At 57.4% G+C, this 56,168-nt stretch carries 57 protein-coding genes, 1 tRNA gene and 1 riboswitch (1 of these 59 running past the window's edge); of the genes, 23 read left to right on the top strand and 35 right to left on the bottom strand.

All coding sequences use genetic code 11. From position 1 onward, the window contains the following. Positions 1-230: 230 nt before the first annotated feature. Together murI and btuB are read right to left on the bottom strand one after the other, a co-directional pair. Positions 231-1,082: a glutamate racemase gene (gene murI, locus DBY73_RS17320; protein WP_112012309.1), complete on the bottom strand. Its 852-nt coding sequence runs from the start codon at positions 1,080-1,082 to the stop codon at positions 231-233. After that, positions 1,027-2,868, bottom strand: coding sequence for a TonB-dependent vitamin B12 receptor BtuB (gene btuB, locus DBY73_RS17325; RefSeq protein WP_112012310.1), 1,842 nt, complete (start codon positions 2,866-2,868; stop codon positions 1,027-1,029). The genes murI and btuB overlap by 56 nt, the downstream gene beginning before the upstream one ends. Positions 2,869-2,933: 65 nt before the next feature. Next, positions 2,934-3,110, bottom strand: a riboswitch (cobalamin riboswitch). 104 nt (positions 3,111-3,214) lie between these two features. Here btuB and trmA point away from each other — a divergent pair. Beyond that, complete coding sequence (gene trmA, locus DBY73_RS17330) at positions 3,215-4,315, top strand: tRNA (uridine(54)-C5)-methyltransferase TrmA (protein WP_112012311.1); 1,101 nt, start codon at positions 3,215-3,217, stop codon at positions 4,313-4,315. Between the two features lie 92 nt (positions 4,316-4,407). Here the strand turns inward: trmA and DBY73_RS17335 are convergent, their stop codons facing one another. Together DBY73_RS17335 and fabR are read right to left on the bottom strand one after the other, a co-directional pair. After that, a complete protein-coding gene (locus DBY73_RS17335; RefSeq protein ID WP_112012312.1) occupies positions 4,408-4,767 on the bottom strand; it encodes a YijD family membrane protein in 360 nt (119 codons plus the stop codon). Positions 4,768-4,776: 9 nt separating this feature from the next. Beyond that, positions 4,777-5,415 (bottom strand): HTH-type transcriptional repressor FabR, encoded by a 639-nt coding sequence (gene fabR, locus DBY73_RS17340; protein ID WP_112012313.1) that lies wholly within the window; start codon positions 5,413-5,415, stop codon positions 4,777-4,779. 196 nt (positions 5,416-5,611) lie between these two features. Between fabR and sthA the strand changes: the two genes are divergently transcribed. Continuing rightward, the gene (gene sthA, locus DBY73_RS17345; protein ID WP_112012314.1) at positions 5,612-7,012 is read left to right on the top strand and encodes a Si-specific NAD(P)(+) transhydrogenase; all 1,401 of its coding nucleotides are present in this window, start codon (positions 5,612-5,614) and stop codon (positions 7,010-7,012) included. Here the strand turns inward: sthA and oxyR are convergent. From oxyR to argC, 4 genes are all read right to left on the bottom strand, one after another. Next, a complete protein-coding gene (gene oxyR / locus DBY73_RS17350; RefSeq protein WP_112012315.1) occupies positions 6,995-7,912 on the bottom strand; it encodes a DNA-binding transcriptional regulator OxyR in 918 nt (305 codons plus the stop codon). The genes sthA and oxyR overlap by 18 nt on opposite strands. A 352-nt stretch (positions 7,913-8,264) precedes the next feature. Then, a complete protein-coding gene (gene argH / locus DBY73_RS17355; protein ID WP_112012316.1) occupies positions 8,265-9,638 on the bottom strand; it encodes an argininosuccinate lyase in 1,374 nt (457 codons plus the stop codon). Between the two features lie 75 nt (positions 9,639-9,713). Beyond that, positions 9,714-10,490, bottom strand: coding sequence for an acetylglutamate kinase (argB, locus tag DBY73_RS17360; RefSeq protein WP_112012317.1), 777 nt, complete (start codon positions 10,488-10,490; stop codon positions 9,714-9,716). Between the two features lie 6 nt (positions 10,491-10,496). After that, positions 10,497-11,501 carry an N-acetyl-gamma-glutamyl-phosphate reductase gene (gene argC, locus DBY73_RS17365; RefSeq protein ID WP_112012318.1) on the bottom strand — a complete coding sequence of 335 codons (1,005 nt, stop codon included), beginning with the start codon at positions 11,499-11,501 and terminating at the stop codon, positions 10,497-10,499. An 88-nt stretch (positions 11,502-11,589) separates the two neighbouring features. Here argC and argE point away from each other — a divergent pair, with 88 nt between their 5' ends. Next, positions 11,590-12,741, top strand: a complete 1,152-nt coding sequence (gene argE, locus DBY73_RS17370) for an acetylornithine deacetylase (RefSeq protein WP_112012319.1) — start codon at positions 11,590-11,592, stop codon at positions 12,739-12,741. A 50-nt stretch (positions 12,742-12,791) separates the two neighbouring features. Here argE and yicI read toward each other — a convergent pair whose 3' ends face one another. Then, entirely contained in the window at positions 12,792-15,110 is a 2,319-nt protein-coding gene (gene yicI / locus DBY73_RS17375; RefSeq protein WP_112012320.1) for an alpha-xylosidase, read from the bottom strand. A 12-nt stretch (positions 15,111-15,122) separates the two neighbouring features. Next, positions 15,123-16,514: a glycoside-pentoside-hexuronide family transporter gene (locus DBY73_RS17380; protein ID WP_112012321.1), complete on the bottom strand. Its 1,392-nt coding sequence runs from the start codon at positions 16,512-16,514 to the stop codon at positions 15,123-15,125. Positions 16,515-16,805: 291 nt separating this feature from the next. Between DBY73_RS17380 and DBY73_RS17385 the strand changes: the two genes are divergently transcribed. Next, positions 16,806-16,900, top strand: a tRNA-Sec gene (locus tag DBY73_RS17385). A gap of 120 nt (positions 16,901-17,020) precedes the next feature. Then, positions 17,021-18,820, top strand: a complete 1,800-nt coding sequence (locus tag DBY73_RS17390) for a hypothetical protein (protein ID WP_112012322.1) — start codon at positions 17,021-17,023, stop codon at positions 18,818-18,820. A 13-nt stretch (positions 18,821-18,833) separates the two neighbouring features. Here DBY73_RS17390 and DBY73_RS17395 read toward each other — a convergent pair whose 3' ends face one another. After that, on the bottom strand, positions 18,834-19,025 hold the full coding sequence (locus tag DBY73_RS17395) for a toxin-antitoxin system HicB family antitoxin (RefSeq protein WP_112012406.1): 192 nt from the start codon (positions 19,023-19,025) through the stop codon (positions 18,834-18,836). A gap of 125 nt (positions 19,026-19,150) precedes the next feature. On the opposite strand from DBY73_RS17395, the gene DBY73_RS17400 reads away from it, so the two are divergent. After that, complete coding sequence (locus DBY73_RS17400; protein ID WP_112012323.1) at positions 19,151-19,450, top strand: SymE family type I addiction module toxin; 300 nt, start codon at positions 19,151-19,153, stop codon at positions 19,448-19,450. A 55-nt stretch (positions 19,451-19,505) separates the two neighbouring features. On the opposite strand, the gene DBY73_RS17405 is transcribed toward DBY73_RS17400, so the two are convergent. From DBY73_RS17405 to tssD, 3 genes are read right to left on the bottom strand one after another with little or no spacing between them, the layout of a single operon-like run. Next, the gene (locus tag DBY73_RS17405; RefSeq protein ID WP_112012324.1) at positions 19,506-19,832 is read right to left on the bottom strand and encodes a DUF1493 family protein; all 327 of its coding nucleotides are present in this window, start codon (positions 19,830-19,832) and stop codon (positions 19,506-19,508) included. Further along, the gene (locus tag DBY73_RS17410) at positions 19,832-20,299 is read right to left on the bottom strand and encodes an STM2901 family protein (RefSeq protein ID WP_112012325.1); all 468 of its coding nucleotides are present in this window, start codon (positions 20,297-20,299) and stop codon (positions 19,832-19,834) included. Before DBY73_RS17410 ends, DBY73_RS17405 begins: the two co-directional genes overlap by 1 nt. 36 nt (positions 20,300-20,335) lie before the next feature. Then, positions 20,336-20,818: a type VI secretion system tube protein TssD gene (tssD, locus tag DBY73_RS17415; protein WP_112012326.1), complete on the bottom strand. Its 483-nt coding sequence runs from the start codon at positions 20,816-20,818 to the stop codon at positions 20,336-20,338. A gap of 376 nt (positions 20,819-21,194) precedes the next feature. Between tssD and rhuM the strand changes: the two genes are divergently transcribed. Continuing rightward, a complete protein-coding gene (rhuM, locus tag DBY73_RS17425; protein WP_112012328.1) occupies positions 21,195-22,232 on the top strand; it encodes a RhuM family protein in 1,038 nt (345 codons plus the stop codon). Here rhuM and DBY73_RS17430 read toward each other — a convergent pair. After that, positions 22,229-22,666, bottom strand: coding sequence for a GNAT family N-acetyltransferase (locus tag DBY73_RS17430; RefSeq protein WP_112012329.1), 438 nt, complete (start codon positions 22,664-22,666; stop codon positions 22,229-22,231). The genes rhuM and DBY73_RS17430 overlap by 4 nt on opposite strands. A 112-nt stretch (positions 22,667-22,778) precedes the next feature. On the opposite strand from DBY73_RS17430, the gene DBY73_RS17435 reads away from it, so the two are divergent. After that, on the top strand, positions 22,779-23,216 hold the full coding sequence (locus DBY73_RS17435; protein ID WP_112012330.1) for a hypothetical protein: 438 nt from the start codon (positions 22,779-22,781) through the stop codon (positions 23,214-23,216). Positions 23,217-23,220: 4 nt separating this feature from the next. Here the strand turns inward: DBY73_RS17435 and DBY73_RS17440 are convergent, their stop codons facing one another. Next, complete coding sequence (locus DBY73_RS17440) at positions 23,221-23,745, bottom strand: lipocalin family protein (RefSeq protein WP_112012331.1); 525 nt, start codon at positions 23,743-23,745, stop codon at positions 23,221-23,223. A gap of 114 nt (positions 23,746-23,859) precedes the next feature. Here DBY73_RS17440 and DBY73_RS17445 point away from each other — a divergent pair, with 114 nt between their 5' ends. The 4 genes from DBY73_RS17445 (at position 23,860) to DBY73_RS17460 (ending at position 27,392) form a co-directional block, all read left to right on the top strand. Next, entirely contained in the window at positions 23,860-24,585 is a 726-nt protein-coding gene (locus DBY73_RS17445; RefSeq protein ID WP_112012332.1) for a MerR family transcriptional regulator, read from the top strand. A gap of 99 nt (positions 24,586-24,684) precedes the next feature. Next, entirely contained in the window at positions 24,685-25,095 is a 411-nt protein-coding gene (gene uraH, locus DBY73_RS17450; protein WP_112012333.1) for a hydroxyisourate hydrolase, read from the top strand. 102 nt (positions 25,096-25,197) lie between these two features. Next, entirely contained in the window at positions 25,198-26,157 is a 960-nt protein-coding gene (locus DBY73_RS17455; RefSeq protein WP_112012334.1) for a DUF523 and DUF1722 domain-containing protein, read from the top strand. 146 nt (positions 26,158-26,303) lie between these two features. Further along, complete coding sequence (locus DBY73_RS17460) at positions 26,304-27,392, top strand: AAA family ATPase (RefSeq protein WP_112012335.1); 1,089 nt, start codon at positions 26,304-26,306, stop codon at positions 27,390-27,392. A 4-nt stretch (positions 27,393-27,396) separates the two neighbouring features. Here DBY73_RS17460 and nlpA read toward each other — a convergent pair whose 3' ends face one another. Both nlpA and DBY73_RS17470 read right to left on the bottom strand, forming a co-directional pair. After that, positions 27,397-28,197, bottom strand: coding sequence for a lipoprotein NlpA (gene nlpA, locus DBY73_RS17465; protein ID WP_112012336.1), 801 nt, complete (start codon positions 28,195-28,197; stop codon positions 27,397-27,399). 99 nt (positions 28,198-28,296) lie between these two features. Beyond that, positions 28,297-28,716: a GNAT family N-acetyltransferase gene (locus DBY73_RS17470; protein ID WP_112012337.1), complete on the bottom strand. Its 420-nt coding sequence runs from the start codon at positions 28,714-28,716 to the stop codon at positions 28,297-28,299. A gap of 130 nt (positions 28,717-28,846) precedes the next feature. On the opposite strand from DBY73_RS17470, the gene DBY73_RS17475 reads away from it, so the two are divergent. Next, a complete protein-coding gene (locus DBY73_RS17475) occupies positions 28,847-29,752 on the top strand; it encodes an EamA family transporter (RefSeq protein ID WP_112012338.1) in 906 nt (301 codons plus the stop codon). Positions 29,753-29,865: 113 nt separating this feature from the next. On the opposite strand, the gene nepI is transcribed toward DBY73_RS17475, so the two are convergent. The 10 genes from nepI to ivbL all read right to left on the bottom strand — a co-directional run bounded on the left by nepI (position 29,866) and on the right by ivbL (position 40,220). Then, the gene (gene nepI, locus DBY73_RS17480; protein WP_112012339.1) at positions 29,866-31,050 is read right to left on the bottom strand and encodes a purine ribonucleoside efflux pump NepI; all 1,185 of its coding nucleotides are present in this window, start codon (positions 31,048-31,050) and stop codon (positions 29,866-29,868) included. Positions 31,051-31,293: 243 nt separating this feature from the next. Then, complete coding sequence (locus tag DBY73_RS17485; RefSeq protein ID WP_112012340.1) at positions 31,294-31,746, bottom strand: DUF1198 domain-containing protein; 453 nt, start codon at positions 31,744-31,746, stop codon at positions 31,294-31,296. Between the two features lie 94 nt (positions 31,747-31,840). Further along, entirely contained in the window at positions 31,841-32,860 is a 1,020-nt protein-coding gene (locus DBY73_RS17490) for an alpha/beta hydrolase (protein WP_112012341.1), read from the bottom strand. Positions 32,861-33,014: 154 nt separating this feature from the next. Continuing rightward, the gene (gene uhpT, locus DBY73_RS17495) at positions 33,015-34,406 is read right to left on the bottom strand and encodes a hexose-6-phosphate:phosphate antiporter (protein ID WP_112012342.1); all 1,392 of its coding nucleotides are present in this window, start codon (positions 34,404-34,406) and stop codon (positions 33,015-33,017) included. Positions 34,407-34,548: 142 nt separating this feature from the next. Further along, the gene (locus tag DBY73_RS17500) at positions 34,549-35,868 is read right to left on the bottom strand and encodes an MFS transporter (protein WP_112012343.1); all 1,320 of its coding nucleotides are present in this window, start codon (positions 35,866-35,868) and stop codon (positions 34,549-34,551) included. After that, the gene (gene uhpB, locus DBY73_RS17505; RefSeq protein ID WP_112012344.1) at positions 35,861-37,366 is read right to left on the bottom strand and encodes a signal transduction histidine-protein kinase/phosphatase UhpB; all 1,506 of its coding nucleotides are present in this window, start codon (positions 37,364-37,366) and stop codon (positions 35,861-35,863) included. The genes DBY73_RS17500 and uhpB overlap by 8 nt, the downstream gene beginning before the upstream one ends. Further along, the gene (gene uhpA / locus DBY73_RS17510; RefSeq protein ID WP_112012345.1) at positions 37,363-37,956 is read right to left on the bottom strand and encodes a transcriptional regulator UhpA; all 594 of its coding nucleotides are present in this window, start codon (positions 37,954-37,956) and stop codon (positions 37,363-37,365) included. The genes uhpB and uhpA overlap by 4 nt, the downstream gene beginning before the upstream one ends. A 79-nt stretch (positions 37,957-38,035) precedes the next feature. Continuing rightward, on the bottom strand, positions 38,036-38,323 hold the full coding sequence (ilvN, locus tag DBY73_RS17515) for an acetolactate synthase small subunit (protein WP_112012346.1): 288 nt from the start codon (positions 38,321-38,323) through the stop codon (positions 38,036-38,038). A 3-nt stretch (positions 38,324-38,326) separates the two neighbouring features. Beyond that, positions 38,327-40,015 carry an acetolactate synthase large subunit gene (ilvB, locus tag DBY73_RS17520; protein ID WP_112012347.1) on the bottom strand — a complete coding sequence of 563 codons (1,689 nt, stop codon included), beginning with the start codon at positions 40,013-40,015 and terminating at the stop codon, positions 38,327-38,329. A gap of 106 nt (positions 40,016-40,121) precedes the next feature. After that, positions 40,122-40,220, bottom strand: coding sequence for an ilvB operon leader peptide IvbL (gene ivbL / locus DBY73_RS17525; RefSeq protein ID WP_112012348.1), 99 nt, complete (start codon positions 40,218-40,220; stop codon positions 40,122-40,124). A 286-nt stretch (positions 40,221-40,506) separates the two neighbouring features. Between ivbL and DBY73_RS17530 the strand changes: the two genes are divergently transcribed. The 8 genes from DBY73_RS17530 to emrD all read left to right on the top strand — a co-directional run bounded on the left by DBY73_RS17530 (position 40,507) and on the right by emrD (position 48,021). Then, positions 40,507-41,103, top strand: a complete 597-nt coding sequence (locus DBY73_RS17530; protein WP_112012349.1) for a DUF3304 domain-containing protein — start codon at positions 40,507-40,509, stop codon at positions 41,101-41,103. Then, on the top strand, positions 41,091-41,690 hold the full coding sequence (locus DBY73_RS17535; RefSeq protein WP_112012350.1) for a DUF3304 domain-containing protein: 600 nt from the start codon (positions 41,091-41,093) through the stop codon (positions 41,688-41,690). Before DBY73_RS17530 ends, DBY73_RS17535 begins: the two co-directional genes overlap by 13 nt. Continuing rightward, the gene (locus DBY73_RS17540; protein ID WP_112012351.1) at positions 41,678-44,083 is read left to right on the top strand and encodes a DUF2235 domain-containing protein; all 2,406 of its coding nucleotides are present in this window, start codon (positions 41,678-41,680) and stop codon (positions 44,081-44,083) included. Before DBY73_RS17535 ends, DBY73_RS17540 begins: the two co-directional genes overlap by 13 nt. A gap of 32 nt (positions 44,084-44,115) precedes the next feature. After that, positions 44,116-44,712 carry a DUF3304 domain-containing protein gene (locus tag DBY73_RS17545; protein WP_112012352.1) on the top strand — a complete coding sequence of 199 codons (597 nt, stop codon included), beginning with the start codon at positions 44,116-44,118 and terminating at the stop codon, positions 44,710-44,712. Positions 44,713-45,165: 453 nt separating this feature from the next. After that, positions 45,166-45,255 (top strand): type I toxin-antitoxin system toxin TisB, encoded by a 90-nt coding sequence (gene tisB / locus DBY73_RS17550; RefSeq protein ID WP_112012353.1) that lies wholly within the window; start codon positions 45,166-45,168, stop codon positions 45,253-45,255. 64 nt (positions 45,256-45,319) lie between these two features. Next, complete coding sequence (locus DBY73_RS17555; RefSeq protein ID WP_112012354.1) at positions 45,320-45,766, top strand: GNAT family N-acetyltransferase; 447 nt, start codon at positions 45,320-45,322, stop codon at positions 45,764-45,766. 61 nt (positions 45,767-45,827) lie between these two features. Then, complete coding sequence (locus DBY73_RS17560; protein WP_112012355.1) at positions 45,828-46,661, top strand: EamA family transporter; 834 nt, start codon at positions 45,828-45,830, stop codon at positions 46,659-46,661. Between the two features lie 175 nt (positions 46,662-46,836). Beyond that, positions 46,837-48,021 (top strand): multidrug efflux MFS transporter EmrD, encoded by a 1,185-nt coding sequence (gene emrD / locus DBY73_RS17565; RefSeq protein WP_112012407.1) that lies wholly within the window; start codon positions 46,837-46,839, stop codon positions 48,019-48,021. Here the strand turns inward: emrD and DBY73_RS17570 are convergent. Further along, positions 47,924-49,012 (bottom strand): cellulase family glycosylhydrolase, encoded by a 1,089-nt coding sequence (locus DBY73_RS17570; protein WP_112012356.1) that lies wholly within the window; start codon positions 49,010-49,012, stop codon positions 47,924-47,926. The two genes, emrD and DBY73_RS17570, sit on opposite strands and share 98 nt — an antisense overlap. An 86-nt stretch (positions 49,013-49,098) precedes the next feature. Then, positions 49,099-50,016 carry a DNA-binding transcriptional regulator DsdC gene (gene dsdC, locus DBY73_RS17575; RefSeq protein ID WP_112012357.1) on the bottom strand — a complete coding sequence of 306 codons (918 nt, stop codon included), beginning with the start codon at positions 50,014-50,016 and terminating at the stop codon, positions 49,099-49,101. A 117-nt stretch (positions 50,017-50,133) separates the two neighbouring features. Between dsdC and dsdA the strand changes: the two genes are divergently transcribed. Continuing rightward, complete coding sequence (dsdA, locus tag DBY73_RS17580; RefSeq protein ID WP_112012358.1) at positions 50,134-51,420, top strand: D-serine ammonia-lyase; 1,287 nt, start codon at positions 50,134-50,136, stop codon at positions 51,418-51,420. A 32-nt stretch (positions 51,421-51,452) separates the two neighbouring features. Here the strand turns inward: dsdA and DBY73_RS17585 are convergent, their stop codons facing one another. The 4 genes from DBY73_RS17585 to DBY73_RS17600 all read right to left on the bottom strand — a co-directional run bounded on the left by DBY73_RS17585 (position 51,453) and on the right by DBY73_RS17600 (position 55,170). Further along, positions 51,453-51,800: a DUF202 domain-containing protein gene (locus DBY73_RS17585; RefSeq protein ID WP_112012359.1), complete on the bottom strand. Its 348-nt coding sequence runs from the start codon at positions 51,798-51,800 to the stop codon at positions 51,453-51,455. Continuing rightward, a complete protein-coding gene (locus DBY73_RS17590; RefSeq protein WP_112012360.1) occupies positions 51,790-52,137 on the bottom strand; it encodes a YidH family protein in 348 nt (115 codons plus the stop codon). Before DBY73_RS17590 ends, DBY73_RS17585 begins: the two co-directional genes overlap by 11 nt. Before the next feature lie 91 nt (positions 52,138-52,228). Continuing rightward, on the bottom strand, positions 52,229-53,551 hold the full coding sequence (locus DBY73_RS17595; RefSeq protein ID WP_112012361.1) for a 6-phospho-alpha-glucosidase: 1,323 nt from the start codon (positions 53,549-53,551) through the stop codon (positions 52,229-52,231). After that, positions 53,548-55,170 carry an alpha-glucoside-specific PTS transporter subunit IIBC gene (locus tag DBY73_RS17600; protein WP_112012362.1) on the bottom strand — a complete coding sequence of 541 codons (1,623 nt, stop codon included), beginning with the start codon at positions 55,168-55,170 and terminating at the stop codon, positions 53,548-53,550. The genes DBY73_RS17595 and DBY73_RS17600 overlap by 4 nt, the downstream gene beginning before the upstream one ends. 222 nt (positions 55,171-55,392) lie before the next feature. Here DBY73_RS17600 and DBY73_RS17605 point away from each other — a divergent pair, with 222 nt between their 5' ends. Continuing rightward, positions 55,393-56,139, top strand: coding sequence for a GntR family transcriptional regulator (locus tag DBY73_RS17605; protein WP_112012363.1), 747 nt, complete (start codon positions 55,393-55,395; stop codon positions 56,137-56,139). Here DBY73_RS17605 and DBY73_RS17610 read toward each other — a convergent pair. Next, positions 56,107-56,168, bottom strand: partial view of a putative transporter gene (locus tag DBY73_RS17610; protein WP_112012364.1) — the end only. Its footprint extends 1,600 nt past the window's final position; the window shows 62 of its 1,662 coding nt (coding positions 1,601-1,662); its start codon lies off the right edge, out of view — the gene reads right to left on this strand; it ends in the stop codon at positions 56,107-56,109. The genes DBY73_RS17605 and DBY73_RS17610 overlap by 33 nt on opposite strands.

Below are 56,168 nucleotides of genomic sequence, written 5' to 3' on the forward strand. Positions count from 1 at the left end.
GCGGCTTTCGCTCACCGTTGCGAGGTCCCGTATAATACGTTTTCCTCATTCAGAGTCAAGCATTTATTTTTGCTTTTCTCCGCTGGCGTTCATCGCTGAACCCCGCTAACCCGGCGGCCTGTAAGCCGTTGTTCCGTGTCAGTGGAGGCGCATTATAGGGAGTTCTCAGACGTTGACAACCCCTCTTTAAAAAAAAACGTTCAACCGTCTCTTTTTTGCTCAAAAGGGCATTACAACGCCAGTTTTTCGAGCGTTTCAAAGCCGTAACGGTGCAAAACGGGTAAAAGTTGCTCAGTTTCGGGTGTGCGCGCCATGCAAAAAGCGATATTGGCATCTGATGATTTTGCATCAGACGCTTCATGCTCAAGCAGCCAGGCCGTACGACGCGCAATGGCCGCCCCGGAATCCACCAGCCGCGTTCCTTCCGGCAGCACTTCTAGCAGTTCTTCCTGCAGTAGCGGGAAGTGCGTGCAGCCCAGCACGACCGTATCCGGCGGCTCGGGCATTTTCAGCCACGGGCGAAGAATACGGCGCAGCTCGTCGAGCGATACCGTTTCGCCATGCAGCTTCGCTTCCGCCATTTGCACCAGCTCAGCCGAACCCAGCATCGCAATCTGGCATTCGTTGGCGAAACGGTCGATAAGCTCACGCGTATAAGGGCGTTTAACCGTACCGCGCGTTGCCAGCAGGCCGACAATGCCGTTCGCCGTGAGGCGAGCCGCGGGCTTGATGGCAGGCACCACGCCCACGACAGGAAACTGGAATTTTTCGCGCAGGGCAGGAAGGGAAACCGTGCTCGCCGTGTTGCAGGCAATCACTGCCAGCGCGAGGGGATAGCGCTGCTGTACAGCGGTGACGATTTCTACCACGCGCTCAACAATAAACTCTTCGCTCTTCTCTCCATAAGGGAAAGCGACGTTATCGAAGGCGTAGATATAATGGAGATCCGGCAGAAGACGCCGAATCTCATCATAGACTGAAAGCCCACCGACGCCGGAATCAAACACCAGCACGGTGGGACGCGGATCAGAAGGTGTAGCTGCCAGACAAGGTGTATTCCCGTCCTGCAGTTTGGTAGCCATAAACTGTCTCGTAATCTTTATCGAACAGGTTGGCTATTTTACCACGAACTGTGAGATGTGAGGTGACAGGATATGAAACGGCAGCATCCCACAGGCTTACGCCGCCCATTTTAACCTTTTGATAGGTGTTGAAGTCCGTGTCGTAACGCGTGCCCAGGTAGTGATAGGTCAGGCTCCAGTCAAAATCATAAATCTGCGTATCAAGCTGATACTTCACCTGCTGCTTAGCACGGCGGTCCAGAAGCGCGTTGGTTGCCGCATTGCGCGCATCCACATAATCGTAGCCGACGGTGTGCGTCAGCGGACCGGTATCAAACGACGCCGTTGCTTCTATACCTTTAATACGCGCTTTGCCGACGTTGTAATACTCCTGAAGGTTATTGTTGAAGTCGATCAGGTTATCAACGTCATTGCGATAACCCGATACGCGCCAGCTCACGCCAGCCGTCAGGCCTTCAAACGCGCCCTCCCACTGCTTACTCTCTTCAGGATCAAGATGGTCGTTGCCATAGAAGCCGTAAAGCTGCCCCAGATTCGGCGCTTTATAGGCCGTACCGTAAGAGGCAATAAAGCGATATCCCTCAATGAATTCCCAGGCGGCGCTGCTCTGCCACGTCCCATGGCGACCAAACTGAGAGTTATCGTCGCTGCGAGCCGCCCCTTCCAGGGTGAAATCACCAAACTTTTGCAGCGCGGTCAGGTAAACGCCGGTATTACGGATGTCGTAGCCGTTTGAGACATAGCTGGTATTCGGCTCCGTGCTTTGCTTCTGCCAGTCAACGCCGGCCCCAACGTTGCCATGCCCAACATCCACGGAGTTCGTCCACTGAAGGTTGTACTGCTTGATTTCATCCAGCGTGGCGGTCGAATTATAACGGCCCAGATGCGGATCATAGTTGTAGTCTTTGCTGTGGCCATAGCTGGAGAGCAGCTGTGAATGGAAGATGTCTTTGTTGAAGCGCAGCCCGGCGTCCCAGGTCTGGCTATACAGCTGGCGGGTGTCGACCAGCACGTCAGGCGTAAACGAGCTGTAGTAGCCGTCGTAGGCGGTACGGTTGCTGTAGCCATAGCCGCGAACAAAACCGCTCCACTGGTCTGAGAAAGCATGTTCCAGCGCGCCGTAGATCGTTTTATTCATAAAGCCGTCGCGATCGGGCTGGGCAAGACCGCCGTTGTTGCCGTCAGCAACCACGTCAAAACCTTTCGTGTAGGTGTAATCACCGGCCAGCGTCACGCGCGTGCTGTCGCCAAGCGTTTGCTGGGTGCTGCCGCCGTAGTTCTGATAGCCATGCGATCCTACGCCCGCATTCAGCGTCGTGCCGTCCTTTGCGCGCGTGGTGATAATATTGACAACGCCGCCAATCGCATCCGAACCGTAAACGGCGGAGCGCGGCCCGCGAATGTATTCAATGCGCTGCACCAGGGCGATCGGGAACTGGCTCAGGTCAGACGAACCGGTCACGCCGGCCTGGTTCAGACGGATACCGTCGACCAGGATAAGCACATGGCTGGAGTTGGTTCCGCGAATAAAGAGGGAGGAGAGCTGCCCCATCCCGCCGTTTTGCGCCGTATCAACGCCGGGCAGGCGACGCATGACGTCCACGAGCGTTGTCGATTGCCAGCGATCGATATCCTCACGCGTCACCACGGACGTTGGCGCGAGAATGGTATTTACAGGTTGTTCAAAACGGTTTGCAGTCACCACCAGCGAGTCGGCGCTATCCTGCGCCCAGCCCGAAAATGCCGTGACGGACAGCGCCGTACACAGCGATACTTTTTTAATCATTGTTAAAGCATCCACAATATAAGAAGGATGCCGCAGGCCTCATCCATAGCACGCGATGATGAAACCAATTGCGACGTGATCCCGGCAGGTCTTCGGGCTAGGTGGCGATTACGGATATAAGACTTCCCATTTTCACAGTGTCTACAATGCATATCCCGCCAGTCTTTACCGCTGCGCGTCAGCTCCAGATTTGCACTGGATTCCCTTTTCACTCTCAGGAGACCGGAAACAGAATGCTACAATTAGATACGGATAGATGTCCAGACAGCCATGAGCCATTAAATCTGGACATCCCCTGCACAATCCCTACAATCCCCGCGTAATTCTTTATCACTCAGGACGTATCATGACCCCCGAACACCTCCCGACAGAACAGTACGACGCACAGCTGGCAGAGAAAGTTGTCCGCCTGCAAAGTATGATGACGCCTTTCAACGCGCCCGTTCCCGAGGTGTTTCGTTCTCCGGTCAGCCACTACCGCATGCGCGCCGAATTCCGCATCTGGCACGACGGTGATGACCTGTACCACATCATTTTCGATCAGCAGACCAAATCCCGCATCCGCGTGAACAGCTTCCCGGCGGCGAGCGAGCTCATTAACCAGCTCATGACGCTGATGATCGAAGGCGTGCGCAACAATCCCGCGCTGCGCCACAAGCTTTTCCAAATCGACTACCTGACCACGCAAAGCAATCAGGCTATCGTCACCCTTCTTTATCATAAGGCGCTGAACGACGAATGGCGCGAGCAGGCAGAAGCCCTGCGCGACGCGCTGCGGGCGCAGAACATCAACGTTCATCTGATTGGCCGCGCGACAAAAACCAAAATCATGCTCGATCAGGATTACGTCGACGAGCGTCTGCCGGTGGCGGGTAAAGAGATGATCTATCGCCAGGTGGAGAACAGCTTCACCCAGCCAAACGCCGCGATGAACGTGCAGATGCTTGAATGGGCGTTGAACGCCACGGAAGGATCAACGGGCGATTTGCTGGAGCTGTACTGCGGCAACGGCAACTTCTCGCTGGCGCTGGCGCGTAACTTCGATCGCGTGCTGGCAACCGAAATCGCGAAGCCGTCCGTCGCCGCCGCGCAGTACAACATCGCGGCGAACCATATTGATAACGTGCAGATTATCCGCATGGCGGCAGAAGAGTTTACCCAGGCAATGAACGGCGTGCGTGAATTTAACCGCCTGCAGGGGATTGATTTGAAGAGCTACCGGTGTGAGACGATTTTTGTCGATCCGCCGCGCAGCGGGCTGGACAGCGAAACCGAGAAGATGGTGCAGGCGTACCCGCGTATTTTGTACATCTCCTGCAACCCGGAGACGCTGTGCAAGAATCTCGAAACACTAAGCCAGACGCACAACGTTGAACGTCTGGCGCTGTTCGATCAGTTCCCGTATACGCACCATATGGAGTGCGGCGTGCTGCTAACGGCAAAGTAACCTGCTTTACGTCGGGCAGGTAAGCGAAGCGCCACCTGCCGATAAATGCCGGATGACGCCTCGCTTATCCGGCCTGCAACGTCATAACCCTCTTACTCCGGCTGCCTGTCCTTGCGGCTGCGCATGCGCGAGCCAATCCAGAACACCAACACCACCGACAGCAGCGCTGGCAGGAAGTTAGAGCCGAGATCCGGGTATTCCGCGCGCACCACGGTGCTAAACAGCAGCACGCCCAGAATAAAGCAGGCGGCGGCCAGACCCGGCAACCCCACCGGCATGGTGCGGTTGAGATAGCGCTGATGCAGGCAATAGACCGTCAGCACCAGCGAAATAAGCGGGAAAATCGAGAAAGGGACGATTGAGCTAAAAATCGCTGCAAACGTGCCATTAATGGATAAGCCAGCGATCAATGCCAGCAACAACGTTCCTCTATCCTGACCTGACTGTTTCATTACTCACCTTCACTCAACGGTTTGATGTGCCAACTTCTCTTGTTCACGGCGATACCAGTAATACGCACCCTTGGAAATCATCCTCAGCTGCAGTACCAGCCGCTCTTCGAGTTGCTTACGCTGTTCAATGCCCACGTCCAGCGCCTCGGCGCCGGCACTAAAGACAATCGTCACCATGGCCTCGGCCTGCGCTTCGGTAAACGCACGCGGCATGTGGTTTTCGAGTTCAAGATAGTCGGCAAGTTCCGCAATAAAGTGCTGAATTTCGCGTGCGACCGCCGCACGAAACGCGGACGACGTTCCCGAACGCTCGCGCAGCAGCAGGCGGAACGCGTTAGGGTTATTGCCGATAAATTCCATAAACGTTGATACGGAGGTGCGGATCACGCTGCCGCCTTTCGCGATACGCTGACGCGCCTGGCGCATCAGCTGGCGCAGCATTAGCCCGCTCTCGTCGACCATGGTCAGGCCCAGCTCGTCCACATCACGAAAATGACGATAGAAGGACGTTGGCGCAATCCCGGCCTCGCGTGCGACTTCGCGCAGGCTTAAGCTGGCAAAACTTCGCTCAGCGCTCAGTTGACTGAATGCCGCTTCCACCAGCGAACGCCGGGTTTTCTCTTTTTGTTGTGCTCTTACGCCCATCACGATAGTTGAATCCTTCCAAAGGCCTGCTGGCACTATACCAGAGAATAAAATTAATCTGTTTGCTCAGCTTTGTGAATGATTGTTTACGCGCGGTTTGTGCTCCACTGGCGGAAAAAAGCACAACGATAATTGGGTTACTCAGGCAATGATGTTATGATTCTGTTGCTTTTATGTATAAGAATAGGTAAGCCTTGCCATGCCACATTCCTACGATTACGACGCAATAGTTATTGGTTCCGGCCCCGGCGGCGAAGGCGCTGCTATGGGACTGGTGAAACAGGGAGCCAGAGTAGCGGTCATTGAGCGCTACCATAACGTTGGCGGCGGTTGCACCCACTGGGGCACCATCCCGTCCAAAGCCCTCCGCCACGCCGTTAGCCGCATTATTGAATTTAACCAGAACCCCCTTTACAGCGACCATTCCCGACTTCTTCGCTCCTCCTTTGCCGATATCCTGAACCACGCAGACACCGTGATTAACCAGCAAACGCGGATGCGCCAGGGTTTCTACGAGCGTAACCACTGCGAAATTCTGCAGGGGAACGCCCATTTCGTGGACGAGCACACGCTGGCGCTGGAGTGCCATGACGGCACCGTTGAAACCTTAACGGCAGAAAAATTCGTCATCGCCTGCGGTTCGCGCCCTTACCATCCGGCGGACGTCGACTTTACGCACCCGCGCATCTACGACAGCGATTCGATCCTTAGCCTGCACCACGAGCCGCGCCACGTCATTATCTACGGCGCAGGGGTGATCGGCTGCGAATATGCGTCGATCTTCCGGGGAATGGAGGTCAAGGTCGATCTGATCAACACCCGCGATCGCCTGCTGGCGTTCCTCGATCAGGAGATGTCGGATTCCCTCTCCTACCACTTCTGGAACAGCGGCGTGGTCATCCGCCACAACGAAGAATACGAGAAGATCGAAGGCTGCGACGACGGCGTGATCATGCACCTGAAGTCCGGTAAGAAGCTGAAAGCGGACTGCCTGCTCTACGCCAACGGCCGCACCGGCAACACCGATTCCCTGCAGCTGGAAAATCTTGGGCTTGAAACCGACAGCCGCGGCCAGCTGAAGGTCAACAGCATGTACCAGACCGCGCTGCCGCACGTCTATGCGGTGGGCGACGTGATTGGCTACCCAAGCCTGGCGTCAGCCGCTTACGACCAGGGGCGCATTGCCGCGCAGGCGCTGGTGAAAGGCGAAGCGACGGCGCACCTCATCGAAGACATCCCGACGGGCATCTACACCATTCCGGAAATCAGCTCCGTGGGTAAAACCGAGCAGCAGCTGACGGCCATGAAGGTGCCTTACGAGGTCGGTCGCGCGCAGTTTAAACACCTGGCGCGGGCGCAAATCGTGGGAATGAGCGTGGGAACGCTGAAGATTTTGTTCCATCGCGAGACGAAAGAGATCCTCGGTATTCACTGCTTTGGTGAACGCGCCGCGGAAATCATTCATATCGGCCAGGCAATCATGGAGCAAAAAGGCGGTGGCAACACCATCGAGTACTTCGTTAACACCACCTTTAACTACCCAACCATGGCGGAAGCCTATCGGGTAGCGGCGCTCAACGGGTTAAACCGCCTGTTTTAACGCGCTGTCGAAATGGCCATCCATCGAACTTCGGATGGCCTCAGCCAGCTGCTCATAGCGGCTGCGCAGCGGTGATCCCGGACGATAAACCAGGCCAATGGTGCGGCGCGGTTCAGGCTTGATGCACGGCAGATAGACCACCCCATCGCGCTTGCGCTCGTTCGGCACGGCCAGCGCGGGCAGTAGCGTAATGCCGCTTCCCGCCGCTACCATGTTGCGCAGCGTTTCCAGGCTGGTTGCGCGGAAGTGGGTATCTTCATCCGCACCCGCCTCAAAGCAGAAGCCCATTGCCTGATCGCGAAGGCAGTGCCCATCTTCCAGCATCAGCAGCTTTTCACCGGCCAGATCGGCCATCGGCACGCGATCGCGGTTTGCCCACGGGTGATCTTCATAGATCGCCAGCATCATCGGCTCGTCGAACAGCGGCACTTCAATAAAGGCTTCACTCTCTTTGACCAGCGCCAGAATGGCGCAGTCGAGCTTGCCGCTATCGAGCTGGGCCAGCAGCTGATGGGTTTGCGCTTCATGCAGGTACATTTCGAGTTTCGGGAAGGTCTGGTGCAGCATGGGGATAATCTGCGGCAGCAGGTACGGGCCAACGGTAGGGATCAGGCCAATATGCAGCGGGCCGGACATCGCTTCCCCCTGCTGGCTTGCCATTTCCTTGAGCACTTTGACCTCGCGCAGCACGGTGCGCGCCTGATCCACCAGCAGAAGACCGGCCTGGGTGAACAGAACCTTACGACTGGTGCGCTCCAGCAGCATCACGCCCAGCTCATCTTCCAGCTTGCGGATCTGGCCGCTTAGCGTGGGCTGGCTGACGTGGCAGGAATCTGCCGCGCGGCGAAAATGACGGTGCTCGGCTAACGCTACCAGGTATTCAAGATCACGAATATTCATTATTCATCCTCCGTCGCCACGATAGTTCATGGCGATAGATAGCATAGCAACGAACGATTATCCCTATCAAGCATTCTGTTGAATAATACACCACATAGACGAGGCGGCACGTGTTTGACCCAAAACGACCCCGCACCGTCAGCGAGTTTCTCTCAAAACTCGAACAACTAAAGCCAACGTGAACTTTTGCGGACCCCGTGGTCCGCTTTTTTTTGCGTAAAAAAAGCCCGGCTTAACGCCAGGCTTTGTTTTCTCCCCTCACCCTAGCCCTCTCCCTAAGGGAGAGGGAACCGATCGAGCCCCTCTCCCGGTGGGAGAGGGGTTGGGGTGAGGGCATCAGACCGCAATATTGTCAAACCAACCGCTTTTTCGCATCCGCAATCGCCTGCGCAACCTGCTTCGGCGACACGCCGCCTTTCGCCGCGCGCTTATCCAGGCACGACTGCAGCGCCAGTATCGGATACACATCATCCCCAATCACCGCGCTGAACTTCTGCAGGTCAGCAAGCGCCAGGTCTTCCAGCGGTTTCCCCTGACGAATGGCTTCCACCACCGCTTCACCCACAATATGGTGCGCTTCGCGGAACGGTACGCCTTTCGCGACCAGATAATCCGCCAGCTCGGTGGAGTTGGCATAGCCCTGCTGCGCCGCTTCCTGGCAGCGCGGGCGCTTCACCTGAATGCCGTCCAGCACCAGCGCGCCCATATGCAGACAGTCCAGCCAGGTGTCGAGCGCGTCGAACAGCCCTTCCTTGTCTTCCTGCATATCTTTGTTGTACGCCAGCGGCAGCCCTTTCAGGGTCATCATCATGCCGGTCAGCGCGCCCTGCACGCGGCCACACTTGCCGCGGATCAGCTCCAGCGCGTCCGGGTTTTTCTTCTGCGGCATCAGGGACGAGCCGGACGTCACGCGGTCAGACAGCTCCACAAACCCGGCTTCACCGGAGTTGAAGAAGATCAGGTCTTCGGCAAAGCGCGACAGGTGAACCATGCCGATTGAGGCATTCGAGAGCAGCTCCAGCACGTGGTCACGGTCAGAGACGCTGTCCAGGCTGTTGCGGGTGGCGGACGCAAAGCCCAGCCAGCCGGCCAGCTGCTCGCGGTCGATTTCATACGCCGTACCGGCCAGCGCGCCGCTGCCCAGCGGGCTGACGTCCAGACGCTTCAGCGTATCCTGCAGGCGGCTTTCATCGCGCGCCAGCATTTCAACGTAGGCCAGGCACCAGTGGGCAAAGGTCACCGGCTGCGCGCGCTGCAGGTGGGTATATCCCGGCATCACCGCGTCCTGGTTGTTCTGCGCGGTCTCCACCAGCGCGCTCTGCAGCTGACGGTTAGCCGCCAGCAGTTCGCCCACGGTCTCTTTACACCACAGCTTGAGATCGGTCGCCACCTGGTCGTTACGGCTGCGGCCGGTGTGGAGCTTTTTCCCCAGCGGGCCGACTTTATCGATCAGTTTGCCTTCCACCCAGCTGTGAATATCTTCGGCATCGCTCTGCAGGATTTGCTGCGGGTCCAGGCGCACCTCTTCCAGCAGGTTGTTCAGCGCCTCTTCCAGCTGCAGCTGTTCGTCTGCGGTCAGTACGCCAACGGTGACCAGCGCTTTAGACCAGGCCACAGAGCCGACGATATCCTGTTCGGCCAGGCGGTAGTCGAAGCGCAACGAGTCGTTGAACTGTTTGAACCGATGATCCGCTGCCTGTGTAAAACGCCCACCCCAAAGTGCCATAACATGCTTCCTTAATTCGTTAGTTCCGCCGGGTGGCGCTACGCTTACCCGGCCTACGGTCATTCAGTAAAATACTTACGCTAAAATACGCGTGCCGATCGGCGTGCCGTTAAACAGCGCCGGGAGCTGCTCCGCGTGACGCCAGGAGGCAATATCCACCGGGCGGCCGAGCGCGCGCGCCGCGTCCAGCGCCGCGTTCACCTTGACGATCATCCCGTCGGTGATAATCCCCTGGTCGATCAGCTGCTCGGCTTTCGCGGCGGTCATCTCCGCGATGCGCTGGCCTTTACCGTCCAGAATGCCGCTCACGTCGGAAAGCAGGATCAGGTCTGCGCCCAGCGTTGCCGCCAGCGCGGTGGCCGCCTGGTCAGCGTTGACGTTCATCAGCTCGCCCGCGTCGGTTACGCCAATAGAGCTGACTACCGGCAGGAAACCGCCGTTCAGCAGGGTGTTAATCAGCGTAGGCGAACCCGGCTGGGCCAGTCCAACGTGGCCGAGCGCTTCGTCGAGCTGGGTCACTTTTACGCTGTCCCCGTCGCCCAGATAGAGGCCCACGGACGCGATGTGGTGTTTCTTCGCCCACGCCAGCAGCGTCTTGTTCGCCGTTCCCGCCAGCGCACCAGTAATGATGTCAATCTGGTCGGCAGGCGTGACGCGCAGGCCGTTTTTCTTGGTCACCGGCAGGTTGAGCCCTTTCATCAGCTCATCCACCACGCAGCCGCCACCGTGAACAATCACCAGCGGGCGCTGATGTGATTCGCGGTAGTTCACCAGCGCGGTAAAAAGACGCTCCAGCGCTTCTTCGCTGTCCAGCAGTACGCCACCGAGTTTGATAATTAATGGGTTCATCATCACACCTTAAATAAGAGCCTGCGTTTCAGGGAAGCCGAAACGAATGTTTGCACACTGCATCGCCTGCGCGGCAGCGCCTTTGAGTAAATTATCTTCCGCGGCGACCACGATCAGATGCTCGTTCTGCACGGCAAAGCCGATGTCGCAGAACGGCAGGCCAACCACGTTTTTGAGCGCGGGAACGCCTTTGTCATACAGACGCACCAGCGGTTTGTCCGCGTACGCCTGCGCAAACGCCTCGCTGACCTGCTCCCTGGTCACACCCGGCTTCAGGCGGCAGGTGATGGTTTCGAGGATGCCGCGCGGGAAGCTGCCCAGGTGCGGCGTAAAGATCACGTCCGCGCCAAGATGAGTGGTGATTTCAGGATGATGGCGGTGGTTGAACACGCCGTACGGCTGAAGGCTGACTTCGCAGAAGCTGTTAGCGATCGCGGCCTTACGCCCCGCGCCGCTGACGCCGCTCGTGGCGTTGATCACCGGCCACTGGCTCAGATCCAACAGGCCCGCGTCGATCAGCGGCTTCAGGGAAAGCTGCGCCGCCGTCGGGTAGCATCCCGGCACGGCAATCAGGTTCGCTTCTTTCAGTTTATCGGTGCTCCACTCCGCCAGCCCGTAGACCGCCTGTTCAAGCAGATCCGGGTGCTGATGGGTGAAACCATAATATTTTTCGTAGAACGCACCGTCGTTAACGCGGAACGCGCCGGAGAGGTCGAACACCACGCAGCCAGCGGCCAAAAACTGCGGCGCCAGGTCGTGGCTCACTTCATGCGCGGTGGCTAAAAACACCACGTCGACGCCGCCGGCAAACTCGCTGATGTCGGACATCGGCTGCAAAGGCAGATCGACAATCCCCTTGAGCTGCGGATGCAAATCGGAAATTAACTTTCCGGCATCATTGCTTTGCGCTGACACGGTCAAAGCGGTTATGGTCATATGTGGGTGGCGATTCACGTAGCTTACAAGCTCTGCGCCCGCATAACCGCTAGCGCCTACAATCAGCGTATTCAACATCGGGTTCCTTTATGCTCAACGTTAGTGTATTTTTATTCACATTTATTGCATGAATATTGATACTATCACGACCTAAGGTGTGTCAACAATGAAAATGAATTTACCGCCATTTATCGAGATCTACCGCGCCCTGATTGCCACACCCTCCATCAGCGCAACCGAAGAATCGCTGGATCAAAGTAATGAGTCTTTAATCACTCTGCTGGCGGGCTGGTTTAGCGATCTTGGGTTTAACGTTGAGGTTCAGCCCGTTCCCGGAACGCGCCATAAATTCAACCTGCTGGCCAGCACCGGAAGCGGCGCGGGCGGCCTGCTGCTGGCTGGCCATACCGACACCGTGCCGTTTGACGATGGCCGCTGGACGCGCGATCCGTTCACCCTGACCGAGCACGACAACAAGCTCTACGGCCTGGGCACCGCGGACATGAAAGGCTTCTTCGCCTTTATCCTCGACGCGCTGCGTGACGTGGACGTGACGAAGCTGAAAAAGCCGCTCTACATTCTGGCGACCGCCGATGAAGAGACCAGCATGGCGGGCGCGCGCTATTTCTCGGAAAACACGGCGATTCGCCCGGACTGCGCCATTATCGGTGAGCCAACCTCGCTGCAGCCGATCCGCGCCCACAAAGGCCACATTTCCACGGCGGTGCGCGTGCTGGGCCAGTCCGGCCACTCCAGCGATCCGGCGCGCGGCGTCAACGCCATCGAGCTGATGCACGACGCCATTGGCCGCATCATGCAGCTGCGCGACGGCCTGAAAGAGCGCTATCACTACGAGGCGTTCACCGTGCCGTATCCGACGCTGAACCTCGGCAGCCTGCACGGCGGCGATGCGTCCAACCGCATCTGCGCCTGCTGCGAGCTGCATATGGACATTCGCCCGCTGCCGGGCATGACGCTGAGCGATCTTGACGGCCTGCTGAACGAGGCGCTTGCGCCGGTGAGCGAGCGCTGGCCGGGGCGTTTAACCGTATCCGAACTGCATCCGCCGATCCCGGGCTACGAATGCCCGCCGGATCACCAGCTGGTTGAGGTGGTGGAAAAACTGCTTGGGGAGAAAACCGACGTGGTGAACTACTGCACCGAAGCGCCATTCATCCAGACCCTGTGTCCGACGCTGGTGCTTGGCCCGGGTTCGATTAACCAGGCCCACCAGCCGGATGAATATCTGGAAACCCGGTTCATCAAGCCAACGCGCGAGCTGATAACCCAGGTTGTGCATCACTTCTGCTGGCATTAATGCGCACCGCGCTCCCTCCCGCTAACGAGAGAGGGAGCGCGTGTAGGGCGTTAAAGCTGAACAACCACCTCGCTGCCCTCAGCGTTCACGACCACGCCCCATTCGCTGCCCGCCTGCGAGCCGCCCTGCACGCCCGCAATCTTCTGCACGTTACGTAAGCAAACCGACCAGCTTCGCGCGTCGCCCTCGCCCCTGATCGTCACCGTATCGCCGCGGCGGGTAGCCGTCAGGGTAAAGATGACGGAGCCGTCGGCCGCAGGCACTTCGCTGACCGCCGTCGCGCCGTCGTGAAGGGTAAACAGCTGGAACGCCGTGCCCTCGTGCCACGCATAGTCCGGCTTCTGGTTATTGTTGCCCAGCGCCAGCAGGGTGTTGTCTCGCACGTAGACCGGCAGGCTCTGGAAATCATGCTGCTGCCTGTGCCAGCGGCTGCCCTGGATCTCGTCGTTGTGCCACAGGTGCGTCCAGCGGCCTTCCGGCAGGTAGAACTGCACGTCGCCCGCCTCGGAGAACACCGGCGCGACCATCACCGCATCCCCGAGCATGTACTGTCGGTCGAGGTAGTCACACGCCGGATCGTCCGGGAACTCCAGCATCATCGCGCGCAGCATCGGCGTCCCGCACTCGCGGGCCAGCGCCGCCTGGCGATACAGGTACGGCATCATCCGGCACTTAAGCTGGGTGAAGTGGCGCACCACGTCGCAGGACTCGTCGTCGTACGCCCACGGCACGCGGTAGGATTTGCTGCCGTGCAGGCGGCTGTGGCTGGAGAGCAGCCCAAACGCGCACCAGCGCTTGTAGACGTGCGCCGGAGCGGTGTTCTCGAACCCGCCGATGTCGTGGCTCCAGAAGCCAAAGCCCGACAGGCCGATCGACAGCCCGCCGCGCAGGCTTTCCGCCATCGATTCGTAGTTGGCGTAGCAGTCGCCGCCCCAGTGCACCGGGAACTGCTGCGCGCCGACGGAGGCGGAGCGGGCAAACAGCACGGCTTCTTCTTCGCCCACCGTCTCTTTCAGCACGTTCCACACCAGTTCGTTGTAGATGTAGGCGTAATGGTTATGCATTTTCTGCGGATCGGAGCCGTCGAACCACTGAACGTCGGTCGGGATACGCTCGCCGAAGTCGGTTTTGAAGCAGTCCACGCCGATGTCCACCAGACCCTTGAGCTTATCGGCGTACCACCTGCACGCGTCCGGGTTGGTGAAATCGTAAATCGCCAGCCCAGGCTGCCATTTGTCCCACTGCCACAGGGAACCGTCCGGGCGCTTGAGCAGGTAGCCCTTCTCCTTCAGTTCCTTGAATATCGGCGACTTCTGGCCGATGTACGGGTTGATCCACACGCAGACCTTCAGCCCTTTCTCCTTCAGGCGGCGGATCATCCCCTCCGGATCCGGGAAGGTCACCGGGTCCCACTCGAAGTCGCACCACTGGAAGGCCTTCATCCAGAAGCAGTCGAAGTGGAAGACGTGCAGCGGCAGGTCGCGCTCGGCCATGCCGTCGATAAAGCTGTTCACCGTCGCTTCGTCGTAGTTAGTTGTGAACGAGGTGGTCAGCCACAGGCCGAACGACCACGCGGGCGGCAGCGCCGGACGGCCGGTAAACTGCGTATAGCGGTTGAGCACCTCTTTCGGCGTCGGGCCGTCGATCACGAAATACTCGAGGTACTCGCCCTCCACGCTGAACTGCACTTTGGAGACCTTCTCGGAGCCGACTTCAAACGAGACGTTTTCCGGATGATTCACCAGCACGCCGTAGCCGCGGTTGGTCAGGTAGAACGGGATATTTTTGTAGGACTGCTCGGTGCTGGTGCCGCCGTCGCGGTTCCACGTTTCGACCGTCTGGCCGTTGCGCACCAGGGCGGTGAAGCGCTCGCCCAGGCCGTAGACCGTTTCCCCCACGCCCAAATCGAGGCGCTCGAACATATAGTTGCGATCGCTGTTGCCGTCCTGCACGTAGCCGTTGTTTTTCAGCTGGCTGCCGGTGATGCGCTGGCCGTTGCGCAGGAAGTCCAGCGCCCAGAACTCGCCTTTGGTCACGCGCACGCTGACGCTTCCGCTTTTCAGCTCGGCAAATTCCGCGTTGTTTTCAATCTCGACCTTGACGTCTTTCAACACGTTCAGCGGGTAGTGCGGGCCGTTGTTCAGCGCGCCCTGGAAGTGCTCGATACGCACCCCGACAATCCCCTCCTGCGGGGCAAACAGGCGCACCGTGAACATGAGCGTGTCGAGCTGCCAGGTGCGTTCGCGCACGTCACGCGGCGCCACGTACACCACCAGGTCATTGCCTTGCTGCTCCACGTCGAACACCTGAACCGGATACGTCACGTTCAGGCCCGGTTGAATGAGCCAGTTTCCGTCACTGATTTTCATACCTTCGTCCTCTTAGTTCCGTAATTCTTTGCTGCCCGGCAGCGGGGCAAATTCCTGCTGGTTGCGGCGCGCGCCCTGCGCCAGCTCGCGCATGATCTTCACCAGGAACGGCGTTTTCAGCGTGTAGTAGCGCTTGGCGATGATGGCGCTCAGCGCGTAGCAGACCGCCGGGGCCAGGGTAAACAGGCCGACAATGATGCTGATGGTGGCGCTGTTCTGGGTTTTAGCCGCGGCGTCGTAGCCGCCGCCCGCCAGCATCCAGCCGATCATCGCGCCGCCCAGCGCCAGGCCGAGCTTCAGCACGAACAGCGTGCCCGCGAAGCTGATGCCGGTGAGGCGTTTGCCGTTGGTCCATTCGCCGTAGTCGACGGTATCGGACATCATTACCCACTGGATGGGCGTCACCAGCTGGTGCAGCACGCCAATCACGAAGATGAAGGCGAACATCACCACGGTGGCATGCATCGGCACGAAGAACATCGCGACGCTCACCACCGCCAGCGCGGCGTTGGTCCACCAGAAGATGCTCACCTTGCACTTCCAGTCGGTGAGCGGTTTCGCCAGCGCGGAGCCGATCAGGTTGCCGACGCAGTAGGTGGTGAGGAACGCGACGAACACTTCCGGCGAGCCCATAATCCAGGTGCAGTAGTACATCATCGCGCCGCCGCGCACGCAGACGGCGAGGATGTTGAGGATGGTGAGCACGCCGACGATGCGCCACTGGTCGTTTTGCCAGATGTCGCGCAGGTCTTCGCGCATGGAGGTGGTGGCAGGCGGCACCTGGATGCGCTCTTTGGTGGTGAAGAAGCAGAACGCCAGCATCAGGAACGCGATGACCGACAGCACGGCGATGCCGCCCTGGAAGCCAAAGGCTTTGTCTTCCCCGCCAATTAGCTTGACCAGCGGCATCATCAGCACCGTCGAGAGCATGCCGCCCGCCGTCGCCAGTACGAAGCGCCAGGACTGAAGGGAGATGCGCTGCGTCGGGTCGTTGGTGATAACGCCGCCCAGCGCGCAGTAAGGGATATTGACCACGGTGTAGAGCAGGGTCAGCAGGGTGTAGGTTACGGCGGCGTAAATCAGCTTGCCGTTATGGCTGAGGTCCGGCGTGGTATATGCCAGCACGCAGACGATGCCAAACGGAATGGCGCCGAACAGAATCCACGGGCGGAACTTGCCCCAGCGGCTGCGGGTGCGGTCGGCAATCAGGCCCATGCACGGGTCGGAGATCGCATCCAGCGCGCGCGCCAGCAGGAACATAGTGCCCACGAACCCGGCGGGAATACCGAAAATATCGGTGTAGAAAAACATCATGTACAACATGACGTTATCAAAAATGATGTGGCTGGCGGCATCGCCCATGCCATAGCCAATCTTCTCTTTAACGGACAGTACTTCGCTCATATTTTATATATCCTTCACGCTGTAGGAGGCGCTGAGACCGGTGACTGTGTTTTTAAACCATTGTTTCACGAGCGGGTATTGCGTTTTATGGTTATTAAATTACGTTTCTTGTTTTTTGTGATCGCGGTAAAGGTGGGCAGGCATCAAAAGCTAACCTGAGGATTTTCTTAGGAATTAACCGAAACAGGTGGGTTAAGGTCAAAAGAGACGTGAAAAAAGCGTGTCGGGGTATGTGGTAAATGCCTGAAAGTAGCTATAATGCGCCCCGCCTCCATGTAGCAATCGAGGCGCGGAAGATCGTCATCTCCGGTGAGGTGGCTGGACTTCAAATCCAGTTGGGGACGCCAGCGTTCCCGGGCAGGTTCGACTCCTGTGATCTTCCGCCAAAAATTTATATTCTCGATATATTTTTCATATATCCTATCTTTGTGACAAACATCACTACATATATTCTACTATTAATATAATTATCTCCTCTCGATTACCCATCATTTAATGAGACAGTTATGAACGATGTTCAAAAGGAACACCTTTCACCTTTTTTTTCTATTTTAATTGGATTTAATAAGTCAAATTATACAGCAAAATACTTGCACACGTCAGTAATGCAAGTTATCGATACCAAAATCTATAACGAAGGAGAAATAAAGCAATATCCAGCCACATCTGAAACAATAAATGAGGCTAATGTATTAATTTCTCCCTACTCGATAAATAAAATCCCTAGTTGGACTAAAAGAAACGATATACATGATATAGAGAATCATATAGCGCTTACTTTTACTCTCGGAAGCTATGTAGCATTTTACTTCTCAGAAAAGGGAATGAAAGATCTAATAAGAGAAAATTTCAAAAGTGCACCATTATCAAACTTGTATCCAGTAGAAATATCGCATTTAAATCATTTATTTATAAATGAAGACAATATAAAGATGCTCTGGCTTCTGGGTATACATGGGAAAACAACTTTTAAGGCTGATTCAAAAGTTTTAGGAGGGAATAGTGTAGCTGAATCATTAGATCCTTTAGAGGATCAATCATACATGATGTCTGCTGTAAGAACTGAGATTGGGAATAATAATAAAACCATAGGATTAAATCCTTTCAAATCGTCCGTCTGGAAAGGCCCATGTAAAGACTGGGATACGTTTGAAAAAAATGTTATCGAAATACTAGATATGTTGAATTCTAACAAGCAAAACAACACTACTCCAATTAGCATTCTTGCCAGCCCTATTAACGATCTTAATAATGTCCAAGACGCATATGATTTTTCTGTAATCGATCCAGATTTCGTCCCTTATGAAATGAGTTCCACAAAGGTAGATTTACTCAGAAAGATTGCTACTAAATATAGAATAGAGATTTCGCCAATAATGAACTCTGCTTTTTCTCTAAAAGTTTTTTATGAAAATGTTCATTGTGGAGAGATTAGTGTAAGACCAGTAATAAAAGATTACGAGATTAGTTTCGAAATTAATAACCAACAGCCAGTTTCACAAAAAAAAGACATTCTTAACAATTATGCGAAAATATTTAGATATCCAGAATTAATAAAGTGTTGGTATGAGTCAGGTCACGCAGTAGTGAACTCTTGGATATTTAAAACTGATTATAAAGATGTTACATATAATGGATTCATTTGGGCAGACTTTGAGAAATTTGATGTATGTAAAGAGAAACCACTTGTATCAGATAAACTTGATCTAACAAAAATTGGATCGCAAAACTCTCTTTTCTGTTGGATAAAAAATAGGTGGAATAGCCGTTGGGATTCTTCAGATAACTTTAATACAACTGAGAAACCTACGGGATGGCTCTACTGCGATGATGGAGCGGGTGAGAAAGCAGATTTTATTCATATTGATGATCATAATGATAAGACGATAATATCTCTTATTCATATCAAAGCAGCTAATAGCAGTAGTATAAGTAGAAGAATATCCGTGGGTGCACATGATATTGTTCTAAGCCAAGCAGTTAAAAACTTGAGATATTCTAACCGTAAAAACCTTATACAGGATCTGACAGAAAGAGCCTCTGTCTCTCAAAATAAAATGTGTTGGCATGAGAATAAGATGATAAAGCCCTCAGATTTTATATTACAACTTTCATCATTGAACTCCAACCCTAATAAAATAAAAACAAGGGTAATAGTAATACAACCTCATACAACAAAAAGTTATTATACAAAGTCGCAAAATAGTAATATCAAGCGTCAGTTAGATGTATTATTAGTTAGTTCGGATAACGCTATAAAATCCTCAGGAGCAGAGTTCCATATAATAGGTTTTAATGATGAATAAAATTACAAAAAATCTAACCATTAGGTTGGATTCCTTTGGACCTTAACGCCTCCCTCGCCAGTTCCTTCAACCAGCTGGCGAGACTAACCCCTTCCTCAGCCGCCACAGCATCCAACTGCTCCTTCAATGCCGGATCAATACGCATCTTAAACTGGGGAGACTGCCCACCGCCTTTTGGTTTTTTTTCGCGCGATATGATTGACATGAGGCCACCTATCCATCTACTCTGACACACATAGGAGGCCACCTAAACCTCCTGTTTTTGCAACGCCCCGATGTGCGGGAACACAACCGGAGCGTCTAACCTCACCAACTATCAAGGAGTTGATTATGGCTGATACGCATTCTACCCCAGACACCGACCAATCCGGAACCGAGCGTTCGTTAATTGTGGGATACCGCCCGAATGTTTTCGACAAATCGACACCGAAAATCATCCTGTCCGGAAAGTGGCTACGTGCGGCGGGGTTTGATACCGGGCATCAGGTTACGGTAAAAGTGATGAAAGGGTGTATCGTTCTGGTGGCCCATAGCGAGAACGAACAAAGACTCCTGGACGAGAACAAGCGGGTAAAGGAGAGACTGACTCAAATCGATCAGCAGCTGTTAAAGCTTAAATCAACTTTATAGACGCTCTTACCATACAATCCTCTGAACAAAGCGCCTCAAAAGGCGCTTTTTCCTTTCAATCGTATAGCCATTTCTCCGCTTTGACAGACTCGATGATCATCCCAACTGTCAGCGGTTTTATCACGGGTTCTGGGGACGGTTTCTTTTGCCAGAAGGGATATTCGTACTCAAAGTAGTTCCTGCCGTCAAAAGTGGAATAATCCACGCCGAAACGTTCAAAAACATCTACCAGAAAATCATGCGCATCTTCCGGAAGAAACTTAAAATCATCCTGTAGCGTCCATTCCTTGGTGACCTGTTTAACACCGGGCTTAAACCAGCGTTCTCTAATCGGATACTTTTCCATAATGTATCCGATAACCTCAGCTTCAATGTTTCTCATCAGAAGGATGTCCATTGAATACGGTCTTTTGGTCTGGCAATGACATTATATTTCTCTCGCGTACGCTTGCTGACCGTATACATGATAGTGATTAGTTGAGCATAGCCAATAAAGGGAATCCAGCGACCTATAAACGTCGCTATCTTAGTCGTTGGCACCATCTTCAACTTTGAAAATTTTCCCATCGGTGCAGATGGCTTTAAGCCGAAAGGGAAACGAGCATCTTTTAAAAGTCTTCTAGAAATAATTGATGCAATACTTGTTCCTGGTGTGTTTGTGGCTGCCGAAAGTTTACCAGATACAGGAATAAAGGGTTGGCCGATCAGCACAGTGACAGCGGCCTCTGTGGTAACCCCTAACGCATCTGCCATCTGTTCGATAAATATAAGATCGAACAGTTCACCGGCACTCACGTTCACATGCCCATGGTAGTAATACGTCCCTCCAGACTCTTCAGTAGTATCCATCAGTTCCCCTCATTAGTAAGTATATACTGACAAAACCTAAGCGGTCTGCCGCTCGTTCCAGGCGTCAGTAAATATGATGTTACCGTCGTTATGTTTCCACGTGATGCGCTCGTAGCGTAACTCCACGGTCTCAAGGTGATTGTTATTCTTGTCTTCAGGGGATGCCATTGTAGGAGTAACAGACACGACACGGGTCCCTTCAAGTAATATGTTAAAATATTCGACTTCCTGACCAGCGTCGTTAATTTTGTAGAATTTCAGTTCGGCTTTTTCAAGCCGCTGACCTGTAGCAACAGCTTTGTACAGATATGGGGAAGAGGGATCAAATTCTTTCGTGATAAGCATTGCTGAGTGCTGACGTGGGCCAGTTGGTTTACCCGTCATATTATCGGAAGGAATGCTCAGATTATGGTGGAAGCCTTTAAACTCGATACTATAGTCGCGGTCCTGGACATCGCAACCCCCTTTGATCAATGCACCACCATCATCGTAAAGCCACATGTTGCCTAGAATAGCCATTTCTAAAACTCCTTTTCATTTGAAATTCCCCATGAATTCTAAGCAGATAATTTGCGTTAGGGGAATATATCCATATTTATAAATTCTGATAATTCAGCTAATTAGTTGAGATCAATCTTTATATTGCCGGAAAAAATTTGGATCCCTGCCCGAATGTTTCCATAAAGCTACGCCCAAATTCTTTCCGCCAGGGATTGCAGGACGATTACAAACGGACGAAAGCCAAACTCATTGAGATAGAGGACGCGCTTGCAGCGATCCAAACTCAGCATCCTGGAAAGCGCCTCGCAAAATCAAATACAAACCACCTGGCTTAGCGGCTGTTTCTGGCATACTACACGCTGGTAAGGTTAATCACTCGAAAAAGGGAGGCGACATGGCAGATAAAGATGTAATCCAATCTCCGGCAGGTGAATTTGTTATGTTTGCCAGTGATGATGGAACAGTTCGCATCACATGTCGCTTTGAGCATGAAACGCTCTGGTTGTCGCAAGCAGCAATAGCGACTCTTTATCAGGTCACTCCTCAAGCCATTACTCAGCATATTAAAGCCATTTACGAAGAGGGTGAGCTTGAACAAAAAGCAACTTGTAAGGCTTACTTACAAGTTCAGCAAGAAGGTCAGCGCAAGGTCAATCGCAACACACTTCACTATAGCTTGCCCGTGATTCTCGCTATCGGCTATCGCGTCCGCTCCGCGCGAGGCACACAGTTCCGCCAGTGGGCTACCCAAACGCTTCAGGAATACCTGGTTAAAGGCTTCGTTATGGACGACGAACGCCTAAAAAATCCGCCTGTCGGATCTTCCCCCGTTCCCGACTATTTTGATGAAATGCTGGAACGCATTCGCGATATACGGGCCAGCGAACGCCGGGTCTATCTCCGCGTGAGGGAGATTTTTGCCTTAGCTGCCGACTATCAGCCATCGCTCAAAGAAACCACGCATTTCTTCCAGACCATCCAGAATAAACTGCATTTTGCCTGCACGGGCTACACCGCTGCCGAGTTGATTCACCAGCGCGCGGATGCCAGCCAACCGCATATGGGGCTGACGAGCTATAAAGGTGAAGACGTCCGCAAAAGCGATGTCACCACAGCAAAAAATTATCTGTCTCAGGATGAGGTGAGCGAGCTTAATCGCGTCGTTACTATGTGGTTGGATTTTGCCGAAGATCAGGCCAAACGCCGCAAGCAGGTATTTTTACGAGACTGGCAAACCAAGCTCGATCAATTCCTGCAATTTAACGACCGGGACGTTTTAGAAGGGGCTGGTAAAATCAGCAAGAAAGCGGCTGATGAAAAGGCATGCTCAGAATACATTGAGTTTGAAAAAAAACAGCGCCTGCTGAAAGAAGCCGAAGGTGAGAAAGATATCATTGGCTTAGTAAAATGGGATAAGCAGGCTAAGCGCTAATCGCGGAGCTTCATATGCAACAGCGGAAACGCATTCCCCTGCCCGTCCAGCTCGGAGCGCCCAACCTGCACAAACCCCATATGGCGATAAAACGCGACGCCCTGCGGGTTTTGCTCGTTGACGTCCACCTCGTTCGCGCCGCACTGATTAATCGCGTAGTTCAGCAGGAGTTTCCCCACGCCTTTTCCCCGGCTGGCGTCATCAACAAACAGCATTTCAATCCGGTTTTCATCCACGCCTAAAAAGCCGTGAATGTTTCCCGCCCCATCGCGGGCGATTACAACCCTGAGGTTGGGCAAATAGGCGTTGAGCAGCAGCGGGCGCAGCGCCGCAATATCGCTTTCCTGCAGGAAATGGTGAGTCGCGCGGACGGCGGATTCCCAGATAGCGACGAGACGTTCAAACTGTTCAGGCACTGCGGTTTCAATTTTCATGCGGGGATCATCTTCGGCTCGCCGCGATAAATCAACCACTTCTCCGCAGCCTCGCACTTAACTTTTCCCCCCTCCGTGTCGCTCTTGATCGTTAACGACACGGAGCGCCCCGATGAAAAAACTCACCCTACTGCTGTTAACCGCATGGATGCTGACCGGCTGCGCCGCTATCGTCGGCAGCAATGAAGAAACCGTCACCATCAGCAGCACGCCGGACAACGTCCCGTTTGCGGTTATCGACCGCACCGGCGCCATCACCGCCACCGGCGTCACGCCGCAAACCGTCACGCTGAAGAAATCCGACGGCAGCTATTTCGGCAAACGCGAGTATTCGCTCACGCTCAGGCAGCCGGGCTACTACTCCGCCAGCATGCCGCTGGCGTACCGCTTTAGCCGCTGGTACACGCTGGGGAACGTCATCTTCCTGGGCGTGCCGGGCTGGCTAATCGTCGATCCGTTCTTCGGCGGCATGTATACGCTGAAGGAGGATAAGGTCCACGTCATCCTGCGTCCCTGCCCGCGCGGACCGTTTAGCGACATGTGCAGCTAGCGCGCTACTGCTTCACCCACACCAGCTGATCGACGCGGAAGCCCAGCCCGCGCGCGGTGTTCAGGTAGTCCTGCTTCACCGCGTCCGGAATGGTTGGCGTGCGCGACAAGATCCACAGGTAGTCGCGGTTCGGGCCGCTCACCAGCGCGTACTGGTATTTGTCGTCCAGCCTGATCACGTTATAGCCGCCGTAGAACGGCCCGAAGAATGATACCTTCAGCGCGGCGGTCGTTGGCTCGCCGGTAAAGTAGGCTTTCCCCTCGCTCTCGCTCCACTTATTTTTCTTCGGATCGTAGCCGCGGTTAAGCACGCTAATGCCCCCGTCGCTGCGCTCGCCGTAGGTGGCGGTAACCTTCTCCAGCCCGCGCTCGAAGCGGTTTTCCAGACGGGCGACTTCATACCATTTGCCGAGATAGCGGCTGGCATCAAAGCCGGTGATAGGCTGCACGCCTTTCGGCGGCGTAGGCGATTTACAGGCAACCAGCGTCAGCGCAATAGCGACGCCGGTCACAACAGGCCATAGTTTCATGAGAGCTCCTTTCACTGTCGTTTGGTTTTTTAGTGTAGTGCACCCGGCAGATGCTTCATTCAGGCTGCGATAATTCGTAGTATATTGAGATTATTCCTCCTCACGGGCGCAGACATGGCTTACTCCATCGGCGAATTTGCAAGACTCAGCGGCATCACCGCCACCACGCTCCGCGCCTGGCAGCGTCGCTACGGCCTGCTCAAGCCCCAGCGCACGGACGGCGGCCACCGTCTCTACAGTGAGAACGATGTGCAGCAGGCGCTGAAAATCCTCGACTGGGTTAAAAAAGGCGTCCCCATCGGCCAGGTCAAATCCCTCCTGGAACGCCCGGAGCCGCGGCGCACCAACAACTGGCAGACGCTACAGGAAACCATGCTCGACCGCCTCAAGGCGGGAAAAATCGACGCCCTGCGCCAGATGATTTACGACGCAGGCCGCGAATACCCAAGGCCGGAGCTGGTCGCCCACGTGCTGCGCCCGCTGCGCGGCCAGGTGTCGGCCAACGTGCCCGCCGTGATGACCCTGCGCGAAATCCTCGACGGCATCATCATCGCCTACACCTCGTTTTGCCTTGAGGGTGACAAAAAAGCGCCGGGCGATAACCTTCTCCTGTGCGGCTGGCACCTGAGCGATCCGTGTGAAGTCTGGCTCGAAGCCCTGACGCGAACCGGTCAGGGACACCGCATCGACGTACTGCCAATCCCTCCCGCCGCGCTGGCGCCGGAAATTTTTCCCGATCGCAACTGGCTGCTGGTCACCAGCGGCAAGCTCAACGCCGCGCGCAAAAAGCAGCTCGAGCAATGGCAGGCCTTTATCTCCATTGACGTAATTATTCTCTAAAGCCTTACGCCGTCGCGAGTTATCACGAAAAATTGAAGTTTTTATCGCGACGCGAGTGCTAACGTTTTCCTGTGACTTAACGCCAAAAAGGAAAACACGATGAAAAAGACGTCCCCCCTGCTGCTCCTGGCCGCGATGGCCTTCGCCCCTGCCGCCTTTAGCGCTCCTGTCGGCACCCTGAGCGTGCACGTTCTCAACCAGCAAACCGGCCTTCCAGGCCAGGACGTGACCGTGATGCTGGAAAAACAGCAGCAGGATAAATGGACCCAGGTTGCCAGCGGCAAAACCGATCGCGACGGCCGCATCAAGTCTCTTTACCCGGAGAATCAGGATATGCAGCCGGGCGTGTACAAGGTGACGTTCAAAACCAGCGAATACTTCAAGGCCCAGAAGCAGGACTCCTTCTTCCCGGAAGTGCCGGTGCTGTTCACCGTTACCGCCACGAATGAAAAGCTGCACATCCCGCTGCTGCTGAGCCAGTACGGTTACTCAACCTATAAGGGCAGCTAAACCCGCTGATATCCTTAAACAAATAAAAATACCACCGCTAATACTTGGACAAAATAGTCATATTGTGTAAGTTTTAAAGGAGAGAAACGGGAGGTACACATCATGACAACCAAACCTGTGCTGGGTATTAGCGGATGTTTGACCGGCTCCGCCGTACGATTCGACGGCGGGCATAAACGCATGGGCTTTGTCATGGATGAGCTGGCCCAGTGGGTGAATTTCAGGCCCGTATGCCCGGAAATGGCAATTGGCCTGCCGACGCCGCGCCCGGCCCTGCGCCTGGTTATGATGACCGACGGCGACACGCAGATGCGCTTCAGCAAGCCGCCGCACGAGGACGTTACGCAGAAAATGGCGGATTTCGCCGCCGATTATCTGCCGAAAATGGGCGATCTTGCCGGGTTTATCGTCTGCGCGAAATCGCCAAGCTGCGGGATGGAGCGCGTGCGCCTGTACGACGAAAACGGCAACCGGGGCCGCAAGGAGGGCGTCGGCCTGTTCACCGCTGCCCTTCTTAAATCCAGGCCGTGGCTGCCCGTCGAGGAGGATGGCCGCCTGCACGACCCGGTGCTGCGCGAAAACTTTATTGAGCGCGTGTTTGCCCTGCATGAGCTAAATACCCTGCGCGCCAGCGGCCTGACGCGCCGCAAGCTGCTGGATTTTCACAGCCGCTACAAGCTCCAGCTGCTGGCACACCACCAGGCAGGCTATCGCGAGATCGGCCCGTTCGTGGCCTCGCTGCACGAGTGGGAAGATCTGGACGCCTTCTTCGTCGCCTATCGCGAAAAGCTGATGACAATCCTGAAAAAACCGGCCTCGCGAAAAAACCACACCAACGTGCTGATGCATATTCAGGGCTATTTCCGCCCGCGCCTGAACAGCCGCCAGCGCGGCGAGCTGCGCGACGTGATCCTGCACTACCGCGACGGGCTACTGCCGATTCTCGCGCCGCTCACGCTGCTGAAGCACTATCTGGCGGAATACCCGGACCGTTATCTGCTGACGCAAAACTACTTCGATCCCTATCCCAATGATCTGGGACTCCGTCTGGCCGTAACCTGAGCCGTAAAATCGAAGGCCCTTAATCAAAAGAGGTCGAATGCAGTACCCCGTGTTTAGACGACGCCTCACTGTCGTCTTTTTTTTGCATTTCGCTCCAAAATACTGGCATTATATACAGGTCTTTTACTGCGCATTAGGCCCGCCAGATGATCAAAACGCTGCACATTGAAAATTATCGCTCCATTCGCCGGATGTCTTTGGATCTGGAGCAGCTGAATATCGTCTTTGGGCCGAACGGCACGGGTAAATCCAATATTTACAAGGCGATATACCTGATGCACAGCGCGGCGCAGGGGCAGTTTTCGCATGCGCTGGCGAACGATGGCGGGATTTTAAAGGTCTTCTGGGCGGGCAAAACGCGAACCGACCAGCTGCGGCGCGTGAACCTGGCGGTGGAGACGGAAACGTTCGAATATGAACTGCAGGTTGGGTTTGTTGAAAGGCTGCCTTACCCCTCGCAGTTTCAGCTCGATCCGGTGATTAAAGAGGAGAGCATCTGGCTCAGCGACCAGCACCGCCGTCCCTCTGCGCGCCTGATGCAGCGCAAAAACCAGACCGTTTTTCTGAACAACATCCACCATGAAAAAGTAACGCACAGCGGCACGCTGTATGAGAACGAATCGGTGTTCGGACAGCTCGGCGAGCCGCATCTCTACCCGGAAGTCTCGCAAATGCGCGAATCCCTGCGCAACTGGCGTTTTTACCATGAATTCTCCGTGTCGTCGGGTTCCGCCATCCGCGCGCCGCAGGTGGGCTTCCGCTCCCCCGTGCTGGCAAGCGACGGCGCAAACCTGGCGGCGGCATTTCAAACCATCGTTGAGATCGGCGACGAGATGCTGCTGATGCGCATCCTCGACCAGGCCTTCCCCGGCTGCGTGTTTTACAGCGACAATTCGGGTGGGCGCTTTCGGATGATGATGCAGCGCGAGGGCCTGGGCCGCCCGCTGGAACCGGCAGAGTTTTCGGACGGTACGCTGCGCTTTTTGTGCCTGGCGGTAGCGCTGCTCAGCCCGCGTCCGCCCGCTTTTATCGCGCTCAACGAACCCGAAAACAGCCTGCATCCGCAGATGCTGCCCGCGCTGGCAAGCCTGATCGCCGAGGCCAGCCGCTACACGCAGATCTGGCTCACCAGCCACTCGCCGGAGCTGGCGAACTTAATTGAAAAGCACCGCTCGTTTTCGCTCTACCAGCTGTCGATGGACGAGGGCGAGACGCGCATGGCGCGGCTGGGCTAGCGGCCTACCAGCCCGGCACCGCGCCGCCGTTGAAGAGAGTTTCCGCCGCTTTCGCCACTTCAGGCGACTGATAGGACTGAATAAATTCCTTCACGTTTTCGGCATCTTTGTTGTCTTCACGGGTGACGATAATGTTCACGTAGGGCGAGTTTTTGTCTTCGATAAACACGCTATCGTGCACCGGCGACAGCCCGGTTTGCTGAAGATAGGTGGTGCTGATGATCGCCACGTCGACCTTCGGGTCGTCCAGCACGCGCGGCAGCTGCGCGCCTTCCAGCTCCATAATCTTCAGGTTTTTAGGGTTGGCGGTGATATCCAGCGCGGTCGGCAGCAGCCCCACGTCCGGCTTGAGGGTAATCAGCTTCTCTTTTTGCAGCAGCAGCAGCGCGCGGCCAAGGTTAGTTGGATCGTTAGGAATGGCGACGGTTGCGCCGTCCTTCAGGTCAGAGACCGATTTCACCTTGCGGGAATAGCCTGCCATCGGGAAAACAAACGTATTGCCCACCGCGACCAGCTTATAGCCGTGCGCCTTGTTGTCCTCCGCCAGGAAGGGACGGTGCTGGAAGACGTTGGCATCCAGCTCGCCGCTGTTGGTAGCGTCGTTCGGCAGCAGCGAGCCGCTAAAGCCCACCAGCTCCACGTCCAAGCCATACTTCTCTTTCGCCACCTTTTTCGCGACTTCCGCCACCTCCTGCTCCGCGCCGTTAATCACGCCGACCTTAATGTGTTTGGCGTCTTTATCGCCCCGATCGCAGCCTGCCAGCAGCAGGCCAGCGAGAAGTAATGCGCTCAATTGACGTTTCACTGAGGTGTCCTTTTGAAAGATGTTTCAATGACTATATCCACAACGAGGCGGCGCGCTAAAAATCGAAAAGGAATCAATAAGAAGGATAGGTTATATGCCTTACAGCGCCTTCGTCAGATAATGCCGCTGCATCCCCCGATACGGATAGTCCTGTAGCGACATCTCCAGCCGATAGCCCTGCTTTTCATAGAACGGGCGCGCCTGAAAGCTCACGGTATCCACCAGCGCGTGCCTGCATCCTTTACGCCTGGCTTCCTCTTCTGCGGCGTTGATGATCCGGCTGCCCACGCCGGTGCCGCGCACGCTGTCGCTGACCCAGAGAAAATCGATGTTTAGCCAGTCGCCTTTGCGCACGCCGATTAACCCGCCGAGCATCTTCCCCTGTTCGTCCCGCACGTAAACGCCCACGTCGCCGCTAAAATTTGCCAGATCCAAAAATTGCGCGTTGTAGGCGCGCAGCCCGGTTAGCAGTTCGTCTTTCTCCTGCGGAGTGACGTTATCGGTAATATTCAGGTGCATAGGGTTCTCCTTGTCGTTTGTGCGTTTCACTATCGCATAGCCCGATTTCGCCGCCTACCCCAGTTTCCGGTGGGCCGCGGCGCACGCTCCCGTGTTATGCTGGAAAAAAATCAACATCGCAGGGGAGAACATGGGTTCGACACGTAAAGGAATGCTTAACGTCCTGATCGCCGCCGTTTTATGGGGAAGTTCAGGAGTTTGCGCGCAGTACATCATGGAGAAAAGCCACATTTCTTCGCCCTACCTGACCATGATTCGCCTGCTGTTTACCGGCGTGATCCTGCTGACGCTCTCCTTCGTCCACGGCGACAAAATTTTCTCGGTCATCAAAAATCGCAAGGACGCTATTAGCCTGCTGTTTTTCTCGCTGGTCGGCGCGCTCACCGTGCAGCTTACCTTCCTGCTGACGATTGAAAAATCCAACGCTGCCACCGCCACCGTGCTGCAGTTCCTGTCGCCCACGATCATCGTGGCGTGGTTCGCGCTGGCGCGAAAAACGCGCCCCGGCGCATTTGTGCTGGCAGCGATCGTGACCTCGCTTATCGGCACCTTCCTGCTGGTGACGCACGGCGATCCGACCTCGCTCTCCATCTCGCCTGCCGCGCTGTTCTTCGGTATCGCCTCGGCGTTTGCTGCGGCGTTCTATACCACTTATCCGTCAACGCTGATCGCCCGCTACGGCACGCTGCCGATCGTCGGCTGGAGCATGCTGATTGCGGGACTGGTGCTGACGCCGTTCTACGCAGGGCGCGGCACCGCGTTTGCATTCGACGGTAGCCTGCTGCTGGCATTTTTCTACCTGGTGGTGATCGGTACGGCGCTGACGTTCAGCCTGTACCTGAAAGGGGCGCAGATGATCGGCGGACCGAAGGCGAGCATTCTGAGCTGCGCCGAGCCGCTGAGCAGCGCGCTGCTGTCGGTGATCCTGCTGGGCGTGGCGTTCACCCTGCCGGACTGGCTGGGCACGCTGCTTATCGTGTCGTCGGTGGTGTTGATTTCGATGGATTCAAGAAGGCGGGTGAAGGCATCGGCATAGCCTAATCACCCCTCACCCTAACCCTCTCCCCATAGGGGAGAGGGGACAGCTCGGAGCGGTCTTTTCACCCTCTCCCCTATGGGGAGAGGGCCGGGGTGAGGGGGGTAAATTTACTATTTCGCCTTCACCTTTCCCAGCACCAGCAGCGCGGTCAGCAGCATCAGCGTGCCGGAAATCACCAGCGGCGACGTCAGCCCCAAATGGTCCAGCGCAACGCCGCCCACCGCCGCGCCGCAGGTATTTGCCAGCTGGATAACCGCCACCTGAATCGACCCGGCTTTTTCCGCCTGATCGGCCAGCGAGCGGGTGATCCACGTTGACCAGCCCACCGGCACCAGCGCAAAGGCAAATCCCCAGACGATTGCAACGGCAGACGCGACCCACTTGTCGCTTCCCCACAGCACCAGCACCGCCGCGCTGGCTGCCAGCACCAGCGGCGCGCCCGCCAGCGCCACCTTCAGGGAGCGTTTCAGGAACTGGGACGACAGCGAGGTGCCGATAAAGCTGGCGATACCGAAGCTCAGCAGCACCAGCGTCAGGCCGTCAACGTCAAAGCCCGCCATGGTCATAAAGACCGGGCGGATGTAGGTAAAGAAGGCAAACTGCCCGGCGAACGCCAGGAAGATGGCGGTCATCCCCGCCAGCACGCCAGGGCGCTTGAGCAGCGCGAACATATTCTGCTTGTGATGCGCCGCTTCGCCCGGCAGGGACGGCAGCGCCTTCCACACCCAGATAATGCAGAGCAGGCCCATCACCGCCGCCGCGTTAAACACGTTGCGCCAGCCGATAATCCCCCCGAGGAAGCTGCCCAGCGGCGCGGCAATCACCAGCGCGATCGACACCGCGCCAAAGATGACGGAGAGCGCTTTCGGCACCGTACGCGCGGGCACCAGGCGCATGGTCAGCGAGGCGGACATCGCCCAGAAGCCACCGAGCCCCAGGCCCAGACAGGCGCGCCCGAGCAGAAGCAGGGTAAAGCTGTTAGCAAAGGAGACCAGCAGGCAGGAGGCGGTCAGCAGCACGCTGAACAGAATCACCACTTTGCGGCGGTCGATCGCACCAATGGCCTGGGTGATAAACAGGCTGGCGAACATCGCCACAAAGGCGGTCACGGTAACGGACTGCCCCGCCACGCCTTCTGAAATGCCCAGATCCTGCGCCATCGGCGTCAGCAGGCTCACCGGCAGAAACTCCACGGTAATCAGGCAGGCGACGCAGAACGCCACGGAGAAAACCGCCGACCAGTTAGGGCGCGAGACCTCTTTAATAGGGGGAGCGGTTTGAATGTGTTCTGTCATGGCGTCACCTGAAGATATAAACGTGCGGAAAAGTCGCGCAGTTTATCATCAAAAGTGTGACGTATTTAACGTTTAGACAACTTTTGCAGTTTTTAGTGTCGTGCCCTCTCTCACGGAGAGAGGTATTCCCACAGATTACCGCCTTGCGCAGAACCCCCCCCCTTCCTTGAGGGAGAGGGCTGGGGTGAGGGAGAACGGTTAGGCACTTGCGTTACGAGCCACATCCAGCCCGATGACACTCTATCAGTGCAGGTAAAACACGCCCTCTTCCGGCAAAAAAAGCTGGTTATAGCGCAGCTGGAAGGCGTTAAGCTCCTGCGGGTCTGGCTCTATTTCGCGCATAAAGCCGAGCGCGAGGCGGATTTGCGCATCGATAATCGGCGCGGCAAGGCGGGCTTTACGCAGCATGCGGTGCCAGGTGTGCAGATTCTCTTCGCTGCCGTCAACAATGCAAACCTGCCAGATGAGCAGCACCTGAGCGGCGTTTTGCAGATGCGCCTCGTCCGGGCGCTCAAGGTAGCGGATAAACTCATTGCCGGACGACTTACCAAACTGATCGATCATCGACTCGACCGGCATCGGGGTGATACCCAGCCGTTCACTTAAGCGTTTGATGGCGCGGCGGGAATCCGAGGTCAGGACGCGAAACCCAACCACAAACACCACGGCAAGCGTTGCCAGCATTATCCAGACCATGCGTTCTCCTTAGACTAGCCGCTTATCATAGCGGGAAACTCATAGCCTCGACAGCTGGCAAAACGCTATTAGTGCAGTGAAAAGAGGTGGAAAATCATTCTGAAAGCGGATCGCTACGCTTCAGCCCTTTCAGCAGCGCCTCGTGGAAGCGCACCGGATCCTGCATCTGCGGCGCGTGGCCCATATCGTTAAACTCGACCAGCGTGGCGTGCGGAATGCGTTTTGCCGCCTCCTTCCCCAGCACCGCGTAGTTGCCGAGCGTTTTACGCACCTCCGGCGGGGCGAGATCTTTGCCGATGGCGGTGTTGTCCTTCGTGCCGATCATCAATAATACCGGCATCTTCAGCTCGCTAAACTCGTAGACAACCGGCTGGGTATAAATCATGTCGTAGAGCAGCGCCGAGTTCCACGCCACGCGCGCTTTGCCCGGGCCGTTGTTCAGCCCGGCGAGCATGGTGACCCAACGCTCGTACTCCGGCTTCCACTCTCCGGCATAGTAGGTGTTTTTCTCATACTGCCGAATGCCGTCCGCGCTGGTTTTCAGCTCACGCTGATACCACTGGTCGACGGTAATATGCGGCACCCCGCGTGCCTTCCAGTCCTCCAGGCCAATCGGGTTGACCATCACCAGTTGCTCCACCTGCTGCGGCCACATCAGCGCGTAGCGCGTCGCCAGCATGCCGCCGGTGGAGTGCCCGATCGCCGTCACGCGTTCTACGCCCAGGGATGTGAGCAGCGCATGGGTATTATCGGCCAGCTGCTGGAAGGTGTACTGATACCGCTCGGGCTTGGTGGATTTGCAGAAGCCGATCTGGTCCGGGGCGATCACCCGGTACCCGCTCGCCGTCAGCGCGCGAATGGTGCCGTCCCAGGTACCGGCACAGAAGTTTTTACCGTGCATCAGCACCACGGTGCGGCCGTTGGCTTTTTCCGGCTTCACGTCGAGATAGGCCATGTCCAGAGACTGGTTTTGCGAGGTAAAGGTAAAGTGTTTAACCGGCCAGCCGTAGTCAAAACCTTCCAGCTTTTCACCGTAGGTGGGGGCATCCGCCGCCATCGCGGGAGACGCCAGCGCCATCAGCAGCGCAAGGCAGGATAATCGTCGGGTTAACATGCAAGCTCTCCATAACAAAACGGTCAAATGCCGCGCAGCGCGGCGGCAAAAATAAACTGTAGAGCATGCAGGGGAGCGGGTCTGTAAAGCGGGGTAAAGGTGGGCTGTAAAAAAAAGCCCGGCCATCACGCCGGGCAAAAAGTCACCTGCACACTCAGGCTGCTTTCAATTTCTGCGCGCGATTTTCACGGCGAATTTTGCGTTCTTCCAGCACCGCAACCATCGCCATCAGGACGATACAGCCGATGGCGGCGGCGTCCAGCGCGGCGAAGGTGCCCGCCCAGCCGGTGAGGCCGAAGATGGGCGTGCCGTCGGCGATCATCCCCAGGCCCAGCTTGGCGAAGCTGTCGCCAATCAGGTAGGCGAAGGTGCCCTTAATACCGTCGGCCGCGCCGATCGCTTTTTTCGGCACGAAGCCAACGGCGGCCACGCCGATCAGCAGCTGCGGGCCAAACACCAGGAAGCCGAGCGCGAACAGTGACGCCAGGTAAACGTACTGGTTGCTCGCATGCTGATACACGCCGAGGGTGGCGATAATCAGCGCCAGCGCAACGCAGGCCACCAGCGCGCGACGGCCGTTGGCGAGGTCGGAGAGCCAGCCCCACAGCAGCGTGCCGACCAACGCACCCACTTCAAACAGCGTAAAGCCCTGAATCGCCACTTCTTTCGAGAGCTTCAGCTCCTGGAAGGCGTACACGGTTGACCACTGGTCGATACCGATACGCACCACGTACAGGAAGATGTTTGAGAAGCACAGCAGCCAAATCACTTTGTTCTTCAGCACGTACTCCACGAAGATCTGCCATTTGGTCATCTCGTTTTCTTCGGTCTCTTTGTCCTCTTCGCTGATCTCCTCGCCGAACAGCTCTTCGGCTTTGCCGAGGCCGTAGGATTCCGGAGAGTCGCTGCCGAAGCGCAGGCCGATAAAGCCAACGATCAGCGCGATAATCGACGGGAAGATGAACATGCCGATCACGTGACCGTCGAACAGGTAGTTTGCACCGAACAGCGCCACGCCCGCCGCGCCCGCGCCGCCGAGGTTGTGGGAGATGTTCCACAGGCCGAGATATGACCCGCGCTTGCGGCGCGGCGTCCACTTGGTGATGGTGGAATAGCTGCACGACCCGCCGGTGCTCTGGAAGAAGCCGCTCAGGGCGTAGAAGGCGATCATCAGGAACAGGCTGACGGAGCCGGAACCCATGCTGGCGCTGAAGCCGAGCATGCAGATGGCGGAGAGGATCAGCATAAACGGCAGGAACTGCTTGGTGTTTTTGCCGTCCGCGTAATAGGACACCAGCGTTTTACCTACGCCGTAGGTGATGGAGAAGCCCAGGCCGATCATCCCCAGCTGCGTCATGCTCAGGCCGTAGGTCGAGATCATGTCGTTCTGCGCGATGTTAAAGTTCTTGCGGATCAGGTACATGGTCAGGTAGCCGATGAAGACCACCAGATAGGACTGCATGAACGGTTTGAACCACATCTTGCGCCGCACGTCGAGCGGCAGATCCAGGGTCGGCTTGCGCACCTGGTTGAGGAAGGCCAGCATGGTTTGCTCCTGAGCTGATTTTTATACCTGCGAATGGCAGGCATTGTAAAAATCAGCCCGGCGCGACGCCTGAGACAGCGTCCAGGTAAAACCGGGAAAATTTCCTAGTTTTTCGCCCTTCGGGACGAAAAGGTGAGGCACATCACGCTTCGCGGGCCTCGCGCGGCGCCTGGGCGTGCAGGAACGGCAGCAGCAGCAGGGCGGAGATGCCCGCCGCGATGGCGATCACCGCGAAAAAGCCGCTCCAGTGCCAGATGTCGATCACCCGCGCCAGCGGCCAGCCGGAGAGCGACGCGCCGAGGTAGGCAAACAGCCCGACGAAGCCCGTCGCCGCGCCCGCCGCCTCCTTGTGCGAGCACTCTGCCGCCGCCATGCCGATCAGCATCTGCGGGCCAAAGACGAAGAACCCGGTGGTGAAAAAGCACGCCGCCTGCATCACGTAGCTGGCGAACGGCATCAGCCACAGCGAGCCGACGGAGAGCAAAATCCCGGCGGCGAAAATCAGGTTCATCGGCCCACGGTTGCCGTTAAACAGCTTGTCCGAGCCCCAGCCCGCCACCAGCGCGCCGATAAATCCGCCGAGTTCGAACATCGTCACCGCCGAGTTGGCGGTCACCAGATCGACGCCGAGCGTCTCGGACATATACAGGTTGCCCCAGTCGTTGATCGCCGCGCGCACCACGTACACCAGCACGTAGCACAGCGACAGGAGCCAGATATAGGGGTTCAGCAGCACGTATTTGGTGAGAATTTCTTTGCGCGTCAGCCCCGCGCCCTCCTGCTGCTGGGCGATCTCCATCTCGTCGTGCCGCCAGTCCCCCACCGCGGGCAGGCCCACGGTTTGCGGCTTATCGCGCAGCCGCCAGCAGATAAACAGCCCGGCAAGGATCGCCAGGCCGCCCGCAATCATCATCCCCGCGCGCCAGCCGTAGTGCAGCGCCGCCGCGCCGACCACCATCGGGATCAGCGCCCCGCCCACGTTGTGCGCGGTGTTCCAGATCGCCCACCAGCCGCCGCGCTCGTTGCGCGAATACCAGGCGGTGAGCAGGCGGGCGCACACCGGCGCGCCCCAGCCCTGGAAAAAGGCGTTCAGCGCCCACAGCAGCGCGAAGGCCCAAAGCGAGGTCGAGAAGCCAAACAGGATATTCACCACGCCGGTCGCGATCAGCCCGAAGCCCATAAAATAGCGGGCGTTGGAGCGGTCGCTGACGATGCCGGAGAAGAACTTCGACAGGCCGTAGGTGATGTAAAACAGCGTGGCCAGCAGGCCGATATCGGTGCGCATCATCACGCCGCTGGCGAGGATCTCCGGCGCGGCGGCGTTGAAGCTTTTGCGCGTGAAGTAGAACAGCGCGTAGCCGAGCCAAATGGTCATCAGGATGTGGCGTCGCCAGTAGCGGTAGCGAGCGTCGATTTCCGCTTTATCGCCCAGCGGCGCGGCGTTGGCAGGCGTGTTAAACATGGTGGCTCCGTAGCGGTAAGCTGACGCTGACGCGCGTCCCGTGGGTGCAGGAGATGCTTAGCGTGCCGCCCAGCGCCTTCACGCGCTCGCGCATCCCCGCCAGGCCAAACCCCTGCTGGCCGGAGCCCGGCGGCAGGCCGCAGCCGTCGTCCTCAATCACCAGCATCAGGCGTTCGTCCTGCTGCCAGCCCTGGATCGTGACCGCGCTGGCGCTGGCGTGCTTCACGATGTTGTTCAGCCCTTCCTGGCACACGCGGAACAGCGTAACGCGCTGGCCTTCGCTCAGCGTCCGTTCATCAATACCCCAGTCGAGATGGCTGACGATGCCGCGGCCTTCCAGCTCCATCTCGCGCATCAGGGAGCGGACCGCCTGCTCCAGCGACAGATCGTCCAGCTGGCGCGGGCGCAGCCTGCCGAGCAGGCGGCGCACCGAGTCGTAGACGCCAAGCGAAAGCTGCTCGATATGCGCCCCGCCCTGCTTCACGCCCGGGTTCTCCGCCGCCAGGCGCTGAACGATGCCCGCCTGGGTGCGAATGGCGGTGATGGTCTGGCCGATATCATCGTGCAGCTCGCGGGCGACCTCCTGGCGCACGCTCTCTTCGGTCTCCAGCAGGCGCTCCGCCAGACGGCGGTTGCGCGCCAGCTCGGTTTGCAGGGACTGGTTCAGCTCGCGCAGCCGCTGAATGCCCGCCCCCAGCAGCAGCCCGGTCAGGCTTTGGGCCAGCAGCGAGAGCAGCAAATCAACGGGGTGATCGTGCCAGGTCTGGCTGGCGATCAGCGCGATGGCGTTCATCAGGGTGGCGATCAGCGCGCCCTGCCAGCCGTAGTGCCAGGCCAGGGCGATGATCGGCAGCGCCAGGCAAAACGGGGTAAAGCGGGAAAGCTCGGCGGGCAGGCCAAGCTGCAGCCACAGGCTCACCACAAACAGCAGCAGATACCAGATCAGGTGCCGCGCGCGCCAGTTCACCGGCTGCGAAACCAGCGCGGGCCCGAGCGGCTGCCAGACGGTGCTGGTGAGGTAGTGCCAGATGACGAGGCAGGTCGGCGCGAGCGTCAGGCCGCCCGTAAGCGTGAGGAGCAGCGCGTTCAGCATCTCCTTTTCGCCCACCCACGGCAGGGACTGCAGCAGCGCGGCGGCAATCAGCGCCGCCCCCTGGCGCAGCAGCGTGCGCCAGTCCCGCTGGTGGCGATAGCGGGAGATCAGCGCAACGGGAATCAGCGCCAGCACGCTTCCGGTCATCAATAAGGCCAGATGCGCGAGCGCAACTTCCTGTGCCAGCCAGACCAGCATCAGCCATTCCGCCCCCAGCAGCACCGGCCAGTAGCCGCGCGGGCACTGCAGCATTAAGCCCAGACGCAGGCCGAAGGGGAACAGCAGCACCGCCAGCTCCGGGCGCTCCACCAGGTGCAGGCTGATGCTCCACAGGCAAAACCACGCGGCGGAGAAGATAAAAAAGCTGGCAACCACGGCGATCAGCCGCGAAAAGAGAGAACTCATTGCCAGCCGTCAAACATGCGGCGCGCCAGCTCCACGTCGTTGCTGACGCCGAGCTTTTCCATCAGGTTGGCGCGGTGGACGTGCACGGTTTTCGGCGACAGGCCAAGCTCGGCGGCAATCTCCTTCACCGCCATGCCCTGCGCGAGCTTTTCCGCCACCTGCCGCTCGCGCCTGGTGAGCGGGTCCTGACGCCCTGCCGCCAGCTTGATGGCGATATCCGGCGTTAAATAGCAGCCGCCGGTCGAGACGGTGCGCACGGCGGCGATCAGCTCGTCCGGGCTACAGCGCTTGGAGAGAAACCCGCGCGCCCCCGCGTTCAGCGCCTGCTCCACCAGCGCCGGGCTGTCGTGAACGGAGAGCATGATGGTCGCCATCCCTTTCGGCAGCTGGCTCAGCAGCTCCAGCCCGGAAAGATCGGGCATCGAAATATCGCAGATACAGACCTGCACGCCGCGACCGGGCAGACCCGCCAGCGCCTCGCGGCCGGAGCCGAACTCCGCCACGACCTGAAAATCCGGCTCAAGGTTCAGAAGCTGGGCAAATCCGGAGCGGACGATAAGGTGGTCATCAATAAGGGCGATGGTGGTCATGGCGCGTTCCTGGCGGGCGGATAAAAAAAACGCGCTTACCTTAACGATAAGCGCGCGGGCGTTCAAGCAATGAGCGATTTTACTCGAAGAACACCGCAATTTTATTAAACATGGTGGGATCGGACTGGTTACGCACCACTTTGGTGACGTCTTCCAGCTTGTCGATTTGCGCCATCATCTGCTCCAGACGCTGGTCGTCGTTGACCAGCAGCCAGATGCGGCTGTGCTCGCTGCCCTGAATCGGCAGGCAGAGAATGCCCTCTACGTTAAACGCGCGGCGGGCAAACAGCCCGCAGACGTGGGTCATGACGCCAGGATGGTTGCGGACGGTGAGTTCCAGAATGACGTTATCACATTGTTTCTGCATGGCTTATTCCCCCACCATCTCAGTATTGGCCGCGCCCGGCGGCACCATCGGATACACTTTTTGTTCAGGGTCGATACGCACGTGGATCAGCGCCGGGCCGGGGCGAGAGATCGCCGCCTGCAGCGCCGCCTGCGCGTCTTCTTCGGCGTTCAGATCGCAGGTGTGCAGGCCAAAGCCGGCGGCGATCTGCATAAAGTTAATCATTCCCGGATAGGTTGCGGCAAACACGCCCTGCTTATAGAACAGGCTCTGCTGCTGGTGCACCAGCCCCAGCGCCTCGTTGTTCATCAGAATGATTTTCACGTCTAACTGGTTTTCGGCGGCGGTCGCCATTTCCTGAATGTTCATCATCAGGCTGCCGTCGCCGGAGAAGCAGATAACTTTGCGATCCGGGTTCGCCAGCGCGGCGCCAACCGCCGCGGGCAGGCCAAAGCCCATCGTGCCGAGGCCGCCGGAGGTCAGCCACTGGCGCGGACGGTTCAGCGGATACGCCTGCGCGGTCCACATCTGGTGCTGGCCCACGTCGGTAGTGATAATCGCGCTGTCGTCCACGCAGGCGGCCACGGCGTTGATTAGCCCGTAGTGGCTCAGCGGATCGCCCTCGGCTGGGATGGCGCTCGGGAACTCGTTTTGCAGATCGGCCACCAGCTGGCGCCATTCCTGACGCGGGTTGGCGTCCGTTTGCGGGATCAGCTGCGCCAGCACCTCGGCCACGTCGCCCTGAATCGCCACGTGCGGCTGCTTGATTTTGCCCAGCTCGGCGCGGTCGATATCCACGTGAATGATTTTCGCATTCGGGCAGAACTGCTCGGTTTTGCCAATCGCCCGGTCATCAAAACGCGCGCCCATCACGATCAGTAAATCCGCCTCCTGCAGGATGAAGTTGGTGCTGCGCGCGCCGTGCATCCCCAGCATGCCGAGAGAGAGCGGGTGCGCTTTTGGCAGCATGCCGAGCGCCATCAGGGTCATGGTGGTCGGCAGATTCGCTTTTTCGGCAAGCTCACGCGCTTCCTCAGCGGCGTTGATCGCCCCGCCGCCCAGATAGAACACCGGACGTTTGGCGGCGTTAATCATCGCCGCCGCGTCCCGCACGCTCTCGGCGCTGAATTCCGGCGCAGGGGCGCGTTCGCCCGGCTCCGGCAGCACGTCGATCTCGATCTCTGCGGTCTGAACATCCTTAGGAATGTCTATCCACACCGGGCCGGGACGGCCGGACTGGGCAATGCGGAACGCATCGCTGATAACCTGCGGAAGCTCGGCGATGTCGCGAACCAGGTAGTTATGCTTGGTGATGGGGATAGAGATGCCGTAGGTGTCCACTTCCTGGAACGCGTCGGTGCCGATCATCGAAGAAGGCACCTGGCCGGTAATGCAGACCAGCGGAATGGAGTCGAGACGCGCGTCGGCGATGGCGGTCACCAGGTTGGTCGCGCCCGGGCCGCTGCAGGCCATACAGACCGCCGGTTTGCCCTGGGTGCGCGCCATGCCCTGGGCGATAAAGCCCGCGCCCTGCTCGTGGCGCGCCAGCACGTGGCGGATTTTCGTGCTCTGGCTTAACGCATCGTACAGCGGCAGCACCGTTCCGCCCGGAATACCCGCCACGGTGGTAATGCCCTGTCGTTCCAGTAAATGCACGATTAACTGCGCGCCGGTAAAACGCGTTCTGGTGGATGTTGTGCCCGAACTTGCCATGCTCCAGTCCTTTTCTTCTGGGCCGACTTTCCGGGGAGGGTTCTAAACTAAAAACCCCGCCCGGTTTGCGCCGGCGGGGTTTTGGATTCGTGTGTTGATCCAGTCCCTACGGCGCACTGCCGACGACCACCACCACACGCACGACGACCACTGCGGCTGGTTGCGCAGTTTTTAGTAGGGTCGAGGTGAACAGAGATGGAGTCATTAGGAACCTGTTTCTGGAATCATTGATGGAATTTATACAACCACAGGTTTTTCGGCATGACAATGGAAAAATTTTCATCTGGACAAAAATGCGTCTGGGATCACGTTTTGTTTGTTGGCTTCCAGACCGTGTTTCATTGCAGGGTTAAAAACAATTCAACCAGTAAGATTAATCACTTATCAATGTGTTAAGAAAATCTGAAAATGTGCGGAAATCATTTAACCTCGCGCAGGTAGTGGTTATTCTTTGTTCTCATCAACGGGGTAATTTGCGTTAGGGAAAACAGGTGAAACTACATCACATTGCGTTAATCACCGCGCTTGCGCTTCTTAGCGGATGCGACAAGCCCGCTAAAACCGAGCCCGTACCGCCCGGCGGGGGCGGCACCATCGAAGCCATCAACCACACCAGCTGGGCCATCAACCGCTTCAGCGTTAACGGCCAGTCCGGCCTCGATATTATTAATCCTTATTCCGGCGGCGGCGGAGGCTGCTGCTTTGGCGTGAAGGGCCCATGGCAGCCCGGGATGACCGTGCAGGTCGACTGGGAAACCGGCGTTGCCTTTGCCAGTGATGTGCCGGAAATTCCTGAGCCTGAAAGGCCTGATCTGAGCGGAGTTAGTGAGAAAGAGGCAGATGAATTAGCGCAGATATACTCAGATAAATATCACGAGTGGTATGAAAAGATTAAAGCCTACAGCAAAAAACACACCCAGACGGTGCCTCTGCCCGACTACACCGGCCAGAAAACCTGCGGTATCACCGTGCATTTCCTGCCCTGTGACCAGGTAAAGGTCACCACCAGCTGCGCCCGCTACGGCAGCCCGGATTACCCAATCAAAGAACGCGTGCAAATGGAGAAGCCGAAAGTATGCCCTCAATGAACTCGATCATCCTTCTGGCAGCCATGCTGGTGCTGGCCGGATGCGATAAGCCCGCTAAAACCGAGCCCGCACCGCCCGGCGGAGGCGGCACCATCGAAGCCATCAACCACACCAGCTGGGCCATCAACCGCTTCAGCGTTAACGGCCAGTCCGGCCTCGATATTATTAATCCTTATTCCGGCGGCGGCGGAGGCTGCTGCTTTGGCGTGAAGGGCCCGTGGCAGCCCGGGATGACCGTGCAGGTCGACTGGGAAACCGGCGTCGCCTTTGCCAGCGATGTGCCGGAAATTCCTGAGCCTGAAAGGCCTGTTCTAAGAGGACTGAGTGAGGATGAAGCAGACAAATTAGCAAGGTTATATTTCGATAAAAAACAGGAGTGGTACAAGAAAATTGAAGCCTACAGCAAAAAACACTCCCAAACGGTGCCTCTGCCCGACTACACCGGCCAGAAAACCTGCGGTATCACCGTGCATTTCCTGCCCTGTGACCAGGTAAAGGTCACCACCAGCTGCGCCCGTTACGGCAGCCCGGATTACCCCATCAAGGAACGCGTGCAAATGGAGAAGCCGAAAGTATGTCCAAATTAAACCCTGATAATGTCTGGCTTCCCCCCAAGTTTCCACGTTTAGGAAGACTTCCTGATGAAAAGTCTCTTATACAGACAAATTGCAAACAACAGGACAGTCTTGAATCGAAGCATTATGACGAACTCTGTGTTGCAGCCAACCGGCGCGGCGCACGTCCCTGCTGTAAAACCCTGCATATCAGCCTGTTCTTTGACGGCACGGGTAATAACCTGAACTACGACCTCTTTGAATCTCGCCCGCCCCATCCCACCAATATCGCACGCCTGTTTCGCGCCACCATCGGGCAGGGCTATGCCGGCGGCACGCGAAGCCATAACGATAAGCTGGTTGATGAGGCAGGTTCGGCAGGTAATCAGTACTACAAATATTATATGCCCGGCGTGGGCACGCCTTTCCCGGAAGTGATGGATCTCGATTTCAGCGATGACGGGCTCAAGTATGCCACCCACGGTGAGGAACGCATTAACTGGGCGCTGCTCCGCATCATTGACGCGCTGCGCCAGACGCTCGGGCAGGATGAGCTGAGCGACAACGAGAACTGGCGCGCCGTCCAGGCCATGGCCACCACCTACATGGCATCAAAAGTCGAGGGCGAATATCGCCGCCACACCGAGTTTTTCCGGCTGCTCAACGGCCTGGGCAACGCGCTGGGCGTGGCGCTGCGTCAGCCCGAGCCCGGCAAGCCGAAGCTGCTGGGCATCAAGCTGTACGTGTACGGCTTTTCCCGCGGCGCGGCGTCCGCCCGGGCCTTTGTGAACTGGCTGAACCTGCTGCTTTCCCCGTCCGGCACAGGTGCGCTGCTTCCCTTCTGCCTGGCTACCCGGCACGGTGAAATCCCCGTCAGCATTGAATTTCTCGGGCTACTGGATACGGTTGCCTCCGTCGGGATTGCCCACATCGCCCCGGTGGCAGAAGGCCATATGAGCTGGGCCGACGGAACGATGGAGCTGCCGGATAACGCCCTGATAAAACGCTGCGTGCACTTCGTCTCCTCGCACGAGCAGCGACTGTGTTTTCCGCTTGATTCCGTCTGTCGGACAGACGGACGTTATCCGGAATATGCCGTAGAAGTGGTTTATCCCGGCATGCACTCGGATGTGGGCGGTGGATATCCGCCAGGCGATCAGGGAAAAGCAAGCGGTGAAAAAGATGTACTTCTACTGTCAAAAATTGCGCTGAATGATATGTATTCGGCAGCATTTGCCGCAGGAGCCCCTTTAAAAGTTAATGCCCTTGCTCTTCCAGATGACCTGAAAGCCAATCCCTGGCGAATCATGCCAGCGGAGCTAATTCAGGAGTTTGAAATTTCACCGGATGTCATCCAGCGTTTCAACGCCTGGCGAGAGGTCACTCTGAAACTTAAATCTGCCTACAGTGAAATCACTAGAACCGAAGCCACCCACTACTCCCCTCATCGTGCTGAAATCAACGTTATTGAAGCGCTGGAACAACAAACGGGCTGGATGACCGCATGGCGAATCGGCCGCTACGCTCACGGCACCTTCCGCACGCAAAACTTTTACCGCGACGCCGCCGCTAACGATCAGAACAAGGACATCGACCCTGCCATCAGAGCCGAACGCGAGCGGGAGCGTGCCGAAAAGCAGAAAGAAATTGAGAAGACGCGTGCTAATGAGCTTATCGGGAAGCCGAAGGGCGAATTTGTGCTGATGACCGTGGGTCCGAAAGACTTTGATGCCCGTCTGGGCCAGACGCAGCTTTTAGAGGCCGCCATTGAATTTAAAGAAGATTATCAGCATGTGCCCCGCTCTCAGGCGAAAAGCTTTACCTATGCCACTCTCGATTACTTTAAGGGATTTGTGTACGCCTTTAATCAGGATGATGTGCCCGTTGAATATAAAAAAATCAAAAAGGCGGGAGAAGCGCATCTGCCCACGCTGTTCCCGGCGCAGGGTGAACGCCATAACGCAGACGCTCCCTCCGGGCTGGTGAGAGCGCTGTTTGATGATCAGGTTCATGACTCCCGCGCCTGGTTTATGCACAGCGCACTGGGTTCACGCGAGCCCTGGGGAGGCTATTTTTTGTACCGCATGATTTACTTCGGAGAGGCCACCAGCAAGCAGGTTAAGCCGCTCGCCATGCTGGGCTATGTCGCCGGGCTGGGTTACCCCATTTCGACCAAAGAGGTTAACTTCCTCATTGAAATGATTGACAGCAGGCGTACGCCCGCCGAGGCCACCTCTGTCCGGCAAAAGATTTCCGTGGTGAACGCCGGAACGGGGTACACCGTTGGCGTGCTGCAGGACAACACGCGTCAAATCCCCTGCGTTAACTATCCGGCGACCGCCCTTGCGGAATGCCAGAAGGCCAGGGAGATGGCTCTTGAACAACATAAGGCCAAAATTTTATCCCAGTTCGCTGACGAACGCTGAACGCAGCGGTTGACCATCACAAGGAATGCGCGATGAAAGGTTTTTCACTGATATTTTTACCTGTCATTTTACTGCTGGCCGGGTGCGACAAGCCCGTTAAAACCGAGCCCGTACCGCCCGGCGGGGGCGGCACCATCGAAGCCATCAACCACACCAGCTGGGCCATCAACCGATTCAGCGTTAACGGCCAGTCCGGCCTCGATATTATTAACCCTTATTCCGGCGGCGGCGGGGGCTGCTGCTTTGGCGTGAAGGGCCCGTGGCAGCCCGGGATGACCGTGCAGGTCGACTGGGAAACCGGCGTCGCCTTTGCCAGCGATGTGCCGGAAATTCCTGAGCCTGAGGAACCAGATACAACCGGAATGAATCGCAATGAACGACACAATGCATGGCAAGTATATTTTGATAAAAAACAGGAGTGGTACAAGAAAATTGAAGCCTACAGCAAAAAACACACCCAGACAGTGCCTCTGCCCGACTACACCGACCAGAAAACCTGCGGTATTACCGTGCATTTTCTGCCTTGCGATCAGGTGAAAGTCACCACCAGCTGCGCCCGCTACAGCAGCCCGGATTACCCCATCAGGGAACGCGTGCAAATGGAGAAGCCGAAAGTCTGTCCCAATTAAGCGACTGCAGCATAACGGCACTGCCGCGAAACCTTTAAATCTGAATGCCGCCCAGAAAACAAAAAACCCCGCCTAAGCGAGGTTTTTTTTCAGGGTTTTGCGGCTGGTGACCGCAGAACACACTGTGTTACGTCAACGCAAAAAGTATACGCGATCGCAGACGAACGCGCAATTCAGGCACGGATTTTGACGTTTTTGAGTATGGATCGCCTTCACGATTTTGTCCATAAAATACTGTTCATGCATACAGTATTTATCTATACTGAGGGTGTTCGCAGTGAGCGAGGGGGCCGCAGTTCTACCGGCGCAACGAAGTCCTGGCTGAAACGGGTGGTGCCGTCAGTGCCTTAACCCCCGAAGTGAGCACACTGTGTTACGTCAATCCAGGTGCTGGCCACAGGCGGCGGAAAGGTACGCCAGCATCGTGCTCCTTTTAACCAAAAGGAGACGCGTATGGGCGTCGTGGATATGGTTGTACTTATCCTCAAACTCATTGTTGCTGTACTGCAACTGCTTGATGCTGTCCTGAAATACGTTCGGTAATTCAGGTTCAAGTCGCACCTGAGAGGGGCGGGCAACCGCCCCTCTTTAATAACGAGGGAATGCTATGTCGCGTCTGTTAATTGAGCCTGTTACGCCGGATGAACCGGGCTATATCGCCCTGAAGGCAGAGAGTATCGCGTTGAATTTCAACATGCTGCGCAGGCTGGAAGAGAACTGGCTGCGGGGTGAGAACCGCTTTAACGCGCCGGGGGAAAAGCTGCTCGGGGCGTTTCTTGGCGGCAAGCTGGTCGGCGTGTGCGGGTTAAACCGCGATCCGTTCAGCCAGCAGCCGCGCGCCGGACGCATCCGCCATCTTTACGTCAGCGAAAAATGTCGCGGGCTGGGCATTGGCAAACAGCTGTTAACCGTGGTGACGGCCGATGCCAGCATCTGGTTTGATTTTCTTAATACCCATGCGCCGGACGCTGCCAGTGAGTTCTATCATCGCGCTGGTTTTACGCGGGTGTCGGATGAACCGCGGGTGACGCACCGTCTTTTTTGCGCGGTGTAAGCGGTGGCGGCTTAAGAATGCGAATGTTACAGTTGGATGACAATTCACCACCTGACGCGCCATGACCATCACCGTTTTCTGCATCCTGCTGTTTGCCGCGCTGCTGCACGCCAGCTGGAACGCCATCGTCAAAGCCGGAACGGACAAACTCTACTCCGCCATTAGCGTGAGCGGCTCCGCCGCGCTTATCGCCCTGCTCATGCTGCCGTTCTCGCCGCAGCCCTCGGTCGAAAGCTGGCCCTTCCTGATCGTCTCCTGTGCGCTGCAGGTGGTGTATACCGTGCTGGTGGCCAAAACCTATCAGGTGTCTGATATGAGCCAGACCTACCCGCTAATGCGCGGCACGGCTCCGCTGCTGGTGGCCCTGATTAGCGTGCTGGTGCTGGGAGATAGCCTGTCCTGGCTGGCGTGGTCGGGCATTGGCGTGATTTGCCTGTCCATTCTGGCGATGGCGATGAACGGCAGAATGCAGTCGCGCAAGGGGATCTGGCTGGCGCTGCTCAACGCCTGCTTTATTGCCGGGTATACGCTGGTGGACGGCACCGGCGTGCGCCTGTCGGACACCGCGCTGGGCTATACGCTGTGGACGTTCTTCATGAACGGCTTTTGTCTGCTCTGCTGGGCGATGGCGGCGCGCCGCCGCGAAGCCTCCCGCTATCTGCGTCAGCACTGGAAAAAAGGGCTGCTCGGCGGCGTCGGCACCATGGGCTCCTACGGGCTGGCGCTATGGGCGATGACCCAGGCACCGCTGGCGGTAGTAGCGGCCCTGCGCGAGACCTCCATCCTCTTTGGCGCGCTGATCGCGTTTCTGCTTTTAAAAGAGAAGGTTGCTGGCATCCGCATTGTTGCGGCGCTGGGCATTGCGGGCGGGGCGATCCTGCTGCGCCTGGCGTAAAACAATGGCAACATATGTTGCCGATGTTGTTTACAAATCCTGCCTTTCCCCCGTCTTTCATTCATCGCACCAATGCTTAACTTGTCATCTGAGTGTGGTAGATTCCTCGCGCATTTATGGGAATGCGTAGTCACTTGTTCTTTATTTCTCTCTTTTGGCAAAAGTATTCAGCGACATGAAAAAACACAGGAACGTTAACTTATTGTTGATGCTGGTGTTACTGGTGGCCGTCGGTCAGATGGCGCAAACCATCTACATTCCGGCGATTGCCGATATGGCAAAGGAACTTAACGTCCGCGAGGGCGCGGTCCAGAGCGTGATGGCGGCCTATCTGCTGACCTACGGCGTCTCGCAGCTCTTTTACGGCCCGCTGTCCGATCGCGTTGGTCGCCGCCCGGTGATTCTGGTCGGCATGAGCATTTTTATGCTGGCGACCGTCATTGCAATGACCACCTCCAGCCTTACCGTGCTGATTGCCGCCAGCGCCCTGCAGGGCGTCGGAACGGGCGTGGGCGGGGTGATGGCGCGCACGCTGCCGCGCGACATGTACCAGGGCACGCAGCTTCGCCACGCCAACAGCCTGCTTAATATGGGTATTCTGGTCAGCCCTCTGCTGGCACCGCTGATCGGCGGCCTGCTGGACACGATGTGGTCCTGGCGCGCCTGCTACGCCTTCCTGCTGGTGCTGTGCGTCATTGTCACCTTCAGCATGGCGCGCTGGATGCCGGAAACCCGTCCGGTGGACGCGCCGCGCACGAAGCTGCTCGCCAGCTATAAAACGCTGTTCGGCAACGGGTCGTTCACCTGCTACCTGCTGATGCTGATCGGCGGCCTGGCGGGCATTGCGGTGTTCGAAGCCTGTTCCGGCGTACTGCTGGGCGCAGGGCTTGGCCTGAGCAGCATGGTGGTGAGCATTCTGTTTATTCTGCCGATCCCGGCGGCATTTTTCGGCGCATGGTTTGCCGGACGCCCCAACAAACGGTTCTCCACGCTGATGTGGCAGGCGGTGATCAGCTGTCTGCTGGCGGGCGTAATGATGTGGGTGCCCGGTCTGTTCGGCGTGATGTCGGTCTGGACGCTGCTGATCCCGGCCGCGCTGTTCTTCTTCGGCGCGGGGATGCTGTTCCCGCTCGCTACCAGCGGCGCGATGGAGCCGTTCCCGTTCCTCGCGGGCACGGCGGGCGCGCTGGTGGGTGGTTTGCAGAACATCGGTTCCGGCGCGCTGGCGTGGCTCTCGGCGATGATGCCGCAAACCGGTCAGGCTAGCCTGGGCCTGCTGATGACGCTGATGGGGCTGCTGATTTTACTGTGCTGGCTGCCGCTGGCGTCGCGCGTCCCGCATCACGAGCAGCCTGTTTAACCGCATGATGGCCCGGCTTCTCGCCGGGCTTTTCACAGGCGGGGGCGATCATGGCCTGTAATAACGGCTCTGGCGCGGGCCGCCAGGCGCCCTCTTCCCCATCGTAAAACTGAAAGTCCGCGTTAATTGCGTACGGCATTTTCGCTTTTTGCAGCTCGCAGGCCATAAACGTGGCGAACGCCATTTGCGACGCGGTCGGCGTAAAGCGCATCGACTCGCCCACGCCCCAGCCGCCAACCCAGCTGACGTGCCCGGTTTTTTGCTGCCAGCGCAGCGCGGTATTGATGCGGCTGCGGATAGCCGCTTTTTCCGCTGCCGTTCCCGACGTCCACGGGTATTTACCGCCGTTCTTCAGCGGCCCCCACGGGAAGATATGCCACTCTGCCAGCAGATAGGATTGGCTGTGCGTAGGCAGCTTCAGGCCGGACAAATCCTCCGGCGCGGCGCGCAGGCGGGGCGCGACAAAGATCATGCGCTGCCCGTCAATCTCGTGAACGGCTTTGATCGTTTTTTCATAGACGCGGTTAAGCGAGGCAAGGTTATGGTTGAGCTTGTCTGCGGGTTCGTAGATCAGATCAAACCCCAGCAGCGGCGCGCTGTTCCCGAAATAGTGCGCCACGGCGATCCACCAGTTAACCACCTCTTTTTCGTTATCGGCATTCGGCTCGCTTTTATACTCGTCGGCCTGGTAGGCAATTATGGGGATCACGCCGTACTGCTCGCAGGCTTCTACCAGCTTGCGCAGGTGGATTAGCCGCGCTTCGGTCGGTTCACCGGCGACGCGGATACGCACGTGCGTGATGCCCTTCGCGCGAAAATCACGGACCACCAGCGGATCAAATTCACGAATGCCGCGGTCGGTGCGCGCCCAGTCCACGTCCATACCCACGCCGAGCTGCTGCGCGTAGCGCGCAGCCGTCAGCGGCGGCTCTGCGGCGATGGCCCAGCCGGAAGACAACACGAGCGCAGCGGCAATGAAAGGCTTTAACACGGCGTACCTTGCGAGAAATCGAAAGCAATAATCTGTATTTAGCACGCTTTTTCACATTTGGTGTAGAGCCAAAGCGTAATAATTCTTCAGCTCGCCATCGCTTTTAGCCAGCCGATAAAAGCGTCAATTTTCGGCCACTGCCTGCCGGGTAGCGTTGCAACGTAATAATGCTGGTGGCATTTCAGCGCCTGTTCGCCGAAAGGCGCAATCAGCTCCCCGCGCTCAAGGCGCTTCTGCACCAGACGTTTTCGCCCCATTGCCACGCCGACGTGGTTCATCGCGGCGATAATAGCTAAATCAGAGCGATCGAACCCAATGCCCGATGATGGCGGCATGTTTACCGCAAACTGCTGCGCCCAGCTGCTCCACTCATCCGTTCCGGAATCATTGCTCCAGGCCTGACGGTCATGCAGAAGCGTACAGTAGCTGAGATTTTGCGGGTCTTTAAGCAGCTCGCGTTCTTGGGCATATTCCGGCGAGCAGACGGGAAAAATCGCCTCATCCATGAGAAATTCATGAGAAAGAGGGTTTGGCGGAGTGTCGTCGAAATATAATGCCAGATCGACACCCGTTCGCTGCATAATGACGTAATCATTGCCGGTGAGAAGGGTGAGCGAGATAGAGGGGTAGCGTCGGGTAAAGTCGCCCAGCATCGGCACCAGCCAGCACTGGGCAATCGACGGGCGCGAGTAGACGGTGAGCGTACCGGACAGCGCCTGGTTTTTGATATCCAGGATCTCCTGGTTCAGGGTATCCAGCGACGCTTTGAGCGTCCAGTAAACGCGCTTTCCCTCCTGCGTCAGCTCCACTTTTCGGTGCGAGCGCACAAACAGCTTAATGCCCAGCTCCTCCTCCAGCAGGTTGATACGGTGGCTGACCGCGCTGGGGCTGAGGGACAGCTCCGCCGCCGCCAGCGCAAAGGACTCATGCCGTGCGGCGACCTCAAAGGTGTACATTTTTGAAAGCTGCCAGCCGTTAAGCAGCCGATTTTGGGCATCCGTCACGCCTTTCCTCCGGGTTTGATCCAATCTGGCTCACCTGAAACGCAATATATATCATTTGTCAGTATGTCTCTTTTTTTATCCAATACCCCACACGACCCGATTGCGACGAGATGAACAATGGCAAACGCACGCGCAGCGGCGCTGACCGCACAGTACCCTCTGATTGAGAATTTGATAGCCCTTAAGGACGTCACCTGGCCTAACCCGCGCGCCACCTCGGTGGCGGAAGGGCTTCCGTACGTTGGGCTAACCCAGGCCGATGTCGATGACGCCCGCGCGCGACTGGCCCGCTTCGCGCCGTACCTGGCGAAAGCGTTCCCGGAAACCGCGGCAACGGGCGGGATTATTGAATCCGAACTGGTGGCCATTCCGGCGATGCAGGCGCGGCTGGAGAAAGAGTCTGGCAAATCCATACCCGGCACGCTGCTGCTGAAAAAAGACAGCCATCTGCCGATCTCCGGCTCGATTAAAGCGCGCGGCGGCATCTACGAGGTGCTGACCCACGCGGAGAAACTGGCGCTGGAGGCAGGGTTGCTGAGCGTTGAAGATGATTACAGCATTCTGCTGGAGCCGCGCTTCAAGGACTTCTTCAGCCGGTACAGCATTGCGGTAGGCTCCACCGGCAATCTTGGGTTGTCCATCGGCATAATGAGCGCGCGCATTGGCTTCAAGGTGACGGTACATATGTCCGCAGACGCCCGCGAGTGGAAAAAAGCGAAGCTCCGCAGCCACGGCGTCATCGTTGTGGAGTATGAGCAGGATTACGGCGTGGCAGTTGAACAGGGGCGAAAAGCGGCAGAAAACGACCCGAACTGCTTCTTTATCGACGATGAAAACTCCCGCACGCTGTTCCTCGGCTACGCGGTGGCGGGCGAGCGGCTGAAGGCGCAGTTTGCCGCGCAGGGGCGCACGGTGGATGCAGAACATCCGCTGCATGTTTACCTGCCGTGCGGCGTCGGCGGCGGCCCCGGCGGCGTGGCCTTTGGCCTGAAGCTGGCGTTTGGCGACCACGTTCACTGCTTCTTCGCCGAGCCAACGCACTCGCCGTGCATGCTGCTGGGCGTGTATACCGGCCTGCACGACGAGATTGCCGTGCAGGATTTGGGTATCGATAACGTCACGGCAGCGGACGGGCTGGCGGTAGGACGCGCCTCCGGCTTCGTGGGCCGCGCGATGGAGCGGCTGCTCGACGGGTTCTACACGCTTTCCGACCAGAGCATGTACGACATGCTCGGCTGGCTGGCGCAGGAGGAGGGCATTCGCCTGGAGCCGTCCGCACTCGCGGGAATGGCCGGACCGCTGCGCTTCCCTGCGGGGGCCAACGTTACCCATCTGGTCTGGGCAACCGGCGGCGGCATGGTGCCGGAAGTCGAGATGGCGACGTATCTGGCCAAAGGGAATTAATGATAGCGGGTGGCGGCTGCGCCTTACCCGGCCTACAGGTGCAAAATTTGCTGAATGTGGGTAACGGCAAAGAGTAAGGACAGCAGCAGCACCGCCAGCGCAATCAGAAACTTATCCCGCACCGCCTTCGGCTGGACAAAATCATCCTGCGCCACGTCCATCAGGTTGCGGCTGCGGGTATAGCGCCACAAAATGACCGCCACCAGCGCCAGCACAACGATTGAGATCCAGAACGGCGCCCCGGTGCGGTGCCAGTTGTGCTTAATCGCCAGCGCGATCAGCGCGCCGTACCCCAGCAGCGTGCGCAGCCAGGCCAGCGAGGTGCGCTCCGGCTGCAGGCCGGGGTCGGCTTCGCGTCGCGCCCTGCGGCTATCCGGCATAGAACACCAGCACCATCACCACGCCCGCCACCGCCAGCAACAGGACACTGATAATGAGCAGCCCGCGCGTATAGGGCAGATCCTGCTTCAGACGCATCGCCTTCTCGTTGCGCAGCCAGCGCAGGTAACCGTAAATCGCCAGCACGCCCGCGAACAGGCACAGCAGCAGCGCCAGCACTTCGCGGATCAGCGGGGTGGCGAAGTCGGGCGCCAGCTGGTCCAGGCCAACGCCCGCGGCGAGAAAGCCCAACGCGGTGCGGACCCACGCTAAAAAGGTGCGCTCGTTGGCCAGAGAAAAGCGGTAGTCCGGCGCTTCGCCGAGGCGGGAAATTTTCATGGAGGTTCCTTGTCGTGCTGCGGGCAGGCTTCAGCATAGCGTAAATCGACAGGGACAAAAAACCGGCATCGGGCGATGCCGGGTATGAGAGTTAGTGCAGTTCAGGCCAATAGTCGTTATTCGCCTCGATCAGGTCATCCAGAAGCGCTTTCGCGACGGACGCGCTCGGCACGGTTTTCGACAGCGTAATCGCCTGCCACAGCTTCTGGTACGAGCGCTGCTCCCAGGCATCTACCACCAGTTTTTCCACCGCGACCTGCTGGCTCATCAGCCCCTTCTGGAAGTGCGGAATGTCCCCCACCGTGAGCGGCTCCGGCCCGTTATGGCCCACCAGGCACGGAATTTCCACCATCGCGTCGGCGTCGAAGTTATGAATGGCCCCGTTGTTGGGCACGATCAGCAGCATCCGCTCCTGGGTGTTGAAGGCTATTGCCGTCGCCAGATCGACGATGTAGGACGCATGTTCGTCGATTTCCAGCTCGCCCGCGGAGGATTTACCGGCTTCGATAATCGCCCGACAGGAGCTGAACACGTGCTTCTCGCGGTGATCCATCACCTCGTTGGCGCGCGTGCGTTCCGGGTTCGAATGCGCCACCACGTAGTCCGGGAACAGGTAATACTTCAGGTAGGTGTTCGGCATGGTGTCCGGATCCAACGCCTGCACGTCTTTGGCTTTGGCGAAGGTGTCGTTCCAGCTCGCCTCGGTGTGCGCATCTTCCGACGGCGGAACATAGCCGTTTTTCGCCACGTATTCACGCAGTTTAGGCATCAGATCGTTGCCGTTCAGGTCTTCAATCGACGTCCACCAGCCGAAGTGGTTCAGGCCGTAGTAGCGCACGCGCATCTCTTTACGATCCTTCAGGCCGACAATCTGCGCCATCCGCCCTTCAATGCCGATCGGCATATCGCAGATGTTGAGGATTTTGGCGTTAGGCCGCAGGCGGCGGGTGGCTTCCGCGACGATGGCCGCCGGGTTGGAGTAGTTCAGCATCCACGCGTTCGGGGAGTATTGCTCCATATAATCCACCAGCTCCAGCACGCCGCCGATGGAGCGCATGCCGTAGGAGATCCCGCCCGGGCCGCAGGTTTCCTGGCCCAGCACGCCGTGGCGCAGCGGAATTTTCTCATCTTTTTCACGCATCGGGTATTTGCCCACGCGGATGTGCGCCATCACGAAATCCACGTCGGTAAAGGCCGCTTTTGGATCGGTGGAGTAGCTGAACTCAATCTCCGGCGCCTGCTCCTGAAGAATGATTTTGCACGCCTCGGCGATGGTCTCCTGACGCGCGCCGTCGTTGTCATAGAACTTCAGGGCGCGCAGCGGGAAACGGTCACGGTTGGCTAACAGCATCAGGACGATACCCGGCGTAAAGGTGCTGCCGCCGCCGGCAATGACAACTGAGAATTTTTTCATGATATAGCCTCTGTCAGGGTGGTTTGTTCGTTGGTTAAAGGGGTTTTCATCAGCGATTCAAGCTGGTCGCGCACCTGGGGAACGTGCAGGCCGACGATCACCTGGATGCCGTTGCCGCGCCGCACCACGCCGTGTGCGCCGAGGGCTTTAAACACGTCGTCGCTTTGGGTTTTCGCCATGTCCACCAGCGCGATGCGCAGGCGGGTGGCGCAGTTGTTGACGCTTTCGATATTGGATGCGCCGCCGAGCGCCTGCAGGAATCCGGCGGCCTGGCCAACCTGCTGGCTGGCCGCAGCCGGCGCGGAGGTTTGGCCGCGCGCCGCCTTATAGTCCGCCTTGCTGTAGAGCTTGATTTCGCTCTCTTCGCGGCCCGGCGTTTTCAGGTTCAGCCGCTCAATCAGCGTTTTGAAGACCAGAAAGTAGAGCCCGGTAAAGCACAGGCCGATGCCTATCTGGGTAAACATCATCGACGCGTGGTTATGGAACATCGGGATCCAGTTCTGCGGCAGGAACTGGTCAAGCAGGCCGCCGCCCATGTTGCCTACCACGCCGAAGGCGTACATTACCGTCGCCATGCTCGCAGCCAGCACGGCGTGAACGGCAAACAGCAGCGGAGAGATAAACAGGAAGGTAAACTCCAGCGGCTCGGTAATGCCGACCAGCACGGCGGTAAGCGTCGCGGGGATCAGCAGGCCCGCGACCTTGACGCGGTTTTCCGGCGACGCGGTGTACCACAGCGCCAGCGCAATGCCGACGGAGCCAAACACCTTCGAGTTGCCGTGCAATGCAAAGCCGCCTTCCGGGAACAGGGTTTTCAGCGGTTCGGTACTCTGGCTGAATGCCTGCAGGTGCTGCGCCCAGTAAACCTGAATGCCGCCCTCGACCGCCGCCGGGCCAAAGATAAACGGACCGTAGACGAAGTGGTGCAGCCCGGTTGGGATCAGAATGCGCTCGAGGAAGGTATAGACCCACACGCCCAGCGCCCCGGCCGATCGCAGAAACGCCTGCAGGGACTCAATGCCCATCTGCACCTTCGGCCAGCCCAGCAGCGTCAGCCAGGCGCAGGGGATCATCACGAAAAAGGCGAGGATGACGACAAACGAGGTGCCCTGAAAAATGCCCAGAAAGACCGGCAGCGGCTTGTCGAAATAGCGGTTGTGGATCGCGGTGACGATGCCCGAAATGACGATCGCCCCGATGATGCTGGTATCAAGCGTTTTGATGCCGGCAATCATCGCCAGCCCGCTTCCGGCGGTCGGTTCGGCGGAGAAATCGACGCCAAAGAAATGGCCCCAGGTCATCCCCATCGCATTGATGAAGTAGTTCCAGGTCAGGAAGCTAATCAGCACCGCCAGGCACGCCCGCCCCTGCGCCTGCTTCGCGAGGCCAATCGGCAGGCCGACGGCAAAAATCAGCGGCATGTTGCGAAAGACCGCCCATCCGCCCTCTTCAATGATGTGAACAATTTGCGCGAACAGATGATCGGGGGCGGTTAAGGCTTCGCCCACAAAAAGCGGGTTGCGAAGCATGATGGCGATTCCCACCACGATCCCGGCGAACGGAAACAGCAACACCGGGGTAAACATGGCACCGCCAAAACGTTGTATTTGACTGAGCATTTTTAAATCCTCACGTAACAACCTGTAGGGGAGAGTGGCCTTTGTATTTTTTTGCTGGCCTGAAGGGAGCATAAGAATTTACTAATGCGCGAACATGGCGTGCCGCTGCGATTCGTGATCGCATTCATGGTTTTATTTTGACCAATCAGGTCTACTTTTTACGGTAAATATGGACATGTCAGGATCCAATCCACGCCCTGATGAGGGCAGAGAGGTCTACTGGTGATCTACAAATCTATCGCCGACAGGCTACGGCTGCGGCTGAATTCGTCGGACTACAATGTCGGCAGCCCGCTGCCCGGAGAGAAGGCGCTGGCGCATGAGTTTGGCGTGGCGCGGATGACCATCCGCAAGGCGCTGGACCTGCTGGTGAGCTGGGGGCTGGTTGAACGCCGCCACGGCAGCGGGACGTTCGTTGCGCGCAAGGACGTTCACCATGAAACCACCAACCTGACCGGGCTGGTGGAAGTGCTGCGCCAGCAGGGAAAAGAGGTGCAGAGCAAGGTGCTGCAGTTTGAGGTGATGCCCGCCCCGCCCGCGATCGCCAGCCAGCTGCGCATTCAGGTCGATGAGCGGATCTACTTTTCACGGCGCGTGCGCTACGTAGAGGGGAAGCCGCTCATGCTGGAAGACAGCTTTATGCCGGTGCAGCTGTTCCGCAACCTCTCGCTGGCGCATCTAGAAGGGTCGAAGTTTGACTACATCGAGAAGGAGTGTGGAATAACCATCAGCGGCAACTACGAAAGCCTGACGCCTGTGCTGGCGGACAGGCAGCTGGCAAGCTACATGAACCTGCCGGAACAGACGCCGCTGCTGCGCATTACCTCACTTTCCTACAGCGACAGCGGCGAGTTTCTCAATTATTCAGTCATGTTTCGTAATACCAGCGACTATCAGGTGGACTATCACCTGCGGCGCATTCGCCCGGACGCGGTTTTAGCCTATCCCCCAGAACAGCACCGCCAGTAGCTGCGGGGTGATAATGCGCAGGAACATCA

The organism is Enterobacter sp. RIT418 (assembly GCF_003057745.1).
GTDB lineage: Bacteria > Pseudomonadota > Gammaproteobacteria > Enterobacterales > Enterobacteriaceae > Enterobacter.

Coding starts and splice junctions, on each gene's coding strand:
- murI (WP_112012309.1), bottom strand. CDS start 1,082: ATGGCTACCAAACTGCAGGACGGGAATACACCTTGTCTGGCAGCTACA.
- btuB (WP_112012310.1), bottom strand. CDS start 2,868: ATGATTAAAAAAGTATCGCTGTGTACGGCGCTGTCCGTCACGGCATTT.
- trmA (WP_112012311.1), top strand. CDS start 3,215: ATGACCCCCGAACACCTCCCGACAGAACAGTACGACGCACAGCTGGCA.
- DBY73_RS17335 (WP_112012312.1), bottom strand. CDS start 4,767: ATGAAACAGTCAGGTCAGGATAGAGGAACGTTGTTGCTGGCATTGATC.
- sthA (WP_112012314.1), top strand. CDS start 5,612: ATGCCACATTCCTACGATTACGACGCAATAGTTATTGGTTCCGGCCCC.
- oxyR (WP_112012315.1), bottom strand. CDS start 7,912: ATGAATATTCGTGATCTTGAATACCTGGTAGCGTTAGCCGAGCACCGT.
- argH (WP_112012316.1), bottom strand. CDS start 9,638: ATGGCACTTTGGGGTGGGCGTTTTACACAGGCAGCGGATCATCGGTTC.
- argB (WP_112012317.1), bottom strand. CDS start 10,490: ATGATGAACCCATTAATTATCAAACTCGGTGGCGTACTGCTGGACAGC.
- argC (WP_112012318.1), bottom strand. CDS start 11,501: ATGTTGAATACGCTGATTGTAGGCGCTAGCGGTTATGCGGGCGCAGAG.
- argE (WP_112012319.1), top strand. CDS start 11,590: ATGAAAATGAATTTACCGCCATTTATCGAGATCTACCGCGCCCTGATT.
- yicI (WP_112012320.1), bottom strand. CDS start 15,110: ATGAAAATCAGTGACGGAAACTGGCTCATTCAACCGGGCCTGAACGTG.
- DBY73_RS17380 (WP_112012321.1), bottom strand. CDS start 16,514: ATGAGCGAAGTACTGTCCGTTAAAGAGAAGATTGGCTATGGCATGGGC.
- DBY73_RS17390 (WP_112012322.1), top strand. CDS start 17,021: ATGAACGATGTTCAAAAGGAACACCTTTCACCTTTTTTTTCTATTTTA.
- DBY73_RS17395 (WP_112012406.1), bottom strand. CDS start 19,025: ATGTCAATCATATCGCGCGAAAAAAAACCAAAAGGCGGTGGGCAGTCT.
- DBY73_RS17400 (WP_112012323.1), top strand. CDS start 19,151: ATGGCTGATACGCATTCTACCCCAGACACCGACCAATCCGGAACCGAG.
- DBY73_RS17405 (WP_112012324.1), bottom strand. CDS start 19,832: ATGAGAAACATTGAAGCTGAGGTTATCGGATACATTATGGAAAAGTAT.
- DBY73_RS17410 (WP_112012325.1), bottom strand. CDS start 20,299: ATGGATACTACTGAAGAGTCTGGAGGGACGTATTACTACCATGGGCAT.
- tssD (WP_112012326.1), bottom strand. CDS start 20,818: ATGGCTATTCTAGGCAACATGTGGCTTTACGATGATGGTGGTGCATTG.
- rhuM (WP_112012328.1), top strand. CDS start 21,195: ATGGCAGATAAAGATGTAATCCAATCTCCGGCAGGTGAATTTGTTATG.
- DBY73_RS17430 (WP_112012329.1), bottom strand. CDS start 22,666: ATGAAAATTGAAACCGCAGTGCCTGAACAGTTTGAACGTCTCGTCGCT.
- DBY73_RS17435 (WP_112012330.1), top strand. CDS start 22,779: ATGAAAAAACTCACCCTACTGCTGTTAACCGCATGGATGCTGACCGGC.
- DBY73_RS17440 (WP_112012331.1), bottom strand. CDS start 23,745: ATGAAACTATGGCCTGTTGTGACCGGCGTCGCTATTGCGCTGACGCTG.
- DBY73_RS17445 (WP_112012332.1), top strand. CDS start 23,860: ATGGCTTACTCCATCGGCGAATTTGCAAGACTCAGCGGCATCACCGCC.
- uraH (WP_112012333.1), top strand. CDS start 24,685: ATGAAAAAGACGTCCCCCCTGCTGCTCCTGGCCGCGATGGCCTTCGCC.
- DBY73_RS17455 (WP_112012334.1), top strand. CDS start 25,198: ATGACAACCAAACCTGTGCTGGGTATTAGCGGATGTTTGACCGGCTCC.
- DBY73_RS17460 (WP_112012335.1), top strand. CDS start 26,304: ATGATCAAAACGCTGCACATTGAAAATTATCGCTCCATTCGCCGGATG.
- DBY73_RS17470 (WP_112012337.1), bottom strand. CDS start 28,716: ATGCACCTGAATATTACCGATAACGTCACTCCGCAGGAGAAAGACGAA.
- DBY73_RS17475 (WP_112012338.1), top strand. CDS start 28,847: ATGGGTTCGACACGTAAAGGAATGCTTAACGTCCTGATCGCCGCCGTT.
- nepI (WP_112012339.1), bottom strand. CDS start 31,050: ATGACAGAACACATTCAAACCGCTCCCCCTATTAAAGAGGTCTCGCGC.
- DBY73_RS17485 (WP_112012340.1), bottom strand. CDS start 31,746: ATGGTCTGGATAATGCTGGCAACGCTTGCCGTGGTGTTTGTGGTTGGG.
- DBY73_RS17490 (WP_112012341.1), bottom strand. CDS start 32,860: ATGTTAACCCGACGATTATCCTGCCTTGCGCTGCTGATGGCGCTGGCG.
- uhpT (WP_112012342.1), bottom strand. CDS start 34,406: ATGCTGGCCTTCCTCAACCAGGTGCGCAAGCCGACCCTGGATCTGCCG.
- DBY73_RS17500 (WP_112012343.1), bottom strand. CDS start 35,868: ATGTTTAACACGCCTGCCAACGCCGCGCCGCTGGGCGATAAAGCGGAA.
- uhpB (WP_112012344.1), bottom strand. CDS start 37,366: ATGAGTTCTCTCTTTTCGCGGCTGATCGCCGTGGTTGCCAGCTTTTTT.
- uhpA (WP_112012345.1), bottom strand. CDS start 37,956: ATGACCACCATCGCCCTTATTGATGACCACCTTATCGTCCGCTCCGGA.
- ilvN (WP_112012346.1), bottom strand. CDS start 38,323: ATGCAGAAACAATGTGATAACGTCATTCTGGAACTCACCGTCCGCAAC.
- ilvB (WP_112012347.1), bottom strand. CDS start 40,015: ATGGCAAGTTCGGGCACAACATCCACCAGAACGCGTTTTACCGGCGCG.
- ivbL (WP_112012348.1), bottom strand. CDS start 40,220: ATGACTCCATCTCTGTTCACCTCGACCCTACTAAAAACTGCGCAACCA.
- DBY73_RS17535 (WP_112012350.1), top strand. CDS start 41,091: ATGCCCTCAATGAACTCGATCATCCTTCTGGCAGCCATGCTGGTGCTG.
- DBY73_RS17540 (WP_112012351.1), top strand. CDS start 41,678: ATGTCCAAATTAAACCCTGATAATGTCTGGCTTCCCCCCAAGTTTCCA.
- DBY73_RS17545 (WP_112012352.1), top strand. CDS start 44,116: ATGAAAGGTTTTTCACTGATATTTTTACCTGTCATTTTACTGCTGGCC.
- tisB (WP_112012353.1), top strand. CDS start 45,166: ATGGGCGTCGTGGATATGGTTGTACTTATCCTCAAACTCATTGTTGCT.
- DBY73_RS17555 (WP_112012354.1), top strand. CDS start 45,320: ATGTCGCGTCTGTTAATTGAGCCTGTTACGCCGGATGAACCGGGCTAT.
- DBY73_RS17560 (WP_112012355.1), top strand. CDS start 45,828: ATGACCATCACCGTTTTCTGCATCCTGCTGTTTGCCGCGCTGCTGCAC.
- emrD (WP_112012407.1), top strand. CDS start 46,837: ATGAAAAAACACAGGAACGTTAACTTATTGTTGATGCTGGTGTTACTG.
- dsdA (WP_112012358.1), top strand. CDS start 50,134: ATGGCAAACGCACGCGCAGCGGCGCTGACCGCACAGTACCCTCTGATT.
- DBY73_RS17585 (WP_112012359.1), bottom strand. CDS start 51,800: ATGCCGGATAGCCGCAGGGCGCGACGCGAAGCCGACCCCGGCCTGCAG.
- DBY73_RS17590 (WP_112012360.1), bottom strand. CDS start 52,137: ATGAAAATTTCCCGCCTCGGCGAAGCGCCGGACTACCGCTTTTCTCTG.
- DBY73_RS17595 (WP_112012361.1), bottom strand. CDS start 53,551: ATGAAAAAATTCTCAGTTGTCATTGCCGGCGGCGGCAGCACCTTTACG.
- DBY73_RS17600 (WP_112012362.1), bottom strand. CDS start 55,170: ATGCTCAGTCAAATACAACGTTTTGGCGGTGCCATGTTTACCCCGGTG.